Raw genomic sequence first — 54,921 nt, forward strand, 5'->3', positions numbered from 1 at the left:
CCGTGCTGCGCGAGGATGGCGGCATGGACCGCGGACCGGACGCATGGGTGACCCTCTTCGGCTACGAGAACCTGCCGGGCTGCCCCCGGCCCACCGACCTGACGGCGCGTTGACTGCGGGACCGGGGGATCGACTGGTGGCCGTTCGCCGGCCACGAGCTGCTGGTCGACCTCGCCTGCGGGATCGGGGAGGACGGGCACTGGCACGGCATCTACGGCGTACGAGTCGACGCGGGCGCCCTGCGCCGGCTCGGACTCCACCCGGACCAGCCGACGTCCGCCCCCGCTGATCCGCCGATCCCGGCGTGGTGGGGTCCGTGGGCGTACGGCCACGGGCGGCGGGGGTGACGGAGCGCCGTGGTCGCGGCCGGAGAACCGGCCGGGACCACGGCGCTCGCGTGTCCCTCCCCGCTACGGGTTGGTGTTGATGGTGAAGGTGGACGTGGTGTTCTTGATGTTCTGGTAGTTGTCGCTCATCGTGAGGTTGTTGAAGGTGACGGAGCCGACCGCCGGGCCCTGTCCCGCCTCCGGCATCTCGTTGGCCCACAGGCCGAATCCCGACTTGGCGTCGTAGGCGTCACCGCTGCGGTGGGCGCCGGTGATGGACACATCGGTGAAGACCGTGTCCTTGATCGGATTCTGCGGCTGACCGCCCACGTAGTTCGTCTGGAACATGATCCCGCTGTAGGTCGGGTCCACGATGTCCACGTCGCTGACGCGGATGCCCTGGAAGACCTTCGAGGCGGAGAAGAGCCAGATGCCCGGGAAGGTCTGGCTGCCCCAGAAGTGGCCGCCGCAGCGGACGACGGAGATGTTCTGGATGTTGGTCGGGTCGGTCCCGAAGCCGTTCATCGGGTAGCCGAAGTCCAGGGAACTGATCGTGACGCCCGAGTAGACCAGCGTGTCCGCGACGAGGATGTTGCGGAAGGTGTTGGCGTAGCCGCCATAGACGGCGATACCCGCGGCGCGCCAGGTCAGCAGGGACGTCAGGTTCTCGTAGACGTTGTTCTTCTCGTCCGCCCCGCCGGCGTCGATGGCCGAGAAGAGGGCGAAGCTGTCGTCACCCGTGGCACGGGCCTCGATGTTGTCGAGGTGGTTGTCCGTGCTGCCGTTGGTCATGTTGACGCCGTCGGCGAAGGTGTCGCGGATCCGGGAGTTCGTGATGGTGACGTTGTCGGTGTTGGCGCCCCAGTAGAGGCAGACCGTGTGCTCGTTCCAGACGTTGTCGATGGTCATGTCGGCGACGTTCGCGAAGTCGAAGACCTTGCCGGGACCGTCTATGCGGGAGGTGTAGTTGCCGAAGAAGGAGAAGCCCGAGAAGACCGAGCCGTTGGCGGTGGAGTCGGCGCGGAAGCCCGCGTCGGTGTTGGACTGGCCGGCCGGCGTGTGGAAGCGGGTGTACCAGGGGCCCGCGCCGATGATCTTGACGGCCTTGCCGTAGACCTGGAACTTGCTGCCCGTCTCGTAGTCGCCCGGCGGCAGGTAGACGCCCTTCAGCGTGCCCGTGGTGTCCATCCGCGCCTTGTCCAGGGCGTTCTGCACGTCCTGGTGGGTGAACCCGGTCGGCGCGGTGTAGGCGGCGGGGTCGGGGTTGGCGATCGGCGAGACCTGCTCGGTGTTGACGAAGTCGATCGCGTACTGGCTGCCGTTGGCCGCGTCCTTCTGCAGCTTGATCTTCGATCCGGCCGGCACGGTCGTGCCGAGCATCATGTTGGCCTCGTCGTAGATGTGGCGGGGGCTGCCCTCGCCCGGGTTGTTGCCGGGGGCGGTCTCGCTGCCGTACAGCCACGCGTACCTGGAGGTGAGGTGGATGGCCTTGAGGAAGCCGCCGTTGACGTAGACGTTCAGGGTGGAGTCGATCCCGCCACCGCCCGCGGCGTCGGGTATGGAGTAGCGCACGACCAGGGTGTTGGTGCTCGCCCTGGTGGTGAACTCCACGGAGCTGCCCGTGCTGTTCAGCGTGACGGCCTTGCGTCCGGACGCCTCGCCCGCGTGGTCGCCTACGGTGCGATTGGGGCCGACCACGGTGGCGCTCCCGCCGAGGACCCCGTCCTCGGCCTCGTACATGTCGTACGGCATGTTGGCGCCGCGACCGACGAAGAGCGACTGGGTGCCGGTGTTGTTCTGCTGTTTGACGGCCAGTTCGTTCGCGTCGGGCGCGATGACGGTCCTGACGGTGTACTTGCCGTTGGCGGCGGTCCAGGTGCCCAGCGAGACGGGGCTCGTGGTGCTGCCCGCGGCGATGGTGCCGCTGTAGGAGCCGGTCAGCGTCTTGACGACGGAGCCGGAGACGGTGTCGGTGACCGTGACGGTGATGCCGTGGGAGCCGCCCGCGGAGGCGACCGTGCCCTGGTTCTTGATCGCCACCGAGAAGGTGACGGTGTTGCCCCTGGCCGGGTTGCCGGGGGACCAGCCGGTGGGGGAGGCGATCAGATCGGAGCTGTCGACCGGCTTGACGACCAGCGGGGCCGGGCTGTCGTAGGCGTTGTTGGTATCGTTCTGCTCGATGACGTCGCCGGACTCGTCGACCTTGGCGCTCAGCGGGTAGCTGCCCGCGTCCCGTACGCCGATGTTCGCCGTCACCGTCGTGGAGGCGCCGGCTGCCAGCGCGCCGACCGCGGCGGTGCCGACCTTGGTGGTGCCCAGGTAGAAGGTGACGTTTGTGCCGCCCGAGGCCAGTTCGCCGATGTTGCGCACGGTCGCGGACAGGCTCACCGCGTCGGTCTCGACCGGTGCGCTCGGGGAGGCGGACATGCCGGTGACGGTCAGGTCCGGGTTCGGCGCCGGGGTGCCGATCACCTGGAACTCCGCCACCTGGCCCGCGCCCGAGCCGCTGTTGGCGGTGAACTGCAGCCGTACGTCGGCGACCCGGGCGCTGACCGGGATGGTCACCGTGTTCCCGGAGGACGGGTTGAAGGTGTAGTCCGCCGCCGCCTTGAGGCTGGTGAAGCCGCTCGCGCCCTGCTCCCGGCCGAGCACCTGGACGGTCTGGGTGCGGGTGCCCCAGGCGCTGTCGGGGTTGAGCTCGAGGACCAGCGAGGTGACGTCGGCGTTCGCCCCGAGGGAGACGGTCAGCGTGTTCGGGTAGCTGCCGCCGGCGCCCTCCCAGTAGGTGGTGACGCTGTTGTCGTTGGCGTTGGCCGCGACGAAGTCCTGGGTGATGGACGAGGCGGTTATCGGTTTGCCGACGGCCATGTTGGAACCGGTGCCGCCCGAGCCGTTGCGGGTGACCGTGGCGCTGGCGACGCTGCGGTTGCCCGCCGCGTCCTTGGCCCTCACGTAGTACGAGACGGTCGCGGTGTCGGGCTGGCTGTCGGTGTACGTGAGCGTGCTGCCCGACACCGTGGTGCGCAGCACCTCGTTGGCGTACACCTCGTAGCCGGTGACGCCGACGTTGTCGACGGCGGCGGTCCAGGTCAGCTTGACCTGCCCGGAGCCGGGCTGGGTGAGGGTGAGGTTGCCGGGCTGGCTGGGCGCCTGCGTGTCGCCGCCGGAGCCCGTCCGGGTGACGGTGTTGCTGTTGCCGGAGACGTTGCCGGCCGCGTCCTTGGCCCGCACGAAGTAGCTGACGGTGGTGCTGTCGGGCTGGTCGTCGGTGAAGGTGAGCGTGCCGCCGGAGACGCTGGTACGCAGCTCGCCGTTGGCGTACACGTCGTAGCCGGTGACGCCGACGTTGTCGGTGGCGGCGTCCCAGGTCAGCCGGATCTGGCCGGAGCCGGGCTCGGTGTAGGCCAGGCCGGTGGGCGCGTTCGGCGCGGTGGTGTCACCGGAGGCCGGGCCGTAGACCTCCAGCTCCGACAACTGCGCGGCCGCCCAGCCGGTGTTGCCGGTGACGTCGACGCGCAGGTAGCGGGTGGTCGTGCTGCTCAGGCTGATCGTGACGGTGTTGTTGTCGGCCGGCTTGAAGGCGTAGTCGCGGGACGCCACCAGGTCGCTGAAGGACGAGCCGTTGGTGCTGCCGCGCAGGGACAGCGTCTGCGTCCGGGCCTCCCAGGTGGGCGGCAGCTTCAGCACCACCTTGGTGACCGCGACGGAGGACCCGAGGTCGACCTGGATCCACTGCGGGAAGGTGTTGCTCGCGCTCTCCCAGTAGGTGGTCTGGTTGCCGTCGCCCGCGTTGGCGGCGACATAGGGCGCGTTGCCGCTGCTCGCGGTGAGGGTGCGGCCCTGGGCGAGGTTGTCGGTGGAGGTGGCGGAGCCGTGCACCTCGAGCTCGGAGACCTGGGCGGCGGGCCAGCCGGTGTTGGCGGTGATGTCCAGCCGTACGAACCGGGTGGGGGTGGCCGCGAAGTCGATGGTCACCGTGTTGCCCGAGCCGGGATCGAAGCTCCGCCCGGCCGATCCGGACAGCGTGGAGAAGGTGGTGCCGTCGGGGCTGCCCTGGACCGCGAAGGTCTCGGTCCTGGCCTCCCACGCGGCGGGGAGTTTGACGACGACCTGGTCGATGCCGGCGCTGCTGCCCAGGTCGACCTGGACCCACTGGGGGAAGGAGCTGCCCGCGCTCTGCCAGTAGGTGTTCTGGTTGCCGTCGGCGATGTTGGCGACCCCGTACTCGGCGTGGGAACTGCTCGCGGTGGCCGGCGCCCCCGCGGCGAGGTTGGGGCCGCCGGCGGCCGTGGCGGGCAGGGCCGACTGGCCGAGCAGCACCAGGCCCGCCGCGATCACCCCCGCCAGCAGCCGTCGGATGAACCGTTTCCTTGGCATGTCGTCCCTGTGCCTCTCGTCAGAGTTGTTGGTGCCATGACATTTCGCGCGTGGTGCGGCCGCCACGCAGAGGAAATTGCATTGGTTGTGTTAGTAATTGCGCAGCCCGAGCCGATAGTTGCAGAGGTGTTTCCAGGCGTCTATGCCCTTGACCAGGCTTTCACCGCACCTGGCACTCACCTGGCACGGGTTTGCGCTGGAGTGTCGTCCAGCCGACAGGGTGTTGCGGAAGCCCCGCAAAAACTTGCGCGTGCTACTCCGTGCTGCGCACCGCCTGGTACACCGACCACAGGACGGAGACGAGCGGGACCGCCACCACCGCGCCGAGCACCCCGGCGGCGATGGCGCCGCCGATCACGGTGAGCGCGACGACCACCGGATGCAGGCGCACGGCCCAGCTCATCACGAGCGGATGCAGTACATGGCCCTCGATCTGGCCGATGACGACGATCAGGCAGACGACGACCGCTGCCACCAGGGGACCCTTCGCGGCCAGAGCCACCACGGTGGCGACCGCCAGGGCGATGGGCGAGCCGATCAGGGGCACGAAGGCGGCGAAGAACTCCAGCAGTGCCAGCGGGAGCGCGAGCGGCACCCGTAGCAGGTACAGGGCCACCCCCACCAGGACCGCGTTGGTCGCCGCCACCAGCACGATTCCGCGCGTGTAGCCGGTGAACGTGCGCCATGCCGCGCGGCCCGCCACCGACACCCGGCCGCGGACCGTCCTCGGCAGCTGCCCGCAGAACCAGGACCACTGCCGGTCGCCCGAGTGCAGGAAGAACACCGAGCAGAACAGCGCCAGCGCGAAGACCGTCAGCACCTCGACCAGGCGTCCGGCCCCGCTCAGCGCGGTGCTGATCAGGGCTGACCGGTGGGTGGACAGCCACTGCCCGATCTTCGACTGGAGGTCGCTGAGCGCCTCGGGGTCGAGCCGGAAGGGCGGGGCCTCCAACCAGCGCTCGATCCGTGTCAGCCCCGCGCTGAACTCGCGTTCCAGCCCGCCGGTCTCGCCGGCGACCACCTCGCCGACCAGCGCCAGGATGCCGAACACGACCAGGATGCTGCCGATCAGCGACACGGCCACGGCCAGCGAGCGCGGAATCGCCCGGGCGAGCAGATCGGTCACCGGCCGGAGCATGGCGGTGACGACCAGTCCGAGGAAGACCGCCACCGCGATCTCGTGGAACCGTCCCAGGGCGGCGAACGCGGCGTAGACGACGGCCCCCACGACGAGCAGCCGCCAGGAGTAGGCGGCTGCCGCGTTCAGGGCGGGGAGCACCCGTACACCGGGCCGCCCGGCGGGCCCGCGCACCTCCCGGCGCCCCGCGCGGATCCGGATCCGCCGTCCTTGGGACACCGTCCGCACCTCCCCGTCGTGCCCGGCCGCATGCCCGCGTCCTGCGCGCCTGTCCCTGCTTGCTACCACTGGCGGTGTGCCGTCCAACGCGGCGCGCGCCGCATTCGCCCGAAGGCACCCCCGGGCCGGCGGTGGCTCTCCGGGGGGGCCCGGCTGCTAAATTGGTCTAAACCAGTAAGCGGTCTCTCTCACCAGATCGGCGGTCCCGAAGTGGAAGTCGTCATCGTTCCGGACGCCACCGCGGGCGGCGAACTCATCGCGGGTGCCATCGCGGACCTGCTGCGCCGCAAGCCCGACGCGCTGCTCGGTGTCGCCACCGGATCGTCCCCGCTCCCGGTCTACCGGGCGCTCGCCGGCCTGGTCGGGGAGGGCGGCGCCGACGTCTCGCGCGCCCGGATCTGCCAGCTGGACGAGTACGTCGGCCTGCCCGCCGGGCACCCGGAGTCCTACCGCTCCGTGGTGCTGCGCGAGGTCGTCGAGCCCCTCGGCCTCGCCGAGCGGTCGTTCATGGGACCCGACGGCACCGCCGAGGACATCGTCGAGGCGTGCGCGGCGTACGAGCGCACGCTCGCGGAGGCGGGCGGGGTCGACCTCCAGTTGCTCGGCATCGGCACCGACGGCCACATCGGCTTCAACGAGCCGTGCTCGTCGCTGGCCTCGCGCACCCGCATCAAGACGCTGACCGAGCAGACCCGCAAGGACAACGCCCGGTTCTTCGACCGCCCCGAGGATGTGCCGCACCACGTCATCACCCAGGGCATCGGCACCATCCTGGAGGCCCGGCACCTCGTGCTGCTCGCCACGGGCGAGGCGAAGGCGGAGGCGGTCGCCCTCGCCGTCGAGGGCCCGCTGGCGGCGGTCGTCCCGGCCTCCGCGCTCCAGGTGCACCCGCACGCCACCGTCGTCGTCGACGAGGCGGCCGCCTCCAAGCTGAAGCTGGCCGACTACTTCCGGGCCACCTACGCGGCCAAGCCGGCCTGGCAGGGACTGTGACCCCCCGCGTTCACGCATGGGACACCGGGGCGGGCGGCAGGAACAGCGTGCCGCCCGCCCCGGCGCGGACGGTCCGCACCGCGACGAGCGCCCACGCCGCCACCAGACCCGCGTAGAGGACCAGCGCCGCCCCCTGGAAGGCCGTCGAGTGCAGCCGCAGGGCGAGCGCGCTGGTGCCGGTCACGCAGGTGCCCAGCGGGAAGGTGAAGCTCCACCAGGTCAGGCCGAACGGCAGGCCGCGCCGGGCGGTGCGCAGGGTGAGCGCCGCGGCCAGGGCCAGCCACATCATGGCGAAACCCCAGGTGGGCACGCCGTAGAGGTAGCCGAAGACCTCGGCCCCGGTGGCGTAGGGACGGGGCAGGGCGGCGGGCGCCGCGTGCCCGAGGAGGTTGGCCGCCGTGACGGACTGCCCCAGCGGGCCGAGCACGATCCACAGGGTCGGCACCATGGCCGCCGGGCCGGTCTTGTGGCGCACCAGCCTGCCCCAGATCTGCGGGATGATCACCAGACTCGCGAGCAGGCTCATCCCGAACATCGCGTAGCACGCCAGCAGAAGCGTCAGCCGCGCCTGCCCTGCGGGGAGATGCGGGACCAGGGCGGCCCCGGTGGCGGCGGACACCATGGGCGGGACGACGGGCATCAGCCAGCCGCCGAACGCCGAGTCGTCGGCGACGCGGTGGTCGGTCATCGCCCGGTACGGGATCCACACCCAGGTCACCAGGCCCAGCAGGGTGCCCGCCGACCAGAGCACCGCGGCCACGGCCAGGGCCGCGTGCGGCCCGATCCAGTCCGAGCCCAGCGCCAGGGTGCCCGCGCCGACGGTCAGCAGAGCCATCGCCGGGGCGCCCCAGAAGTGCGCCATCACCGGATGTCCGGCGTGGGCCCGCGCGCGGTCGCGGTACCGGGTCCAGTGCACCGCCCAGGCCGCGGAGAGCACCACCAGCCAGGCCGCCGCCAGCGCCCACACGACCGTGCCGGCCGTCCGCAGCCCCGGTATGTGCGCGGGGAGCCCGGCCGCCGCCGTGGCGACGATGCCGGTGCCCATCACGGAGGCGAACCAGTTGGGGCCGAGGTCGCGGAAGAGCCGGGAGGGGAGGGCCGGCTCCCGCGGCGGCCCGGTGCGCGGGTGGGCACCGGGCCGGGAGGGAACAGCGAACGTCGAAGGCATGTCCGTAGCGTCGCCCCGGCCGGGCGCGACCGGTAGGGACCACTTCCGGATGGACTCATAGACTGGGCTTATGCCCCTGCCCGAGCGCGTGAGCGACCTGGCGGCGTTCGACCTGCTGCTGTCGGTCGCGAGCCTCGGCAGCGTCGGCGCCGCCGCGCGTGCCCACGGCGTCAGCCAGCCCGCCGCGAGCTCCCGTCTCCGGCACCTCGAACGCAGGCTCGGCCTGCAACTGCTGGAACGGTCACCGCGCGGCTCCCGGCTCACCGAGCACGGCGCGCTCGTCGCGGACTGGGCACGCACCGCCGTCGACGCGGCCGCCTCACTGGACGCCGGGCTCACCTCGCTGCGCGGCACCGCGGAGAGCCGGCTGCGGGTGGCGGCCAGCATGACCGTGGCCGAGTACCTCCTGCCGCAGTGGCTGCTGACCCTGCGGGCCGGCGCCCCGCGCACCACGGTCGCGCTCACCGCGGGCAACTCCGAGGACGTCGCCGCGGCCGTCCTGGCCGGCGAGGCCCACCTCGGCTTCGTCGAGGGCCCGGACGTGCCCCGAGGGCTGTTCGCCCAGCCGGTCGCGCATGACGAGCTGACGGTCGTGGTCGCCCCCTCCCACCCCTGGGCGCGCCGCCGGTCGGGCATCGGCGCCGCCGAACTCGCCGCCACACCACTGGTCAGCCGCGAGCGCGGCTCCGGCACGCGCCGCCACCTCGAGCGGGCCCTCGCCGAGGGGACGGGGCTCGCCCTCGCCGATCCGCTCCTCGAGCTCCCCTCCACCACCGCCATCAAGACCGCGGTGGCCGACGGCATCGCCCCGGCCGTCCTCAGCTCGCTCGCGCTCAGCGCGGAACTCGCGAGCGGCGGCGTCGTGGCCGTCCCCGTGAGCGGGCTCGAACTCAGGCGGACGTTGCGCGTGGTGCGCGCCCGCGGGCGCGACCTGACCGGGCCGGCGCGGGAGCTGGCCGGGATCGCGCGGCAGGGCCGGGTCAGCGGCGTCCGTCGGGCGGCGGGAAGCGTAGATTCAGCAGGTCAGGCGGGACGGGGCCGCTCGGCCGGTACAGCGGGGGAACCTCACCGTCGGCGGCCGCGGCCGGCGCGTCGCTGAGCCGGAAGCGGTCGCGCACCCGCCCGTAGAAGTCGGTCGGGCCCAGCCGGATCAGCCGCAGCCGGTGCCGGGCCTTGTACACCCCGACCCAGTCGCCCGGATCGAGGACGCCCCTCAACTGGCCGTCGATGCTGACCGCGACCCGGCCCGAGCGGGTCAGCACGCGAACCCCCACGGCCTCGTCCGGGGCCGCCACCAGGGTGCGGTCGAAGGCCATGTGGGGCGCGACCGGGGTGAACACGATCGCGTCCATGTGCGGGGAGACCACCGGGCCCCCGGCGGCGAAGCTGTACGCGGTGGAACCCGTCGGGGTGGCGACGACGACCGCGTCCGCGGAGTAGGAGGCGAACAGACGGCCCGCCAGGTACACCGCGAGACTGGCCTGCCGGTCCCGGGCGAGCTTCTCGAAGACCACGTCGTTGACGGCGTTGACGGCCATCGGCACGCCCCAGCCCACGTCCTCGGGGTCGCCGGGCCGCACCCGCGGCGGCGGCAGCGCGGGCCCGCGGCCGTACCGCAGCAGGGACTCGATGCCCTCGGGGATCTCCAGCGGCCGGGACGCCCGCAACGTGAGCGTCATACGGTCCTCGACGTTGGCCCGGCCCTCGTGCACGCAGTCCAGCGCCCGCTCCACGTCCTCGGTGCACACCTCGGTGAGGAAGCCGACGCGCCCCAGGTCCACGCCCAGCACGGCCGCCCCGCACGAGGCGGCCACCCGTGCGCCGCGCAGGAAGGTGCCGTCGCCGCCGAGGGTCACGATCAGGTCCGGGTAGCCCGCCGCGGCCGCCTCCTCCTGACCGCTGTGCCGGGGCTGGTTCTTGCGCCACACGTCGATCTCCACCATGGGGACACCGTGGTGCGCGCACCAGCGCTCGACCGCCGTCGCGGCCTCGCTCGCGTCCGCGCGCGCCCCGTGCACGACGATCCCGACCCGGCCCACTGGCATCACGGCCTCCCCGGCACCGTCCGCTGCGGCGTCATGCCCCCATGGTCCGCCTCCCCGGTGCGCGCGTCGCGTCGGCGCGTGGCCTGCGCCGTCCCTCGCCGCCGTGCGGCGGCGCGCGCGGCGGAGTACCGTTCCGCTGTTCCACAGGTGCAGGGAGGACGAACGTGGAAACCAAGCCCGCGCCGGGTGTCCTCGCCCAAGTGGCGGACCTGATCGGCCGTACGCCCGTCGGACAGCGCGGAGCGCTGTGGCGGCTCGGCGCCGACCGCCGCCAGCTCGACGCCAACGTCATCCGGCTTCCGGCGGGCACCGAGGTCCGGCCGCACGTCGAGGCCGCCCTGGACGTCCTGCTGTACGTCGTCGACGGCGGCGGATATCTCTCGGGCGACGACGGCGGCCGCCAGACGACCCTGGCACCCGGCGCCCTCGTATGGCTGCCCCGCGGCACCTGCCGCTCGCTGTCCGCAGGAGCCTCAGGACTGACCTACCTCACCGTGCACGCCCGCCGCCCCGGCCTCAGCATCGCCGGGCCGGCCCCCGCGCCGGAAGCGGGCGACGCGGCCTGCCTCCTGCACCGCGTCTGCGTGGAGTGCGGCCGCCTGTCCGGCGAGAGCGACGCCCTGTACTGCTCCCGCTGCGGCACCGAACTGCCGCCCCGCTGATCGGTCCGTCGTGCGGGCGGCGTTCGGCTTGGTCCGCCGCGTTGTCGTACGGGCGGAGGCCGACTGAGGCGGCCGCATCGTCTGGCCCGGACTGCCCTCGGGGCGTTTGTCGGACGGGCGGCCTGTTTCCGGCGCGGCCGTCGGCCGTATGACGATCGCGCCGCAGTCGTACGTACGCGGCACGGCACCGGGCGCCCGCCGGGCACGCGGGCCGGGGACCGGAGGCCGCCGGGGACCCCCCGGGGTGCTGCGGTGCGCACGTGGCGTGGCCGCTCAGAACGAGGACTGCAGGGGCTGTTCGGTCCAGATCGTCTTGCCCTCACGGGTGTAGCGGGTGCCCCAGCGTTCGCTGAGCTGCGCCACCAGGAACAGCCCGCGCCCGCCCTCGTCCGTCGTGCGCGCCCGGCGCAGGTGCGGGGAGGTGCTGCTGGTGTCGGAGACCTCGCAGATGAGGTGGCTGTCGCGGATCAGCCGCAGCGTGATGGGACCACCCGCGTAGCGGTACGCGTTGGTGACCAGCTCGCTGACGATCAGTTCGGTCACGACGGCGGACTCCTCCAGCCCCCACTCCGCGAGCCGGGACTCCACGAGCATGCGCGCCTGCCCGGCGGCGGTGGCGTCCGGCGGGAGGCCCCACGTGGCGACCTGTCCCGGCGCGAGGACGCGGGTCCGGGCGACGAGGAGGGCCACGTCGTCGGCGGCTTCGGTGGAACTGCGGCCCTTGATGAGGGCGTCCTCGACGGCGTCACAGGTCTCCTCCAGGGAGCCGGACGGCTCGGTGAGCGCTCCGCACAGCATCGCGAGGCTGTCGTCGAGATCGCGGCAGCGGGTGCAGAGCAGGCCGTCCGTGTACAGCGCGAGGGTGCTGTCCTCGGCCAGTTCGATCTCGGCGGTCTCGAAGGGCAGGCCGCCCAGGCCCAGTGGGGGACCCGGCGGGATGCCGACCAGGCTCGCCCGCCCGTCCGGGGTGACCACCACAGGGGGCGGATGGCCGGCCCGGGCGAGCGAGCAGCGCCGGGAGACCGGGTCGTAGACGGCGTAGAGGCAGGTCGCGCCGACGATCGGCGGGGCGTCCTCTTCGGTCGCGCCTTGTTCGGAGGCCAGCCGGTCCACGAGGTCGTCGAGGTGCGAGAGCACCTCGTCCGGGGTGGGGTCCAGATGGGCCAGGGTGTGCACGGCGGTGCGCAGCCGGCCCATGGTGGCCGCCGCGTGCAGACCGCGGCCGACGACGTCGCCGACCACCAGGGCGATGCGCAGCCCCGAGAGCGGGATGACGTCGAACCAGTCGCCGCCGACCCCGGTGGCGGTGTTGGCGGGCAGGTAGCGGTGGGCCACCTCGGCGGCGGGGTGCCGGGGCACGCTCCCGGGGAGCAGGCTGTGCTGCAAGGTGAGCGCCGCCTGGTGCTGCTGCGTGTAGCGGCGGGCGTTGTCGATGCTCAGGGCGGCGCGGGCGGCGAACTCCTCGGCGAGGGTGAGGTCGTCGGCCTCGAAGGGCTCCCGGTGGCGCGTCCGCCAGAGGCTGATCAGCCCGAGCACGAGCCCGCGCGCGAGCAGCGGCACCACCATCAGGGAGTGCGCGCCGGCCTCGCGGGCCGCCCTGGCCCGCCCGGGGTCCTCGTCGAGCCAGGCCAGGGCCTGGTCCATGTCCGACTCGAAGACCGGACGACCTTCGGCCAGGGAGCGCGCCTGCGTCGAACCCGGGGGGATGCCGATGGTGCGGCCCACCGGGTACGTGATCATCTCGGTGTCCGGGAAGACCGACCGGACCGCCGCGCGGCAGACCGTCCCGAAGGAGTCCTGGGCGGGATCCTCGCCCTGGGGCACGGCCTCCAGCAGGTCGACGGACGCGCTGTCGGCCAGTCCCGGCACGGCCACCTCGGCCAGTTCGCGGGCGGTGCGGCCGACGTCCAGCGTGGTGCCGATACGGGCCCCGGCCTCGCTGAGCAGGGCCAGCCTGCGGCGGGCCCGGTAGCTTTCGGTGACGTCCTCGACGGTCTGGGTCACGCCGAGAACATGCCCGTTGGCGTCCTGCATCCGGAACGCCGAGACGGACACGTACAGTTCGCGCTGCGGGTCGCGACGCAGCCGGCAGGGCAGCTCGGAGAAGATCGAGGACCGGCCCGTCTCGAGCACCCGCCGCAGCTGGTGGTCCACGGCGTCGGCGTCCGGCCCGAAGAGGAAGTCCCCCGTGCGCAGGCCCTGGTGCTTCTCCGCGGGGGCACCGCTGAACTTGGTGATCGCCCGGTTCACCCGCAGGAAGGTCAGGTCGGGTGTGTAGACCGCCAGGCCGATGGGGGAACGGCGGAACAGCCCGTCCAGCACCCACCGGTCCGTCTCCCACTGGACGACCTCCGCGGCCGGCGCCGCGACGATGTACCACTCGCGGCGTTCGTCCCGCGCGATGGCGCGAACCCGGCAACCGACCTCCATCCGGCGTCCGTCACGGTGCAGGACGGGCACGACCCCGAACCAGCCGGAGTCACGGACACAGGCCGCGGTGGCGGCGAGGACCAGTTCCAGGTCGCCCGGGTGGACCAGGAGTTCGGCGGCCGGCCGGCCCAGGATGTCCCGTGCCCGGTGGCCGAGCAGCGTCTCGGCGCGGGCGCTCCACCCTACGACGGACGCGTCGTCGTCCAGCACCGCCGAGGCCGCGCCGTGCACCGAGAACGGGTCCTCCGGCGACTCGCTGAACGTCTTGGCCGGGTTGTCCATCGCTACCACCGTCGCACGTGGGAGAGAACCGGGCGAGCTGCGTCGCCTGGGTCGGTTCCCCGCCCGGGCTCGGTAGGGGCACCCGTGGGGACGTGGTTCCAGTATCGGTCCGTGCGGCCCGTCCCGCGTGGCCCGCCGGGGGCGTTCCCGCCCCGGCCGGCCGCCGATGAAACAGCTTTTCGGGGCAGCCAGGGAGCGCCCGGGGAGGCGGTGAGCGGCTCCCGCGGGCGGTCCCCGCAGTCGCACCCACCCGATCTGGGTTAGCGTCGTATCCATGGGGACCGTCCGGCGGATCCTCCGCCTCGTGCCGGTACTCGCCGTGATCTGCGGCCTGCTCTGTCTCGTCGCCGCGACGGGTCCCGGCGCACGTGCCGCGGGCGGTCTCGACACGGCCGCGGCGGCGCTGCGCGAGGGTCCGGTGTACGTCGATCCGCGGGCACGGGACGTGCTGTCGGCGGCCGAGGCGGACGCCCTCGCCGGGCGCATCGAGAAGGCGGACCGGCCGGTCTTCGTCGCCGTCCTCCCGGACGCCCCGGAGTTCCCCGCGGCCACACTGCTCAAGGACCTGCGGACCAAGACCGGCATCACCGGGGTGTACGCCGTCGCCCTCGGCGACCGCTTCGACGCCGGCGCGGACTCCGCCGCGATGCCGCGCAACGCCGTCGAGAACCTGGCCGGCGCCGTACGGCGCTCCGACCCCGGCGACCCCGCGGCGATGGTCACCGGCTTCGTGGACCAGGCACTGCCGCAGGTGAGCGGCCACGCCCCGGCGTCCTGGGGCGACGGTTCCGTCGGCGTCGGCTCGAGCGGCGGGGCCGGACCGCTCGTCGCGCTCGGTGCCCTGGTCCTCGTCGTCGGCGGCGGGGCCGTCCTGCTGTCGCGACGCGCCAAGCGGCGCCGGGAGGAGCAGGACAGGGCACGGCTCGACGAGTTGCGCCCGGTGGTGGACGAGGACATCACCGCCTTCGGCGAGGAACTGAGCCGGATCGGCTTCGACCCGGGTGGCGCGGCGGCCGACGACACCATGCGCGAGGACTACACGCGCGCGCTGGACGCCTACGACACCGCGAAGGCCACGATGGACAGGGCGCACTCCCCCGACGACGTGCGGCAGGTCAGCCAGGCCCTGGAGGAGGGGCGCTTCGCCCTCGCCACCCTGGACGCACGCGTCGAGGGAAGGCCACTGCCCGAGCGCCGCCCGCCGTGCTTCTTCGACCCCCGGCACGGCCCCTCGGTCCAGGACGTGCCGTGGACCCCCGAGGGCGGCGGCGCCGAGCGGGCCGTGCCGGTGTGCGCGGCCGACGCCGCCCGGCTCGCGGACGGCCTCGAGCCCATGGCCCGCCAGGTCGGCACACCGCGCGGCCCCCGCCCGTACTGGGAGGCGGGCCCGGCCTACGCCCCCTGGGCCCAGGGCTACTACGGCGGCGGGATGCTGCCCGGCATCCTCGTGGGGACCCTGCTCGGCGGCCCGGGCCCGTACGCGTACGGCGACGACCACGCGGGCGGCTACGGCGGCGCCACGCCGGACCAGGGCGGCGACTACTCGGGTGCCGACTTCGACCCCGGTGACTTCGGCGGCGGCTTCAGCGGCGGGTTCGGTGACGGCGGCGGTTTTGGTGACGGCGGGGGCTTCGGGAGCGGCTGAGCGGGCGTGGGCCGCGGGCCACGGGCCGCGGCTCGCGGGGCCGCCGGGGCCTGTCCACACTGCCGCGCTCTGTCGCGTTCCGACGCGCCTCACGGAGGCGGCGCGGGCTGCCTGCCGGGCGGGCCGCCTGCCGGGCCGCGGCGCCGGTCCGCACTGATGGCCGCAGCGTTCCCCGGCGCCCGCCCCAGGTCGCGGTTCAGGCGGACAGGGCGCGATCGGCGGTCGCGTCGTCGGGCTCGGGGGCGCAGGCCGAGGCGAGCTCGTCCAAGGAGATGTCCAGTGCCGCGGCAAGGGCGGCGACGGTGAAGAAGGCGGGGGTCGGGGCACGGCCCGTCTCGATCTTGCGCAGGGTCTCGGCGGAGACGCCGGCCGCCGCGGCGACCTCGACCATGCTGCGGTCACCGCGGGCCCGGCGCAGCAGCGCACCGAAGTGCTCGCCGCGTTGCCGTTCCCAGGGGGTCAGGGGAGTTCGCACCATGCCCGTGATACTAATACCGGTATAAGAATTGGGTGCACCCAGGGAACGCCAAGAGGAGCGACGGACATGGTGGAGATCAAGACGGATGCCGCGCTGGCGGCCATGCGAGAGGCCGGCCGCGTCGTGGCCAACGCGCTCGCCGCCGCCCGTGAGGCGGCGCGCGTCGGCGTGTCGCTGCTGGAACTGGACGAGGCGGCCCGCGCCGTCCTGGACGAGGCGGGCGCGCGGTCGCCCTTCCTCGGCTACCGGCCGTCGTTCGCCCCCACCCCCTTCCCCGCGGTGATCTGCACCTCGGTCAACGACGCCCTCGTGCACGGCATCCCCACCGCCTACCGGCTGCGGGACGGCGACCTGGTGAGCGTCGACTGCGGCGCCGAGCTGGAGGGCTGGACCGGGGACGCCGCGATCAGCTTCACCGTCGGCACGCCCCGACCCGCCGACGTGCGGCTCATCGAGGCCACCCGGCAGGCCCTCGACGCCGGGATCGCCGCGGCCACCGTCGGCAACCGCGTCGGCGACATCTCGCACGCCATCGGCACTGTCGCCCGCGAGGCCCGGTGCGGCATGCCCGCGGACTTCGGCGGCCATGGCATCGGCCGCCGGATGCACGAGGACCCCCATGTGCCCAACCAGGGCCGGCCCGGTCGTGGTTACCCGCTGCGGCACGGGCTGGCCCTCGCCATCGAGCCGATGCTGATGGCCGGGGGCCGCGGCGGTTACCGCACGGCCGCCGACGGCTGGACGCTGCGCACCGAGGACGGCAGCCGCGCCGCCCATTTCGAGCACACCGTCGCCGTCACGGAGGAGGGCCCGCGCATCCTCACCGCGCCGTGACCTGGCTTTCGAGCGCGGAGCGCAGCCAGGTGTGGGCGGCCCCGGGGGTCGCCTCCGCCGGGCCCCGCACCTCCCCCACAAGCTGCCAGTAGCGGTCGATGCGGGGCTCCACGGCGAGCATGCCGCTCAGCCGACGGCGGAAGCCGGGGGTGTCGCGCGTGCGAAGCGACCGCGCGTGGGCGGTGACGAAGCAGTCCAGCGCCTCGCCCGCGCGGGGGGCGCGGCCGGCCAGGACGTCCGGCGCGGCCAGTTCATAGGCCTCGTAGAGGCCCTCGTACAGTACGGCCGGGCGCGGGCCCGCGTCGGGCCGGTGCGCCGCGAGCGCGTGCAGGGCACCGGGCGGACAGGATGCCGAGGTGAAGGCGTGCAGCCGGGCGAAGGCCAGCACCTGCGCCGGGCCCGGCTGGTCCGGCGGTTGTGGCACGGCGAGTTCGACGACCCGGGCCAGCACGGGGGCGGGCAGCCGCGCGGGCCGCAGCCAGCGGCGCCAGAAGCGGGCCATCGAGTCCGTGCTCGGCGGTACGGGGACGGCGCCGACGAGCTCCAGCCGTTCGACACGCTCCTCGGCCGTGCACTCCCGCAACAGCCGCAGGGCGGCCTCCCGCCAGCGCAGGGCGGCCAGTTGGGTGCCGAGGGCCCTCAAGTGGCCCGCTACGACGTCCTCCAGGGCGTCCTCCCGTTCCAGGACCCGCCCCACGTCCGGCACCGGCAGGTCCAGGGCGCGCAGCGAGCGGATCAGGCGCAGCCGGGCGAGCGCCTCGGGGGCGTAGCGGCGGTGGCCGCCCGCGCTGCGGGCGGACTCCGGCAGCAGCCCGCGATCCGAGTAGAAGCGGACGGTCTTGACGGAGACACCGGCCCGTTCGGCGAGCTCCCCGATGCTCAACGTGCTGTCGGCTTCCACCGCTTGAACCTCCCTCAGGGGGAGTTCCTACCGTACCGGCAAGCGCGGGCGGCCGGGACGGCCGCTTCGCGGACCGACGCGTGCGGGAGGCACACATGACCGTGTTCGTACTCGTTCCCGAGGCCCACACGGGCGGCTGGGTGTGGGAGGACGTCGCCGGCCGGCTGCGGGAGTCGGGCGCCGGCGCCCACCCGGTGACCCTCACCGGCATGGCCGGCTCCCGCCGCCCGGCCGGGCCCGGCACCGACCTGGAGACCCACGTCGAGGACGTCCTGCGCGTCGTCGACGGTGCCGGCTCCCGGGACGCCGCGGACGTGGTGCTCGTCGGCCACGGCTACGGCATCCACCCGGTGCTCGCCGCGGCCGACCGGCGGCCCGGACGCATCGCCCGCGTCGTCCACCTGGACGCGGGCCTTCCGCGGGACGGCGACCCGCCGCTGAAGCTGGTGCCCGACCAGGATCTGCGCGCCCGGCTCTCGGCCGAGACCGCCCGCGGCGACGACGAGTGGGGCATCGCCCCGCCGACGCCAGGGGCGTGGGACCGGTGGGGCAGTACGTCCGGAGTGCCCGCCGGGGCGCTCGCGCGGCTCGCCGCCGACGCCGCACCCCAACCGGCCGGGACGCTCACCGCGCCGCTGCGCCTGTCGGGGGCTGCCGCCGCACTGCCGACCACCGGTGTCCTGTGTACGGGCAACGGAACGAGCATCGCCGCGGTGGAGGGGCTGGTGGGCCTGGGGCACCCCGAGCTCCAGGCGCTGACCGACCCCCGCGTCACCTTCTTCGAACTCGCCACCGGCCACTGGCCGATGCTCTCCACCCCCGGCGAGCTCGCCGGGGTCCTGCTGAAGGCCGCCGCCGGGGAGGGCCACCGGATCACCGCCACGGGCGAACCGCCGGCGCACCTGCGGCCGTTCCTCCTCGACGTGCCCGAACGGCCCCGTGAGCGCTTCGGGCGCACCGACCTGTACCTGCCGGAACCCGCCGACGGCGGCGGAGCCCGGCCGGCCGTGGTGTTCGTCCACGGCGGCCCGGTGCCGGCCGGCGCGCGGCCGACCCCGCGCGACTGGCCGGCCTTCGCCGGCTACGGCCGCCTCGCGGCAGCACGCGGAGCAGTCGGTGCGACCGTCGACCACCGGCTGCACGAACTGGGCGACTTCCCGCGCGCGGCCGAGGACCTCGCCGAGGCGGTGGAGGTGGTCCGCGCCGATCCGCGGGTCGACGCCGACCGCGTCGCGCTGTGGTTCTTCTCCGCCGGCGGGCTGCTGTCCGCGGACTGGCTGGCGGCGCCCCCGAGGTGGCTGCGTTGCGTGGCGGCAACCTACCCCGTCCTCGCGCCACTGCCCAACTGGGGTCTGAACGCCTCCCGTTTCCGGCCCGCGGCCGCGGCCGCGGTGCACGGCGCGGGCGCGCTGCCGATCGTCCTGACCCGGGTGGGGCGGGAGCGGACGGAGATCGCGGCGACGGTCGAGGAGTTCCTGTCCGCCGCCAAGGACGCGGGGGCGGACGTGGAGGTCGTCGACCTCCCCGACGGCACCCACGGCTTCGAGACGACCGACCACGGCGGGGAGGCGCGCCGCGCCGTGGAGCGCGCGATGCGCACCGTCCTCGGGCACCTGCGGGGCTGAGGTTTCCACCCGGGCGGGCAGCCGCGACGGCGGTACGGCCGGCACGGGGCAGGCCGCGCGACCCCGTGCCGACGACCAGCAGGTCCTCGCTGCGGGCGGCCGCCTTCACAACCACGTACCCGGCGGGCCCGCGCCCGGTCCCGGCACGGAAGCCCGGCATCCCGGGTGGGGCCGTGATGCCATCGATCCGCTCACCAGCCGCCCCAGCACCTCGGCCCCCTCGCGGAGGTTGCCGGCGGTGGGGAAGCACCGCGCGCCCGCCTCCAGGCGGTGCCACAGCAGCGGATTCGCCTCCAGGACGCGGGGGTCGAGCTCCAGCCACCGGCCGTGCGCGTCCCACGGGACCAGATGCCGCGACACACCGGGGGATTGGCGGACGACGGTCAGCGCGTCGGTCCGCACCCGCCGCTCCCGCAGCGGGCCGCACACCGCCAGCCATCCGTCGCCCGCGGTCACCCGGGCCGGGTGGAGCAGCGCGAGCACGATCACGGCCAGGACCAGCCACAGTGCCGCGCGCCGCGGGGTGAGCGTGCCCGCGACCGCGTCCAGCGGCACCGCCAGGCACAGGAAAGCGAGCGCGCTACCCAGCGCGCGCCGCAGATCCGCACGCCAGTGGCGGTCACCGACCGTGCCCTGCTGTCCGGGCCGGGGAGCCGTTCGCCGTTCCGTGGGGCCGACCGTAGGCACGGCCGGGCCCGCAGGGCGCGGCTCTGACGACCCTTGACGAGGGCCGGTCCGGACTTTTGCGCCTCCCTGACGTGCCGGGGGGGCTCAGCCGACGTGGACGCGCGGCCTGCGGCCGCGGTCGGGCTCCGCCTCGCGCAGCACCTCCCGGGTGACCGGGGCGACCTCGCCCTGCCCGAAGAGGAAGAAGCGCAGGAAGTTGGCGAACGGGGTGCCCTCGGTCCACTCGAAGTAGATGTGCGGCCGCTGCCCGGTGCTGTCGCGGACGTGCAGGAGGAACGCCGCCAGCGCGTTCGGGATGGAGGAGCTCTCCAGGGTCAGGACGCGGTAGCGGTCGTGGAGGACCTCGCCGCGGACCACCAGGCCCGCCTCGAACTCGGACGGGTCGGAGACGGTGACCTCGACGAAGACGAAGTCCTCCTCGGCCGGCAGGTCGTTGTCGGACCGGATCTGCTTGATCTTGTCGCGGTACTCCGCGACGTCCCGCCGGTCGGGCTCGTTGGCGATGAAGCGGATCGTGCGGTGGGAGATGTCACGTACGAAGCGCTCGGCCATGGCGTCCATGCTGATGCCGGTGATGCGCAGTTCGAAGGCGCGGGCGAGCCGCGACAGCAGGGAGATCAGCATGATGCCGACGATGAAGCAGGCACCGATCTTCACGCCGTCCGGGCGCTCGAAGACGTTGACGACCGTGGTGTAGAGGAAGACCGCCGAGATCACCCCGAAGACGATCGTCCAGTTGCGCTGCCCCGCCTTGCGGGCGGCGATGGTCACGGCGATCGCCGCGGAGGAGATCAGCACCAGGACGCCGGTCGCGTACGCGCCGCCCTGGGCGTCGACGTTGGCGTCGAAGATCCACGTGACCAGGAACGCGACGAGGGTGAAGACCAGCACCATCGGCCGCACCGCGCGCGCCCAGTGCGGCGCCATGCCGTAGCGCGGCAGGTAGCGCGGCATGAGGTTGAGGAGCCCGGCCATCGCCGAGGCGCCGGCGAACCACAGGATGCAGATCGTCGACACGTCGTAGACGGTGCCGAAGGCATTGCCCAGGTACTCGTGCGCGAGGTAGGCCAGCGCGCGGCCGTTGGCCTTGCCGCCGGCCTCGAACTCGTTGGCCGGGATCAGCAGCGTGGTGATGAAGCTGGTCGTGATCAGGAAGCAGCTCATGATCACGGCGGCCGTGGTCAGCAGTTTCTTCGTGTCCCGGATCCGCCCGGCGGGACGCTCCTCGGTGTCGGAGGGGTCGCCCTTGACGTGCGGCATCACCGCCACACCGGTCTCGAATCCGGACAGGCCCAGCGCGAGCTTCGGGAAGACCAGCAGCGCCACCCCGACCATCACCAGGACGTTGCCGTGCTGCGTGGCCAGGGCGCTCGACCAGTCGGTGACCACGTGCCCGGCCGTGGCCACGTGCCACAGACCGACGACCACGACGACCGCGTTGAGCGCCAGGTAGATGCCCACGAGGGCGACCGCGACACCGATCGCCTCCAGGAAGCCCTTCATGAATACCGCGCCGAGCAGTGCGACCAGCAGCAGCGTGATGACCATCTGCTTCCCCTGCAGCGCGTTCGTCAGGTGCGGGTTCTCCACCAGGTGGGTCGAGGCGTCGGCCGCCGACAGCGTGATCGTGATGAGGAAGTCCGTCGCCGCGAAGCCCAGCAGCGTCAGGACGAAGAGCTTGCCCTTCCAGAACGACAGGAGCCGCTCCAGCATGGCGATCGAGCCCTCGCCGCGGGGGCTCTCCTCAGCCACCCGGCGGTACACGGGCAGTGCGCCGGCCAGCGTGACGATCACCAGCACGATCGTGGCCACCGGCGACAGCAGACCGGCCGCCAGCGCCGCGATGCCGGGCTGGTAGCCGAGGGTGGAGAAATAGTCGACACCCGTCAGGCACATCACGCGCCACCAGCGCTGGCCGTGGTCGTGCCGCTCCGGGACCGCCTGTCCGCCCTGCTGGTGCCGGGCCATGTCGGAGAGGCCCTCGAGCATCCACGCGCGCAGGCGACTCGTAGGGACGGGGGAGGTCATCGGTGCTCCTGACGTAACTGCCACTGGTTCCCGCCACCACGAGATGGCCTGGTCAGCGTACGCATCGGTCAGCGCCCGACTCTCCGTACCGCCGCTTCACGCCGTTAAGATTCCGTCAAGAGTCGCCGTTTTGTCCCGTAGGCGTCCTTTATGCCGACCGGTTCGGTCAGAACGTGGGCACCAGGGCGTCATGGTGCGGTCCGCCCAGGACGACTTTGAGCGCGCCGGTGTCGGCCGCCGCCGCGAAGACGTCGTAGGCCTCCGCCATTTCGTGCAGCTCGAAGGTGTGCGTGACGAACGCGCCGATGGGCAGTTTCCGGGCTTCCAGCAGGCGCAGCAGGGTGGGCGTGGAGTAGGTGTCGACCAGGCCCGTGGTGATGGTGACGTTGCGGTTCCACAGCTGCTCCAGGTGGAGCGTGACGGGCCCGCCGTGCACCCCCGCGTTCGCCACCCGGCCGCCGGGCCGGACCATCCGCGTGGACATCTCGAAGGTCTCCGGAAGCCCCACGGCCTCGATCACCACGTCCGCGCCGAGCCCGCCCGTGAGGTCGTCGACCAGCTGCTCGGGCTGCTCGGCCGCCGCGACCACGGCGTCCGCGCCCAGGTTCTTCGCCGCCTGCAGGCGGGCCGCCGCCACGTCGACGGCGATCACGGTGTGCGGGGAGCACAGCTGGGCCGTCGCGATGGCGGCCAGGCCGATCGGGCCGCAGCCGACCACGGCGACCGTGTCCCCGGGCCGGACGCCGCCGTTGAGGACGCCGACCTCGTAGGCGGTGGGGAAGATGTCGGAGAGCAGGACGGCGTCGTGCCCGGTCACGTTGTGCGGCAGCGCGTGCAGCGAGGTGTCGGCGTACGGCACGCGCACGTACTCCGCCTGCGTACCGTCGATCAGGTGCCCGAGCACCCAGCCGCCGCCGTCCAGGCACTGGCCGTAGACCTGCTCACGGCAGAACCGGCAGCGTCCGCAGCCGGAGACGCAACTGACCAGCACCCGGTCGCCGGGCTGGACGGTGTCCACGTCCGCTCCGGTCTCGACGACCTCGCCCACCGCCTCGTGACCGAGCACCGTACCGGGGGCGACGTCCGGCACGTCGCCCTTGAGGATGTGCAGATCGGTGCCGCAGATCGCGACAGTGTCGACGCGGACGATGGCGTCCCTCGTGTCCTGGAGGACCGGATCGGCCACCTCCTGCCAGGCGGCCCGTCCCGGACCCTGGAAGACCCATGCCTTCATGGCGTTCCGCTCCTTCGGACTGAGGCGTGTTCCCCCTCTCCAGAGTGGGCGCGGCCGGCGGCCCTCGCATCCGGCGCCCGGGCCGCCCTCCACGCGCGGTTCGGCGTCGAATCGAAGCGCGCGTCGACGACGCGCTCGACGGACCGCACCAGGGAGCGGTCCCCGAGCAGCCCGCTCAGGGTGACGCCCCCTCGTCGACCTCGACCGCCACGGACGGCCACGAACGCCACGCGCCGGGGAAGAGCCGGGCGGCCACATGCTCCCGGACGTCGCGGGCGATGTCCTCGTCGGACCGCAGGAAGCCCTTCGGCGACTCGTCCTGGCTGACCATGCCCTTGAGCATGCCCCGGGCGCCGACCACCGGCAGCCGCTTGACCTGGGACGCGCCATGGCACGGGCCGGCCGGCCGGGCGAGCGACGCGGCACCGCGCACCGTGACCGAGGGCGCGGTCATCAACCGCTCGTCGGTGAGCGCGGCGCCCACCGGGGGCGGCTCGCCCTCGCGGCGCTCCTCCTTGCGCAGCAGGCCGGCCTCCGAGACGACGCCCACGACGCGCGGCGGGTGACCGTGACGACTCCGCACGCCATCACGTCGCCCACCGTCATCGGCTGCCGGACGGCGCTCATCGCGGCCCGGACCCGGGACGAGCCCCCTGCTTCCGGTCCCTGCCGGTGCGGCGGCGGGCGCACGGCCCCGCCGGGCCCGCTCACCCCGCGAGCGTGAGCGGCACCGTGTCGAGGACGACCCGGCGGCCGTCCTCGGCGGACAGGACGTACGCGGTGAGGGTGCCCGGCCCGTCGGCCGCGCGGTAGGGCACGGTCACGTCGAACGTGCCCCGGGTGCCGCTGCCCGAGGTGGCCGCCACCCGTACGTCGGCGATCGTGCGGCCGGTGCTGTCGGAGATCCGCAGCCGGAACTCCGCCTCGAAGGTGTTCGCCGTGCCGCGCACGCGCAGCGGGGCGGTGACGGTGTCGCCGAGAAGCGGCGATTCCACGAGGACAGCGGGGGACAGATCCTCGAAGTCGGCGCGGCCGAGGGGACGGCCCGTGGCCGCCGTGCCGAGTGCGGCCGGCGGCCGGCCGTCCACGAGCAAGCGCACCTTGTCCACGCCGGGGAACCCCGTCGCGGTGAACACCACCTGGGCGAGCCGTGTTTCCACGAACGTGGCGGAGGCGTCGTCGTAGCGCCCCGAGACGTCGACGGTGGCGACGCGGTCACGTACGGCCAGCGACCGCAGCACCGTCCCCGACGGGACCGCGGTGGCCCGGCCCTGACCGCGCTCGAAGCCGTTCGGGCCCGCGAGCAGGGCCCGCAGCGCCGCGGCGACGGTCGCCGGGCCGGTGACCGTGCGCGGCGCCGCCGACAGCTTCCCCTCGTGCAGGAAGTAGACGGCCGCGCGGACCCGGCGGGGCGTCGCCGCGGCAGACGCCGACACAGGCGCGGACGCCGACACGGACGCCGACGCGGAGGCGGCCGGGTCCGGCGACCTGCCGTCCGGCGTGGCGACCGGTGCGCCGGTCCGGGACGGCGCACCGGAGGCCTCCCGGCCGGACCCGCCGCAGGCGGACAGCAGCACCAGGGACAACAGCGCGGCGGCGAGCGCCCGCGCCGGGCGTGCGGCGCAGAGCCGGGCACCATCCATGTGAATCCTCCCCTCCGGTATGCGCACAGAGTGCCCGCTTCCGCCCCCGCACGCCATCACCCGGGAGGGTCACCCGCGCGGCGCCCGGAACAACGCCGCCCAGAGGAAGTCCTCGCCGAAGCACGCCGATTCCACGGGCTCGTCGCGCATGCGGCGCAACTCGACCTCCGTCAGACCGGAGAAGATCCAGCGCAGCGCCTCCGGGGTGTAGGCCAGGCCGCCGTGCAGCCGGGACTCGCGGTAGAACTCCGCGTCGGAGAGCTCGGACCCCATCGCACCGGCCGCGAAGCACGTCAGCACCAGATGCCCGCCGGGCGCCAGGACCTCGTCCAGCAGCGCGAGGTAGCTGATCCGCCGGTGCGGCGGCAGATGGTGGAAGCAGCCCGAGTCGTGGACCAGGTCGTACGGGCCGCGCAGCGTGGTCGCGGCCAGGGTGAAGGCGTCACCGCGATGGAAGCGGATGCCCGCCCCCGTCCCGCGGGCCCGCTCCTGCGCCCAGGCGATCGCGGTGGGGGACAGGTCGACCGCGTCCACGGTGAACCCCCCCCGTGCGGCCAGGTACCGCGCGTTGCGCCCCGGACCGCACCCGAGGTCGAGGACCCGGCCACCCGGCGCGATCAGGCCCCGGTCGAGCCACTCCACAAGGTTCTCGTCGGGCTTGTCCACGAAGAACGGCACCGGCCGGGACCGGTCCGCGTAGAACGCGTCCCACCAGTCGGCCGCTCCTTCCGTCCAGCGGTCGGCTCCGGCAGCGAACAGGTCGTCCAGGAGCTTCAGCACGTCGTCGACGTCGCGGATACCACGGTCCATCAGGACCTAGCCAGGGGACGCCCCGTTTTAGCGGGGTGGGGAATGGCTTCTGGGCCCTGCTCTGGCCTCAACTGGGTGTACGGATCGGCACTGTTCACCTGAGTCCACCTTTCTGCTGCACTAGACCTGCGGCGCGTGTATAGTGATCGTGTGACCGTGGCCAGGAAGGTTCGCCGATTCTCCGGCGGCGTGTACGACCTCGGGCTCCACGTCGTGTGGTGCCCGAAGTACCGCCGTCCGGTCCTCGGCGGCCGGGTCGCGGAACGACTGGAGGAACTGATCCGGCAGAAGGCGGACGAACGCGGGTGGGAGATCATCGCCCTTGAGGTGATGCCCGACCAGGTGCACCTGTTCGTCAAGCACGACCCGAAGTCGTCGGCCTCGTACGTGGCGAACCAGTTCAAGGGCTTCACCTCTGGCGTGCTGCGCGAGGAGTTCGCGCACCTGAAGTCGCGGATGCCCACACTGTGGTCGTCGTCGTACTTCGCGGCCTCGGTCGGCGCCGTGTCGGCGGCCACGGTCGAGAAGTACATCAACACCCAGTGGGAGCGCCCTGGGAAGAAGGGGGACGGCTCGTGATCCGCGCGTACACGTTCCTCCTGCGCCCCACGGCCCGTCAGAGGGCAGCGCTCGGTGAGATGCTGCGGGACCACTGCTCCCTTTACAACGGTGCGCTGCAAGAGCGCCGGGACGCCTACCGGCACACCTCGAGGACCAGTGTCCGGTACGGTGACCAGTCCGCCCAGCTCAAGGAGATCCGCGCGTTCGACCCTGAGCGGCAGGGCCGCTGGTCGTTCTCCTCCCAGCAAGCCACCCTGCGCCGCCTGGACAAGGCGTTCCAGGCGTTCTTCCGCCGCGTCAAGGCCGGGCAGACGCCGGGCTACCCGCGTTTCAAGGGCGTCGGGCACTTCGACACCGTCACCTTCCCCAAGGACGGCGACGGCTGCCGCTGGGACTCCACCCCCCACGGCTCGCAGACCCGCGTCCGCCTGCAAGGCGTCGGGCATGTCCGTGTGCACCAGCACCGGCCCGTGCGCGGCCGGGTCAAGACCATCTCGGTGAAGCGGGAGGGCAACCGTTGGTACGTCGTCTTGTCCTGCGACGACGTGCCCGTCGAGGAACTGCCGCCGACCGGGGCGGTCGTCGGTATCGACATGGGTGTCGCCCACTTCCTGACCACCTCGGACGGCGAACACGTCACCAACCCGCGTTTCCTCCAGGCGATGGCCGGCGAACTGGCCGAAGCGCAGCGGCACCTGGCGACGTTCCCCAAGCGGTCCCGGCAGCGCGTCAAGCGCCACCGCGCCGCCGCCCGGAAGGTCGCCAAGCTGCACGGCAAGATCCGGCGGCAGCGCGCCGACTTCCACCACAAGACCGCCCGTACGCTGATCGCCGGCCACGACGTGATTGCGCACGAGCGGCTCAACACGGCGGGTATGACCAAGAGCCCCGCACCCAAGGCCGACCCTGAGCAGCCCGGCAGCTTCCTGCCGAACGGTGCTGCCGCGAAGGCCGGGCTCAACCGCAGTATCCTCGATGCGGGTTGGGCGCAGTTCCTCGGAATCCTGGCGAACAAGGCTGAGAGTGCCGGTCGCCTGGTGGTTGCGGTGGACGCGCGCAACACCTCCCGCACGTGCCCCGAGTGCGGGCATGTCGCGAAGGAGAACCGCGCCACCCAAGCGACGTTCGCATGCACGGCGTGCGGGTTCGCGGCGAACGCGGACCACGTCGGCGCGGCGAACGTCCTCAACCGGGCCGGGCTGGCCCTCTGCGCGGCGGCTTAGCCACCGACGCAGGAAGCCCGCGCGTTTACGCGTGGGTGGAGTCACCAGATCCCCTTTCCCGATGAGACGCTAGGGCCCGCAGCCCCGAAAGCCCAGCTCAGCAGCGTTGCCCCAACTCACATGTACGCCCGTCTCCCCCGCTCCCGCGCCACCCCCCGCCCGCCCCGTCCGCACCCCGCCCCCGAGCCCACCCCCACCCCCACCGGGCCCCACCGCGACCCCTTTCCCGGGCACGCCGGGCACGGTTTTCCGACGGATCTCCCGAACGCGCTCACACGGAGTTCTCGCGGATCAACTCGAGCCAGATCGAGGGACAGCACTCCGCCCCGCCCGGCCTCCGGGCCCCGGACCGCCTCGACCACACGATCGACGCACGCGTACATCCGGTCGCAGGGCCGGCCTGAGGGCCCGGGGTGAGGAGGGGGTGCCGCGGCAGGCCCCACTCGCGCGGGGCGGTCCTGTCGCGTTCCGGGATGGCGCAGCGCCCGGCGGCGTCGATGCGTTCGCGGGAACGCGGGGAGATGGAACGCGGGGAGATTCAAGATCGCTTGCCGGCGTTCGGGCGGCGGCCCGGAGCAGCCGGGGGCAGTCCCTGGTGCAGGGTCGCCGCGTGGTCGGGGACGTAGGTCTGGAGGTCGCGGGGTGGGCGCTGGTAGCCGGTCGACGCGGGGCGGGGCGGGAGTTCGATCGCCGGGAGCGGGACCTCCTCGTAGGGGATGCTCGACAAGAGGTGGGCGATCATGTTGATGCGGGCAGCGCGCTTGTCGTCACTGCCGACGACGTACCAGGGGGCCTCGGGGATGTCGGTGTGCACGAACATGTCGTCCTTGGCGCGCGAGTACGCCTCCCAGCGGGTGATGGACTCCAGGTCCATCCCCGACAGTTTCCAGCGGCGGGTCGGGTCCTCCAGGCGGGCCCGGAAACGCTGCTCCTGGACGGCGTCGCTGACGGAGAACCAGTACTTGCGCAGGATGATGCCGTCCTCGATCAGCAGCCGCTCGAAGATCGGGCACTGGTGCAGGAAGCGCACGTGCTCCTCGGGGGTGCAAAAGCCCATCACGTGCTCCACGCCGGCGCGGTTGTACCAGCTCCGGTCGAACAGCACGATCTCCCCGCCGGCCGGCAGATGATCGATGTAGCGCTGGAAGTACCACTGGGTGCGCTCGCGTTCGGTCGGCGCGGGGAGCGCCGCGATGCGCGCGATGCGCGGGTTGAGGTGCTCCGTCACCCGCTTGATCGTGCTGCCCTTGCCGGCCGCGTCGCGTCCCTCGAAGATGACGACGAGTCTGCGCCCGCCGGCCCGGACCCACTCCTGAAGCTTCACCAACTCGATCTGCAGCCGCAGCAGTTCCCGCTCGTACACGCCCCGCGGCAGGCGCTCCTGCCGCTTCCTGTGACCCATGCCCCGATGCCCTCGCCTCCGTAGGACGCCCACGGTACGGCGCCCGAGGCGGGCTCCGGGGGAGGCTCAGCCGAGCGGGCCGGTGCCGCCCGGGGCGCCGACGGCGTGACCGGGGGCGGCCGCCGGGAACGGGAGCCAGGGGCCGGGGCCGTGAGGGGGGTGCGGGACGGCCGCGAAGGGGGGCAGCACCTCGGCGTCCGCGCGCTCCGGGGCGGTCCGCGGGGGCTTGGCCGCCTCGGCGGCCGGGGACGCCGGCGTGTACGGGGCGCCGGTCGTGGGGGCCGCGGTCGGAGTAGGGGCGGTCGCCGGCGGTGTGGGTTCTGGTGTGTGCGTCGGGGTCGGGGTCGGCGTGGGTGTGGGCGTGGGTGTGGGCGTGGGCGTCGACGGCGGGGTGGAGGGCGCCGGGGCGCCGGTGTGGGTCGGCTTCGGCGTCGGCTTCGGGGTCGGCATGCTCGCGGGGGGCTTCGGGTGGACCGGCTTGGTGGGGGCCGGCTTCGCCGGGTTCGGCTTCTCCTTGGCCTTGGCCTTTGTCTCGGCCTTGGCTGGAGTCGACCGGTTCGAGGCCGTCGGGCTGGTGCTCTTCTTCTCCTTCGCCTCCGGGGCCGCGTCGCGGTGTCCGCGGTCGGCCTCGACCAGGCCACGCTCCGGCTGCTCGGACGCGCTCGGCACGATCGAGGTGACGTGGACCTTGGAGGAGCCGGACGAGCGGTCCGCCCCGGAGGCGTCCGAGCCGGACTGCTGGAGTGCCCATGCGGTTCCGCCGAAGGCCGCGGCGGAGGCGACAGCCGCGGCGGACAGCTTGAGCCGCAGGGAACGTCCGCGGCGGTGCTTGGCCTGGTTGCGCATGTGAGACGAGGACCCTTTCAGCTAGCCCCCGCCCGGAATGCCGGCTGCCGCGCTGCGCGGCCGGGGCCGGTTACGTCAGGGACTCTGCGCGAGCATTCCCGCCTGCGCAAGGGCCTGACCTGCGCAGTCGTCGGAAGCGGAGTACATGATTCCGAAAAGCCGCAGGTCAAAGCCATGATGAACCGCGCAAATCGGGGCATGTGACATCGCCCACGTCGCTCACGGGACGGAAGTCCCGCAGTGGTATACGGAGGTCGTTCGGCCTGATTACGTACAATGCGGATGGATCCCGCCGTGTGTCCGACCGGCGCCGTCGACGCGAAGATCCACTGGCTTGCATACTCGGGAGTGCCGTTCGGCAATCGAGGCCACCACATCAGCACGCGGAGGCATGGACGTGGAGTACACGAAACTCGGCAGCACCGGTCTTGACGTCTCCCGGATCTGCCTGGGCTGCATGAGCTACGGCGCACCAGACCGTGGCAACCATCCGTGGACCCTGGACGAGGACGCCGCCCGCCCCCTCATCCGCGGCGCCGTCGAGGCCGGCGTCACGTTCTTCGACACCGCCAACGTCTACTCCGACGGCACCAGCGAGGAGATCGTCGGCCGGGCCCTGGCCGAGTACGCGCCCCGCGAGGAGATCGTGCTGGCCACGAAGGTGCACGGCCGCATGCGGCCCGGACCGAACGGGGCGGGCCTGTCCCGCAAGGCCGTGCTCACCGAGATCGACGCGAGCCTGCGCCGCCTCGGGACGGACTACGTGGACCTGTACATCGTGCACCGCTGGGACCCGCACACCCCGGTCGAGGAGACGATGGAGGCCCTGCACGACGTGGTGAAGTCGGGCAAGGCGCGGTACATCGGGGCGTCCTCCATGTACGCCTGGCAGTTCTCCAAGGCCCAGTACACGGCGGAGCGCCACGGCTGGACGAAGTTCGTCAGCATGCAGAACCACTACAACCTCCTCCACCGCGAGGAGGAGCGCGAGATGCTGCCGCTCTGCGCGGACCAGGGCGTCGGCGTCACCCCGTGGAGCCCGCTCGCCCGGGGGCGGCTGACCCGTGACTGGGACGCCGGCAGTGCCCGTCAGGCCACCGACGAGTTCGGCGGCACCCTCTACCTCGAGGAGGACCGCGTGATCGTCGAGGCCGTCGCGGCCATCGCGGCCCGGCGCGGTCTGTCGCGGGCGCAGATCGCCCTGGCGTGGCTGCTGGGCAGGCCCGGGGTCACGGCGCCGATCGTCGGCGTCGGCAAGGAGGCACATCTGGAGGACGCCGTCGCCGCGCTGGACGTGCGCCTCACCGAGGAGGAGCTGAAGGAGCTGGAGAGCCCGTACCGGCCGCACTCCGTCGTCGGCTTCTCCTGAGCCGCCGGGTCCGGGTCCGGGTCCGTGGCTGCGCGGCGGCCACGGACCCGGCCGCCGTCACGGCGCGACGTTCTGGTTGAGGTGGAACAGGTTCCCGGGGTCGTACGTCCGCCTGACCTCGACCAGCCGGTCGTATGGCCAGCCACACGGACTGCTTCGCTCGATCCATGGCGAGCGTGCAGGCGCGAAAGAATCGCGTGGGACCAATCCGCCACCGATGATCCCGCACCCCCCACGCCCACCCGCGCCCCTCCCGATGCCGTGACCCTGACGCTGTCCGGCCAGGGACCCCGCAGCGGCCCCACAGGGCAAATCCCTCCCATCAGGCGGTAGGACACACGGCGGGGACAAGTGAGTGCTTGGGTTGAGAAGTGCAGGACAAGGCAGCCATGGAGCCGGTTGGAGAGTGTGCCGGGGAGGCTGCGGGAGCCTGGGCAGAGGCAGTTGACAAGATCGTGGCTATGAATGGCACTCCTGTCACCCCGCCACGGCCACTCGATGTTGCCGCGGTTTTTCCTCAACTGGCCCCGCTGGCACGCACGGCGACCCGATTGCATCCCCGACCCGGGGGCACCGACGTGGTGGGACAGCTCGGTCGGCGGGCCACTCCTGTGGCTCGCCGACGAGCCGTGGCCCCACTGCGAGGGCCCGCATGTCGTGGACGGGGTGAACCCGGCCCTGTCCCCAGCGGATGTACGGCTGGAACGCGGCTACAGGCAGCAGCTGTACGTCTGCCCGGCGGCACCCGAGCATCCCCACATCGAACTGATGACGTAGCCCGTCGCCCTCTTCTGGGTTGAGAAGCGCGGCTTGTTGTCGGCCACCGGGAGCGTGCGGACATGCTGATGCGCGGTGGACTCCGCCTCTGGCGGCTCCACCGCCGGCGCGTCACACGTTGTAGGCGGCGATGTGGACCAGGGCCGTGTCGTCCCGCTGGTAGGTCACCGTGACCTCCATGTGGGACGACAGTTCGCCGTTCCACCGCTCCTCCGGCCGGTTGCCGAGGCAGAGGTCCGCCTTGCATGACTGGGAGACGGTCAGCCGGGGGAACGCCGCGGTCAGCCGGTCCGCGAGGCGCTCGCGCGGCATGCGGAAATCGGCGACGTATGCCTTGTCCATGAACCCGCGTGTGTTGGTGCAGACGACCTCGGTTGCCCCGGGGGGAATCGAACCGCCGAAGAACGACTCGGTTTCCGTGCAGTCCACGGAACGCGGATCCAGGGCGCGTGAGGAGATCCTGCCGTAGGCGAGAAGAGCGAAGAAGGCAAGGGCCGCGACGGTGGGGATTGCCGCGATGACATAGGGCCAGTTCGTCGTGCTGCCAACGGGTTTGCGGGGTCTCCATGGGCTGGTCAACCGTGCCTCACGGTCCGGTGAGCGCCAAGATCGGTCGATGGAGAGCGTGGCAGCATCCTTGAACATGTTCAACAGTGTTGGCGTGAAGGGCGGCGGCTCACGTGCCGGCCGCCCAGCACGCGACTCTCACTCGGGCTTCCGTCACCGGCTGCGCGTCGGTCAGTGACAGCTCATTGGATCAGGTCGGTGTGCGGATGCTCGGGGGAGGTCGGGCAGGCGTAGAGCTGCATGTTGTCGGCGCTGCCGACTTCCACCTTGGTCGGCTGCGCAGGGTCCTGGCCGGCGTGATGGCTTTCGGCACAGGCGGCAGCTTGGTCCTCGTACGGCGCCCAGCCGCGCTTGCCGTAGTCCCATTCGAGGGAGGCAATGGTCAGCAGCGGGACCATCTGTACCGCGCAGACGCTGCAGTATCGGGGATCGGGGTCGGTGCGGCCCCATGGGGGCCAGCCGCCGACCTTCCAGCCGGGAGCGTTTGCCAGATTGCCGTCGTAGAACTCCGCCGGACAGCTCGCGTACGAACTGTCCACGCCGGCGCCGGCGGCCTGCCATCTGCTCCAGTCCTCCACCATCAGCCGCATCTCGGGGCTGAGATCGAGGCTGTGGGGATACTCGGTGATCGCTTCCGGTGCCAGTCGACAGGGCTCCGGCACGTAGCCGTCCCAGTCCGCCTCGTAAGGGTCCGGCGGTAGAGCCAGGACGTCATCGACATCGGCCGCGGATCGCCAGAACAGCGCAGTCGCGGGCTTGGCATACGGTGCGTGGTCGTAGGGACACCAGAGCACTTGGAGCACGTCGGCCTTGCCGGGCGCCCGCAGGAGAGGGACATCGCGCACGTATAGCTGGGCGACGGGCAGCATGGGGACCGGACTCTCCGCGGGCCAGGGCGGGCCGGCTTCGAGTCGCTCCATGAACCTGGCGTCGTTGCGGTGCTGGATCGCCGTCTCCTCCGGCGTGGAGTGAGGACCTTGGGGATCACGGTGGAGTCGGGCTCGCCGGCGCCTGTCGAGGCGTATGTCCGCCGGCGACTTGCTTCGTCCGGTGCCGGGATGCACGGCTTCGCAGTGCGGCCAGGGCTCCTCGGCCGGCCACAACAGCGGGCCGCCGACGGAGCTGTCCCGGACCGAGGGCGACCCGGCACGTGGATGCAGCCGAATCGCCGCACGCGCCAACGGAGTCAACTCGGGAAAGACGGCGGTGACGTCGATTGGCCGCGGCGGAGTAGTACGTACGAACACCATGCCGGCGATCTTGCCACCGGCCACTGACAGGCCGCTGCCGCCTTGAACGGCGTCGGTCCTCAGTTGGTTGTGACGTTTACCAACTCGGCCACGGTGACGGCAAGCCTGCCTTTGTGGCAACTGTCGCGCTTCGGTTCGGGAGGCCGGGGGCTGAGCAGGTTCGGTGAGCCTGCGCCGGTGACGTGGGCGTGGCGAGGCAGGTGACCTCGGCGTGGGTGATGACGGCGAGTCCACGACGCCCGCCCAGGTGCAGCCGAGAGCGCACCGCGCCTGGCGCGGTCGACCGCCGTGGCCACCGGTCGTGAGTCGGCGCCCGGAGGTGACCTCCTCCGCGCCTGCCGAACAACTGGACCAACAACACCTGGACGTCGCCCAGGAGTACGTGAGGCAGCGCCAGTACGCCGACGCCGTGGGGGTCCGGCGCTCGCGTCAGGCCTGAACATCCGCCACGTCGCGCCTGCCGGGGTCTTCATTCGCGACGGATCGGACACCGCCTGGCCCCGATCCGCGGAGGGGATGGTAACTCCCCACCGAAGGGGAAGGACCACCACCTTGTCCATCGTCAAGGAGTTCATGGACCATTCTCAGCGGCGCCCGCAGTCAGGGATGAAATTGCCGCACGGCGAGAAGAGGGCCGCTGGTGACGCACTTGTGCCGGCCGCTTACGAGGTGGCGGGTGGGATGTTCTGGTTGGCGTGGAAGAAGTTGTGAGGGTCGTAGGTGTGTTTGATCGCGGCCAATCGGCCATAGTGATCGCGGTAGGTGCCATGGACCCGGTCGGGGCCTTCCTGTTCGCCGAGGAAGTTGATGTAGGCGCCACCCATGGAGTGGGGATGCAGGTCGGTCCAGTAGTCGACGCACCACTGGCGGATCAGTTCGGCATTGGCGGGTTCGGGGTCGATGCCGGCGATGACGCCGGACCACACGGCGTGCCGGTAGGCCCAGGCTGTGTCGTCGGTGCCGACTTGGCGGGTCGCCGCGTCGATGGGGTACAGGTGCATTGTGGACAGCCCGGTGGGGAGATTGTGGCCGTGCTGCTCGTGCACGCCTATGGCCTCGTCGGGGATGCTGTCGAAGAAGTCGCCGCGCCAGTACCACTGGAGCCCTTTTGGCATCAGTCCGTCGAACAGGCTTTGCAGGGCGGGGTAGGGCATGGGGCTGGTGAAGTGGAATGCCGGTGGTCCGGGCTCGTTGACGACGGTCAGCGCCTTCTCCAGGCCATCCCCTTCGAGGTCGCCTGTGTAGCACCACACCACGCCGCACACCTTCTGCCCGTGGATGGGTTCGGGGAAGGGCGGCCCGGGCGGCACTGTCAGCAAGGCGAAGAAGCCACTGAGTTCATCCGGTGCGGCGGGGAGGAAATCCCTGTACCACTGGAGTACTTCGCGGGCATGGTCGATGGGCCAAACGGTCAACCCGACACCGACGGTGTCCACGGGGTGCAGTCGGAAGGTGAACGAGGTGACGACACCGAAGTTGCCGCCGCCGCCCCGCAGAGCCCAGAACAGGTCCGGGTGGTCGCTCTCTGACGCGGTGACGAATGTGCCGTCGGCAAGGACGACGTCGGCGGACACCAGGTTGTCGATGGTCAGCCCGTACCTGCGGGTCAGGTGCCCGTGGCCGCCGCCGAGGGTGAGACCGCCGATCCCGGTGGTCGATATGGTTCCGGTCGGAGTCGCCAGTCCGAAGGCGTGCGCTGCGTGGTCGAGGTCGCCCTGCAGGCTTCCGCCGCCCACGCGCGCGGTTCTCGTTTGTGGGTCGACGTGCACCCAGCGCATAGGTGTCAGGTCGAGTGTCAGTCCGTCATCGATCAGGCAAAGCCCCGGACCACTGTGTCCGCCGCCGCGGACCGCCAGGTCCAGCCCGATGTCCTGGGCGAAGGAGAGCACGGCCCTGACGTCCGCTACGTCGACGCAGCCGGCAATCGCCGCCGGGCGCCGGTCGATCATGGCGTTGTAGATGCTGCGGTCCTCGTCGTAGCCTGCGTCTCCCGCAGCGACGACAGGTCCCCGCAGTGACTCGCGCAGGCCGTCCAGGGCCTGTTGGTTGATGCCGTCCATAGTCGAAAACCCCTGCTTATGCGCGACGCGGGGAGGGCGTCCGAGCGGGCTGCGCGAGCGTGAGACGCGCATCCGAATGCGTCTGTGTCGAGGACTGGCAAGGTGCCGCACCACTGTCAATTGTCCGCCTGCGCATTACCCCTCGCACGTCGGCTCTCCGCTCGGGCCCGGACAGGGTGAGCAGCCCACCCCGGGAGGACTTGGCCGTTGGGGACGGACCTCTTCGCGCCGGACGGTGGTGTTCGCGGGGGAGGGGGGGCGACTCGAACGCGCCTTGCTTGGCGAGGCATCGGGCCGCAGTGCCGATGGCGCGGTAGATGTCGTCGTGGGTCTGCGCCCCTCGGCGAAGGCGTCGCCCACAATCGATCACGTATTCGAGGTGGGTGTGGGGGCCGTGCCGGCCGTCACGTCGATCCTGCGGCACGACGGGCGGCCTTAGAACGCGACCGCCGAGTTCTCCCCGCGCAACGACGGTGGTTCCGAGGTGGCCTGGGCCGCGTGGGTCCGGGCGGGTGGGCCCGCAGTTCAATTCCCGCGTTCGGGGAAAGTTGGGGCGGACGCTTCCGGGAGGCGACCCCGGTACGGCGCGGCGGCGAACATCCGACGGGGAAGGGTGCGCGGGGTGGCGTCACCTGTAGCATGGGCATGCAGTTACCGACTGGTAGGTACGTCGGTGAGGGAGCGGGACCACCCAAGGAGCAGCCATGCCCACGCTCGACCGCCAGGACGACGTCTTCATCCTCGACCTCGGGGACACCGAGAACCGCTTCCATCCCGACTGGCTCGCGTCCGTCGACGCCCTCCTCGACGAGGTGGAGAAGGCGGAGGGGCCGCGGGCCCTGGTCACCGCGGCCACGGGGAAGTTCTGGTCCAACGGGCTCGACCTGGAGTGGCTCTTCGCGCACGCGGACCAGGCGGGCGCGTACGTCAGCGGCGTGCAGGCGCTGCTCGCCCGTGTCCTGACCCTGCCGGTGGCCACCGTCGCGGCGCTGCAGGGCCACACCTTCGCCGCGGGCGCGATGCTCTCGCTGGCCCACGACGTCCGGGTGATGCGCGCCGACCGCGGCTACTGGTGTCTGCCGGAGGCGGACATCAACATCCCCTTCACCCCGGGCATGTCGGCTCTCATCCAGGCCCGCCTGCACCCGCAGACGGCCCACGAGGCCATGACCACCGCGCGCCGTTACGGCGGTCTCGACGCGCTGGCCGAGCGCATCGTCGACGGTACGGCGGGGGAGGGTGAGGTCCGTGAGGCGGCGGTCGCCCTCGCCCGCCCTCTGGCCGGGAAGGCGGGAGCCACCCTCGGAACGATCAAGACCCGGATGTACGGCCCCGTGCTGGAGGCCCTCCGCCAGGAGGTCCCCCTCGGCTGAACCCGTGGCCCTTACACCGAGGGGGCGGGGCCGGAGGGGTCAGCGGGGGTCGTTGAGCCAGTAGCCGGGGAGGTCGTCGCGCACCCGGTCGAGCGCCTCCTCGGTGCGCGCCCGCGCCCACAGGAACGTCCGGTCGTCCTCGCGGAGTATGACGTCGGGGCCGGCGTACCAGCGCGCGCCCAGGTCCTCGCCGGGCGGGTACGCGGGGAACGGCAGCGGGGTGAACCGCCCGCTCAGGGCCTCGAACTGGGCGTCGTCGAGGTCGTCACGGAAGTCGCCGAGCTCGGACGGCTCGTGCAGCGACTCCGACAGGACGATCTCGACGCAGGCCCACGAGAAGCGGTCCAGCCACGCCGACCACCTCTCGGCCTCCTTGTCCGCGAGGTCCGGCTTCATGACGACCGGCGGATCGGGCTTGTGCAGGTCGCGCAGGAGGATGCCCCACGACGCGGCGCCCTGGTTCTCGTACCGGAAGACCAGCGCCTCCGCGCGGGAGTCCACGTGGAGTTCCGCCGGCGCGAGCAGCCTGTCGTGATTGCTGGTCAGGTCCGGGCGCCGCCCGAAGAGCCGGTAGGCGTCGCGCAGTACGGAGGGGAGGGCGAAGCCCAGGCGTTCCTCCGCGGCGGCCAGTTCGGGCTCACCGTACCCGTCGCCGTCCTGCAGGGGCGCGAGCCAGTGTCCGGCGAAGCCGCGTACGAACCGCAGGGCCCCGGCCGGGTCGGTCATGCCCGCGGCCAGCTCCCGGCGCACGTCGAAGTCGTCTGTCATGCCGGGCACGTTATCGCGCTGCCGGACCGTGCTCGCCGCCGCAGACCGCGCGCAGCGCGGCGACCGCCTCGTCGACCGCCTCCGGGCCGTGGACGCGCGCGGGTGCGGCCCGGTGAGGTGCGAGGACCACGTAGCCGGCCGCGAGATGGGACAGTCCGCCCCAGGGCTCCCGGCGGTGCGCGCGGGCGAGCACCGCCTCGCAGCGCGCGCAGCCGATCCAGGGGACGAGGTGGAGCTCCGCCAGGAGCGGGCCGTCGGCGACGGCCGACCCGGGGAGGGCGTCCGCGTCCGAGTCACCGATCACCGTGAGCGAGGTACCGCCGCCGCACAGGTCGAGGCACCGGGTCAGGCCCGGGCCGAGGGCCGGCCATGTGTCCCAGGCCTCGGCGGTCGCCGCGATCGTGGCCCACTCGGCCTCGCTGATCGCGGGCCGGTGTTCGAGGAGCCCCGCGACGAGGCGGCCGAGAGCGGCCTCCTGTTCGCCGATGCTCACGCAGTCCTCGACGTACTCGGCGTCAGCCGGCGGCAGGAGGGCGGCGAAGCCCCGCCACCGGTCCGTGTCCGGGATCATGCCGCCGAGGCTACCGCGACGAGGGGCCGGTCAGCCGGTGTGCGGGATGGAGTGGTGCTCGTGCGCGACCACCCACCGGCCGCCCTGCTTGCGCAGCCCGGGCGTGAGGCGGAGCCGGAGTTCGGGGTGCCCGGCGGGGTCCTGCGGGCTTCCGCAGCGGAGCGGGGCGTGCGCGAACGCCACCTCGTCGCCGGCGGTGACCGGCAGGGACACGATCGCGAACGAGGCTCCCCGGGCCTGCCGGTCGAAGAACGGCGGCCACACCTTCCGCCAGGCGGCGAGGCCGCGGACGCCGTCGTGGCGTGGTGGCACGTCGGACATCACGATGTCCTCGGCGTGGTCCGCGACCACGGCGTCGAGGTCGCCCTGGTGCACCGCGTCAGCCCAGCGCTTGATCAGCGCACGGATCCGCGCCGCGTCGTCCCGCAGGGTGCCCGCCCTCCCCTGCCGCCGACACCGCGCCCACCGTCCGTCGTCATCCTGTCACACGAGGGTGATGGGGCCGATGGGGCCGGTGGGCGGGAATCGGCGAGTTGGTGCGGGCGCGTGCCCGCCCGATTAGCGTGCGGATATGGCAGTACGCTTCCCCGCTTCGGTCACCGTCGACGGCCGGTACGCGCGGCTGGTCCCGTTGTCGCCGCTGCACGTGCCGGCGCTGTTCGCGGCGGCACGCGCCGACGAGGCGATGTGGCGCTGGCTCTCCACGACGCCGCCCGGTTCACCGGGGGAGATGGCGGCGCTGGTGGAGCAGCGGCTGGCGCAGGCCGCGGCGGGGGAGTCCGTGGTGTTCGCCGTCGTCCCGCACGCCACGCAGCGCCCGTCGGGCTGGGCCGCGTACGTCGACATCTCCGTCGTCGACGAGCGCGTGGACATCGGGTGGAGCTGGCTGGACCCGGCCCTGTGGGGCAGCCCGGTCCACCTGGAGACCCACTTCATGCTGGTGTACTACGCCTTCGAGGATTTGGGGTTCGGGCGCGTCCAGTGGCGCCTGGACGACCTCGACCTGCCGACCCAGGACGCGGTGTCCCGTATCGGCGGCATCCGCGAGGGAGTGCTGCGCCGGCACTGCCGCCGGGTCGACGGATCGTGGCGCGACACCGTGTACTACTCCCTGGTCGCCGCGGAGTGGCCCGCCGTGCGGGAGCGCTGGATGGCGGGCTGGATCCTCGAATGACGACGGGCGTCAGTGCCCCTTACGAGTGCGGCGCCAGGAGAACGGCCCCGGGAGATCGACGGATTCGGTGCGCTCACCGCGGGTGTTGACCGTGTGGTGGACGCCCTTGCCGCCCGTGGTGAGGGACAGCGAGCGCTTGTTGATGTTCAGGCGGACGCCGGGAAGGATCCGGAACGACTTGCGGAAGCGAAGAGGCACGTCGTGCTCCTTTCCGAGGGTTCGGTCCTGAATACGTCTGCCCTGCTGACGGCCTTTCATCGGGGACGCCCCCACCGGTGTGGAGGACCTCCCGCGTCAGCCCGGGGCGCCGCCTTCCGGCAGGCGCGTGGCGATGCCGTCGACGAGGAACGCCAGGCTGAGCGCGAACCGCTCGTCGAGGTCCGGCCCGGAGGGCGCCGCGTCCACCGCGCCGGCAGCGGGTGCCGCCTCACCGCCGCGGCCGGCTCGCGGGCGGCGGTGACGGTCGCGCCGCTGCTCCGGGGTACCGGGCCCACCGCGCCCGGCACAGATGCGTCGTCCACGAACGCCTGCAGGACCTCGTGCAGCTGCGGCTTCACCGATCCAGCCTTCCCTCGTGTGCCGTCACGGAGAGGACCTCCGCCACGGCGCGGACTCATTCGGTCCGCCCGTGCCGTGCGCCCGTTCGGCGGTGTGTTGCGGGGGGTCGCCCCGGGCACCCGCGTAGCGTACGGAAAGCCGGCCCGTATCGGGGTGTACACGGAGGAAAGGGCACCGGAACCATGCAGCAGGAGCGCGGTGGCCGCTGTGACGTGGTCGTGGTCGGGGCGGGCGCCGCCGGGCTGGCGTGCGCGGCCGACCTCGCCGTGGCGGGCCTGGCGGTGCGGGTACTGGAGGCCTCGGACGGCGTCGGCGGGCGGATGCGCACCGACCGGCATCGCGGTTTCCTCCTCGACCGCGGCTTCCAGGTCTTCAACACCTCCTACCCCCAGGTGAAGCGGCGTCTGGAGCTGGAGCCCCTGCGGCTGCGGCCGTTCACCCCCGGCGTGCTGGTGCACACCCCCCGCGGGCGGCTGCGTTTCGCCGACCCGACCCGTCCGCCGTACGCGACCTCCGACCTGCTGCCCGGACGGCTCGCCTCGGGGCGCGACCTGGTGGCGCTGGGCGTCCTCAGCGCCCGTGACATGCTGCTGCCCCCGGGACGGCTGCGCACGGGCGCGGACACCACGACGCTCACCGCGCTGGCCGCCGCGGGCATCTCGCCCGAGCTGGTGGAGACCCTGTTCCGGCCCTTCCTCTCCGGGGTCTTCCTGGAGGACGAACTGGAGACCTCCAGCCGCTTCTTCCACTTCGTGTGGCGCAGCATGCTGCGCGGCACCCTCGCCCTGCCCGCCGGGGGGATCGGCGCCGTGCCCGGGCAGCTGGCCGGGCGACTGCCCGAGGGCACCGTCCGCACCGAGGCCCCGGTGCGCGAACTGACCGGCGACGGGGTGCTGCTGGAGGACGGCACGGAGGTCACCGCGCCCGTCGTGGTGGTCGCCACAGGGCCGGGGGCGGCAGCGCGGCTGCTGCCCGGCCTGACGACCCCGCCGACGCGGACCGTGACGACCTACTACCACGCCGCGGACCGGTCGCCGCTCGCCGAACCGACGCTGCTGGTGGACGAACGCCGCCGCTTCCTCAACACCGTGGTCCTCACCGAAGTGCAGCCCAGACTGTCCCCGGACGGCCGCGCCCTGGTCGCCAGCTCCGTGCTCGGCGCGCCGGGCCCCGCCGACGAACCCGCCCTGACCGCGGCACTGTCGGACGCGTACGGCACGGACGCCTCCGTCTGGGAGCCGCTGCACCGCTGTACCGTGCGCGAGGCGCTGCCCGCGATGCCGGCGCCGCACCCGATGACCCGCACCACCCGCTTCGGGCCGGGGCGTCACGTGTGCGGCGACCACCGGGCGACCGGATCGCTCCAGGGCGCCCTCGCCTCCGGCGCACGGGCCGCCCGCGAGGTGCTGTCGGACCGCCGCCGGACGGCGACGCGGCTGCGCTGAGGAGCCGCGGAGACCCGTCGATCGCGGCGTCGACGAGGGCGGTGGCCATGGCACGGGCGCGGACGCCCGACCTGTGGCGTTCAGCGCGGTGCTGCGGGCGACGGCGCCGTCGTACAGGAGGGCGAGCCGTTCCCCGAGCTCCTCCGTGTCGCGGGTACCGGCCGGCCGTGCGAGGGCCGTCAGCCTGCGGGCGAACGCGGTCTTGCAGACGGCCACCAGCGCGTGGACCGGGTGGTCGGGGTCGGGGACCTCGAAGGCGGCGTTCAGTAAGGGGCAGCCGCGCAGCGGTCCGTCCGTCGTCCGCGGTCGCCGGTCGAAGACGGCCAGGAGTTGCTCCCGCGCATCCGGGCAGGGCTCCCCGGGGATCACCTCGGCGGGGAGCAGGCCCTCCTCGAGTTCGCTCAGACAGGCGTGACGAGCTCGTCCTTGCCGGTGAAGTGCGTGTACAGGGTGCGCTTCGAGGCGTTGGCGACCGTGGCCGGCTGGTCCATCCCGGTCGCGTTGACCCCCTGGGCGACGTACAGTTCGGTCGCCGCCACGAGGGTCCGCTCCCGGGCGACTCGGCCACCGAGCCGGCGCACGGGGGAGGAGGGCGCGTCGCTCATGCCTTGAGGATCCCGATCGTTCTCCTTCACTGTGAGCGACGGCCGCGGTGGGCCACGTAAGGGAACCGATCGGTTCACTCAAGGCTCGGCGGTCCACGCCGCGGCGGGCTCCGGTGGACCGGATCCCCCCGGTCCGCGATGCTGGTGTTCCGCACCACGGGCGAGCCGGGGCGGCGAGCAGAGGAAGGAAGGCGCGGCATGCCCATCATCTCGCGCGGATTCCACGGGCGGCGCCCCACGTCGGGCAACAAGCTTCCGCCGGGACAGTACGAGACCTTCGATTTCCCCGTCCTGTCCGCCGGTCCCACCCCGCGCATCACCCACGACGACTGGGAGTTCACCGTCACCACCGAGGACGGGACCGGCCACCGGTGGAACTGGGCGGAACTCATGGCGTTGCCCTCGGAGACGCCCACTGTCGACCTGCACTGCGTGACGAAATGGTCGAAGTTCGGCACCCACTGGCGGGGCGTCTCCCTGGACGTGCTGCTCGCCGACGTCGAGACCGCCGCCGAGTACGCGCTCGTTCACTCCTACGGCGGCTACACCACCAACCTTCCCCTGGAGGACCTCCTCGACGGGAAGGCGTGGATCGCCCACGAGTACGACGGGGACGAGCTCGCCCCCGAGCACGGCGGCCCCGCCCGGCTGCTGGTCCCGCACCTGTACCTGTGGAAGTCGGCGAAGTGGGTCCGCGGCATCCAACTGCTCCCGGAGGACGAACCGGGCTTCTGGGAGAGCGTCGGCTACCACGACTACGGAGACCCATGGCGCGAGCAGCGGTACCAAGGCGACTAGGCGACCGCCTGCGCTGGCAGGCCGCCGAACTGGTGGAACGGCGCGGCGAGTCCGTGGCGGCGACGACCCTCGTGTTCGACGTACCCGGCTGGCCCGGTCATCTGCCCGGCCAGCACCTCGACGTCCGGCTCACCGCGGAGGACGGCTACAGCACCCAGCGCAGCTACTCCCTGGCGTCCGCGGCCGACGGCGACCGGATCGAACTGACCGTCCAGCGCGTCGAGGACGGCGAGGTCTCGCCGTATCTGGCCGACGGCCTCGCCGTCGGGGACGCCGTCGAGATCCGCGGCCCCGTCGGCGGCTGGTTCGTCTGGCGCCCCGAGCAGACCGAACCGGTCCTGCTGGTCGCCGGCGGCTCCGGCGTCGTCCCGCTCATGGCGATGGTCCGCGGCCGTGCCGCGGCGGGTAGCCGCGCCCCGTTCCGGCTGCTGTACTCCGTGCGCACGCCGGAGGACCGGTTCTACGCGGCCGAGCTGGACCAGGGCGCCCCCGGCCTCGACACGACGCATGTCTACACCCGCTCGGCGCCGGACGGCGCGCCGCGCCCGGTGGGCCGGCTGCAGGCGCGCGACCTGGCCGAATGGGGCTGGCCGGCGGACTTCGAGCCCACCTGTTATGTGTGCGGCCCCACCGGATTCGTCGAGACGGCCGCGGGCCTGCTGGTGGCCCTGGGCCACTCCCCGGAGCGGATCCGCACCGAGCGCTTCGGTCCCAGTGGGGGATGACCCCGCGTCACCGCACCGGAAGGAAACCACCCCGCCCATGAGCGAGCGCTACGCCGCCCGCGTGATCGAGGTGCCCGACGAGGGCATTCGCCTCCACCCTGTGAAGGGCTCGGCACCGCCCGGGCAGCCGACCGAGGTCAACCTGCTCGGCATGGCGGTCGCCCTGGCCCTCGGCGCGGCCGGCTACGAGCACCACCCCGCCCTGCGCGACCCCCGGCTACAGACCCTTGAGGCACTGCTCGCGGGCGAGGCCGTCATGCCCTGGCGCCCGCCCGCCGCGGGGGCGGGGACCGCCGCGTACGTCGAGTGCGAGCGGTCCGGCTCCGGCGTCTTCACCTGCTCGGTACGGCACCGGCCCGCCGACGAGGGCTGAGCGCCGCTCCAGAACCGGGGTGGTACCACCGTTCCCAGGTACACCGGTGCCTCCCCGACCTGCGATGGAGGGCGGCCGGCCTGCCGTTGCAACGGATCGAGAGTGGTGGTCCGTGAGGCGGCCGCCACGGAGACCGCGAACGAGGAGAGCCGTGCCGATGCTTGCCACCGTCGCCCCCGAGGACCGCTGGTTCGTGGGATTGCGGTTCAGTACGCCCCAGGGGGCCGTGCGCAGCCACTACTACGTGGTCGAGGAGGCCGCCGACGCGCAGGACGCCGTGCGGACCGCGATGCGCCGCGCCGCGGACACGTACGAGTGCGCGGCGCGGGGGAACGCCGTGATCGACGGCGTCGAGGTGCGCCGCCTGCGGTGGAACCCCCTGGGCTGGGCCTACCTGGCCGCGTCGCACAAGGACGCCGGTGCGTCCCTGTGCCTCGCACACGGCGGCACGGCGGACCGCTGACACGTTGACGCCGGTCCACCCCCCGACCGGGCCCACCGCTTCCCGCCGCCCCGTCCCCGGTGGCGCTGCCGGCCCGTCGGTGGGCCGACTGGGCTGGGTCCTGTCGACGAAGCAGTTCCCTCGCCCGGGCACATCGACACCGATCGCGTCAAGGAACTCGCCGCCCTGACCGGTGGCGGGCGCCCGGAGGACGCCCTGCGCCGCCGGGACGGCCCCGCAGTCGACGGCCGCGGCCCTCCTCTCGACGGCCGCGTTGCCTCACCGGCGTCATGCCGCCCGTCGACGGCGGGGAGCGGGCGCTGTGACGGACCGGCGAACCGCGGCGCGGACCCCGCCCTCGCCATGGTCGCCCCTGCCCTTGGCGCGCTGGTCCCGCGCCTCACCGGCGGGGAGCACGCGGCACACCTGCCCGGCGGCCTGGCCGGACCCGGCCGCTGAACGGTTCTTCGGGGCGGCTGGTAGGGTGGCACGCATCTCCGAATCGGGAACCAAGGAGTCCGAACGTGGTGGGTGACGACGACATCTCCGGGTGATACCGGGTGTCCTCGGCCATGGGCGGGTGCGCACGACGCACCGACGCCGTGGCAGCTCCGTCCTGCCTTCCACACGTTCCTTTCCCGCGCGGCGGCCCCCTTGCCACGCGCGGCGACCTCCCGAGGGCCTACTCATGTCCGACGCGTACGTCATCTGTTCCCACCTGTCCTTCTCCTGGCCTGACGACACCCCCGTCTTCGAGGACCTGTCCTTCACCGTCGGCGGCGGCCGCACCGGGCTCGTCGCGCCGAACGGCGCCGGAAAGAGCACCCTCCTCAAGCTGATCGCGGGGGAGTACCGGCCACGCGGCGGCACCGTCACCGTCAACGGAACGCTCGGCTACCTGCCGCAGAGCCTGCCGCTGGCCGGCGACCTCACCGTGGCCGAGGTCATGGGCGTCGCCGACGTGATCCGCGCGATCGACGCCATCGAGTCCGGGGACACCGCCGAGGAGCACTTCACCACCATCGGTGACGACTGGGACATCGAGGAACGCACCCGCGTCGAACTCGACCGGCTCGGCCTCGGGGACGTCTCCCTCGCCCGGCCGTTGCGGACCCTGAACGGCGGCCGGATCGTCTCGCTCGGCCTGGCGGCCCAGCTCCTCAGGCGCCCCGACGTCCTGCTGCTCGACGAGCCCACCAACAACCTGGACAGCGACGCACGCCGCGCGCTGTACACGGTCCTGGACGAGTGGCGCGGATGCCTGCTGCTCGTCAGTCACGACCGCGAACTGCTCGACCGGGTGGACCGGGTGGCAGAACTCGACCGTGGCGCGCTCCAGTTCCACGGCGGCAACTACACCCGGTACGAGGAGGCCGTGCGGGCAGCCCAGGAGGCCGCCGAGCGGAACGTCCGCAGCGCCGAGCAGGAACTCAGACGTGAGAAGCGCGAGTTGCAGCAGGCCCGCGAACGGGCGGCTCGCCGGGCCGGCAACGCGGCGCGCACCCTCGACAGTGCGGGACTGCCCAAGATCTTCGCCGGGACGCTGAAGCGCCGCGCCCAGGAGTCGGCCGGGCGGTCGAACGAGACCCACTCCGCCCGGGTCGGCGAGGCCAAGGCGCGTCTGGACGAGGCGGGCCGGGCCCTGCGCGACGACCAGCGGATCGTGGTGGAGCTGCCCGACACGCGTGTCCCCGCCGGACGCACGCTGTTCGCGGGCGACGGGATGCGGATCCACTACGACGGGCGCGAGGTCTTCGCGGGCGAGGGCGTCGCCCTGACGATCCGAGGGCCGGAGCGGATCGCCCTGACCGGCTCCAACGGCGCGGGAAAGTCCACCCTGCTGCGTCTGCTCCACGGCGACCTCGAACCCGTGGACGGTGGCCGGGTCAGGCGGGCCGACGGCCGCGTCGCGTACCTCTCGCAGCGCCTCGACCTGCTGGAAGCGGACCGCACGGTGGCGGAGAACCTCGCGCGGTTCGCCCCGGCGACGCCGGAGGCCGAGCGGATGAACCTGCTCGCCCGCTTCCTGTTCCGGGGCCCGCGCGCCCACCTCCCGGTCCGGGTGCTGTCCGGGGGCGAACGGCTGCGCGCCACCTTGGCCTGCGTCCTGTGTGCCGAGCCCGCCCCGCACCTGTTGCTGCTGGACGAGCCGACGAACAACCTCGACCTGGTCAGCGTCGGGCAGCTGGAGAGCGCCCTGGCCGCCTACGAGGGCGCCTTCGTCGTGGTCAGCCACGACGTGCGGTTCCTGGAGCGGATCGGCGTCGACCGTCGGCTGCACCTGTCCGAGGGGCGGCTGCTGGAGACCGGCTCCGCCACCGCGGGGCCCGAGGTCCGCGCCTGACCACGCGCGGGGACGGGACACCCGGCGACCTCCAGAAGCTGCTCAGCGAGGTCGCCCGGGTGCCGCGGGTGACCGCGTACGGCATCGACCGGGTGCTGGAGGCCCCCGCCGGCCGCATTCCGGCCGGTCCGGGCCGTCACGGACTGGCGCGCGCTCCAGGAGGGCAGGTCCGGACGCCTGCGGCCCCGCACCAGCGACGAGTGCCGGCTGTTCCCGCTCGACCGCAGCAAGGCCGGCACCGCCCGCTGGTGCTCCATGGCGGCCCGTGGCAACCGGATGAAGGCCACGCGACACCACCGGCGGGCCCGCGCCACGGCCGCCGGCTGACGTACGACGGCGGCCCGGGGCCGCGAGGGCCCCGGGCCGCCGGGGGCCGCCACGCCGCCCGAGCCCGTCACCAGGGCGGCGCGACGGGGTCTTTCAGCCCTTCGCGCGGGCGGGCAGCCGCCAGTTCGGCCGCGGGAAGTGGCAGGTGTACCCCTCGGGGTAGCGCTCCAGGTAGTCCTGGTGCTCCGGCTCGGCCTCCCAGAACGGCCCGACGGGCTCGACCTCGGTGACGACCTTGCCGGGCCACAGGCCCGAGGCGTCGACGTCGGCGATGGTGTCCTCCGCGACGCGCTTCTGCTCGTCGTCCACGTAGTAGATCGCCGAGCGGTAGCTCATGCCGATGTCGTTGCCCTGGCGGTTCCGCGTCGACGGGTCGTGGATCTGGAAGAAGAACTCCAGCAGCGCACGGTAGTCCGTCTTCTCGGGGTCGAAGAGGATCTCGATCGCCTCGGCGTGGGTGCCGTGGTTGCGGTAGGTGGCATTGGGCACGTCGCCGCCCGTGTAGCCAACGCGGGTCCCGACGACGCCGGGCTGCTTGCGGATCAGGTCCTGCATGCCCCAGAAGCACCCGCCCGCGAGTACGGCCCTCTGTGTCTGTCCTGCCATGTCAATCCTCCGAATCGGTCCTGTCACCATTGTCGAACAACCCGAGGTAGGCCCCGTAACCTTCCCGCTCCAGGTCATCGGCGTGGACGAAGCGCAGCGAGGCGGAATTGATGCAGTACCGCAGGCCGCCCGTCTGCCGGGGGCCGTCGGGGAAGACGTGCCCCAGGTGACTGTCGCCCGCCGCCGAGCGGACCTCGGTGGCCAGCAGCCCGTAGCCCGGGTCCGGCCGCTCCACCACGTGTGTCCGGTCCAGCGGCCTGGTGAAGCTCGGCCACCCGCTGTGGCTGTCGTACTTGTCCACCGAGGCGAACAGCGGCTCGCCGGAGACCACGTCGACGTAGATCCCGGGTTCCTTGTTGTCCAGGTAGTCGCCCGTGAAGGGGCGCTCGGTGCCGTTCTCCTGTGTCACGCGGTACTGCTCCGGTGACAGTCGCGAGACGGCCTCCGGGTTCCTGCTGTAGCCGGTCACGGTCCCTCCTTGCTCGCGGCTCTCTCTTTTCCGTACGCCCATTGGTGACGGGAGACGACCGGGTCTTACCTGCCGGGAGCGACCGGTTTCCGGGCCGCGCGGCGGCCATCGCCGTGGAGGTGCGGGTGGGCGGCCGCGTCTAGGATCACTGCATGGATTCCGCACAGAACGACGGCCTGGCCGGTGACGGGGGCCGGGGCGGCCGGTCCATGGACGCGGAGTCCGCGCAGTGGGTGCGGGCGCTGTCGGCGGACGGCGGGGCGTACGAGGAGGCGAGCGCCAGGCTGCACGGGCTGCTGCTGCGGATCGCGTACGCGGAGGTGAACCGGCGCGGCTCCCGGCACGGCATCACCGGGCCGGAACTGGACGACATCGCCCACCAGGCCGCGGCCGACGCGCTGCTGTCGATCACCCGGAAGATCGGCGGGTTCCGCGGTGACAGCCGCTTCACGACCTGGGCGTACAAGTTCGTCATGAACGAGGTGTCCACCAAACTCGGCCGCCACTTCTGGCGGACCGCCGGCGTGCAGCTCGACCCCGAGGCGTGGGAACGGCTCCCCGACCGGCTCGGGGCCGACCCCGCCCGGCAGAGTGAGGCCCGTGAGCTCGTCGACGCCCTGCGCGAGGCCGTGGAGGAGGAGCTCACCGAACGCCAGCGCCAGGTGTTCACCGCGCTCGCGGTGAACGGCGTGGACGCCGACACGCTCGCCGCGGAGCTCGGGACGAACCGCAACGCGCTCTACAAGACGATGTTCGACGCGCGACGTAAGCTCCGTGCCCGGCTCGCAGCCAATGGACATCTGCCCCTGACGACAGCGAGGCGCTCATGAACGAATGGCAGGGCCTTGACGACCTCCTGCGCACCGACGCCCTGGACCCCGGCTGCGACGCGGCGCTCGACCTGATGGACGTCTACCTGGAGCTCTTCCTGGCGGACGCGGCACCCGAGCGGCGCTACCCCGGTGTCGCGGTCCACCTGCGCGGCTGCCCGGCCTGCGAGGAGGACTTCCGCGGGCTGCTGGCCGCGGTGACCGGCGGCTGACCCCGCTCAGGCGGTGAGCGGCGGGTTGAGCCGGTGGGGGAGGACGGCGTCCGCCCGGACCGGGACCCGCCCGGTGGCCACATGTCGCGGGGTGAAGCGGGCCCGGCGGCCGGTCCCTCCGCCGTCGCCGGGGGCCCCGGGCGCGGTCCAGTCGACGGCCGCGCCGCCGGACAGCTGCAGGGGTCAGTCTCGTCGGGGCGGGAAGTGACGGCGGTCCCGTGGTGTTGTGGAAGGCGCAGGCTTCGGGCGCCCGCCGGACGTACGGCCGGCGGAGCCCGCGACAGGGACGGAAGACGCAGATGACTGGAACGGCCGCGGCGCAGCGCGCGAAGGGCAACGAGGAAACCCGGATCGTCACCCCCCGGCTCGTCCTGAGGCCGTGGCGCACCGACGACGCGGAGGCGGCGCTGGCCGTCTACGGGACGGACGACGTGACGCGATGGCTGGCTCCGGCCATGACCCGGCAGCCCGACGTCGCCGCCATGCGGGAACTGCTGCGCTCCTGGGAGGAGGACGGGGCCGCCCTGGAACGGCCCGCCGGACGCTGGGCGATCGAACTGCGCGAGACCGGCGAACTCATCGGCGGAGCCGCCGTCCTGCCGCTCCCGCCGTACGGCGTGGACCTCGAGATCGGCTGGCAGCTCGCCCAGCCGTTCTGGGGCAGGGGCCTGGCCAGTGAGGCCGGACGCGCCCTGGCGGGGTACGCCTTCGCGTCGGGCGTCGACGAACTCTTCGCCGTGGTCCGGCCGCGCAACGACCGTGGCGCCGCCACCGCCCGCAGCGTGGGCATGGAATGGGTCGGGGAGACCGAGAAGTACTACGACCTGCGGCTGCAGGTGTACCGGCTGCGCAAGGGGGAGTTCGAGGCCTCCGCCGCGCCGGGGCCCGTGGGCTGACGCGGAGCGCGCGCCCGGCGGAGCGCAACATGCCGGGTGCCGGACCGTACGGAGCATGGTCCGGCACCCTTGTGTCATGCACGGCGCGTCACCACGCCGCCGTCGGCGACCTGGGTCAGTGACGGGCTGCGGCGCGACGCTTGCGGTTCGCGAGGAGCAGACCGCCGCCGGCGAGCAGCGCGACGGCCGCACCGCCCGCGAGCAGCGGGGTGGAGCTGGAGGCACCGGTCTCGGCGAGGTCGCCGGCCGGGGACTCGTCAGTGGAGGGGGTCGAGGGCGCAGCGGAGGGGGCCGTGCTGGCCGACTCGCTGGGCGTCTCGCTCGGCTTCGGGGACTCGGTGGTCTTCGTCTCCGTCGGGGTGGGGGTCGGGGTGGGCGTGGGCGTGGACTGACCCTCGCACACCGGGGCGATCTTCTTCTCGTCAACCGAGTACCTGTCGCCGTCAGCCGCCTTGACGACGAGGCGCACCTGCACCTCGGTCGTGTGGGCCGGCAGCGGCAGTTCCTTGTGGAACTGGTCGTGGAAGGTCTCGGTGGGCAGCAGGTCCTTGCCGTCCACCGTGATCGTCACGGTGTTGTCACCACGACCGTACTTGGTCAGGTCGACCTTCACGTTGGAGCACGTCACGTCCCACACGGGCGTGTGGGCGGACGCCGGGGTGGCGCACAGGCCGAGACCGATGACGCCGGTCGCGGCGGCTGCTATCAGGGTGCCGGGGCGGGCCCAGGCACGGCGGGGGGATGCGGTCACAAGTTCTCCAGGCTGTCGTCAAATCCGATGCCAATGGCAGCCGCAATTTACTCCCCCTCCTCACACCGCTCACTTCCGCCCCACAGCTAACGCGGAAACACGGGTGGAAGCGCCGGATTCGCGTGATGCGCACGGCCGTTGTCAGACCCCTGCTGAAGACTGCACCCATGTCCGCGAACGACGCCACCGCCGCCCTGCCCGACCCCGCCGCCCTGTTGCCGGCGACCGACTGGGCCGCCCTCTCGCATGCCTACGGGCCCGCCGACGGCACCCCGTACGACCTGCTCGGCCTCCTGCACGACGACCCGGAGGTGCAGGCGGAGTCGTTCGGCCGACTGGAGATGTCCGTACTGCACCAGGGGTCGTTGTACTCCGCGACCGCGCCGGCCGCGCTGTTCGTCGCGGCCATCCTGAACGACCCGCGCACGCTCGCCGTTCACGAGAGCTTCTTCCCCTGGGACGACCGGGTCCGGCCGTTGCGTGCCGCGCTCCTGGAATGGCTGGGCGAACTCGCCGACTCCGCGGCGTACGAGGACGACGAGGACGACGAGGACGACGGGGACGACGGGGACGACGGGGACGACGAGGAGTCGGCCGAGGAGATCGCGGCGATCGAGGCGTGCCGTGCCGTCCGGCCGCAACTGTTCGACGCGGTCGCGCCCTGGCTGGACGACGCGGACGCCACCGTCAGGGAAGCGGCCCTCGGCGCGGTGACGCATCTGCTCCGGGCGCCCGAACTCGCCGATCGCGTACCGGCCGCGGCCGGGCGATTGGAGCGGATCGCCAAGGGCGGCGGCGACCGCCGCGAACGGGCGGGCGCCCTCCTGTCGCTGGGCGCCTGGGGCCATGACACCGGCGGGTTCCTGACCGACCCCGACCCCGCGGTACGCGCGTGCGCCGCCCTGGGCACCACCGGCCCTGGCGCCGTGCCGGCCCTGCTCGACGCGCTCGCGGACCCCGGGGCCGCCGACGCGTGGTTCGACGAGCCGCTGCCCCAGTTCGACGGCTGGTTCCGCTTCACCCTGCTGCGCGGACTGCTCGGCCGCGCCCGGCACTTCGACGAGGTCCTCCCGGCCGCGCTCGCGCTGGCGCCGATGTACAACCAGCACACCGTCGACAGCGAGTGGGGCCCGCTCCTCGCGCTCGCCTTCCCGACGCCGTACGTCCCCGGCCATCCGCTGACGGACGCGCAGCGCGCCTTCCTGCGGGTCCTGGTCGACCAGGACGCCTGCTGGGGCAACATAGCCAACCGCGTCTCGTGGCTGCGGGCCGCGGGGCTCCCCTCGGACCGCGAGCCGTTGCGGGATCTCCTCGCGGCCGCGCCGCCCGGCACGAGCTGAGCGCGCGGCCCGGTCCGCAGGGCGGCTGCCGCGAGGCCTCGCCGCCCCCTCATCAACCGCCATCCCGGAGGTAGCTCGCGCGTCCGTCGTCGTCGAGCTCGAACGGCCCCTCGGGGACGACGCAGAACTCGTTCCCCTCGGGGTCGGCCATGACCAGGAACCCGCCCTCCGCGTACTCCTCGAGCACCCGCCCGCCCAGCGCCTGGATCCGCGCCCGCTCCGCCGCCGGATCGGCCGAGGCCACGTCGAAGTGGACCCGGTTCTTCCCGGACTTGGGCTCGCCGGTCCGTTGGAAGCCCAGACCCGTCCCCTCGCCCCGCGCGAGCCAGACGTACGGCCCGATCCGCGCCACGACTGCCCGTCCCAGCAACTCGCCCCAGAACGCGGCCAGCCGCTCCGGATCCGTACAGTCGACGACGAGGTCCCTGATGCCCACATGCGTGCCGCTCATGACGCGATGCTCCCAGACAGCGCCGCGCAGGCGCCCGGCGGATCGTTGCCGGACCGGTTGCTGCCTCAGCTCTCGTCGAGGGGCAGTGACGCCACGAACTCCGCCAGGCCAGCGGCCTGCGGCGGCACCTCCTGGGTGAGGAAACGCCGGTAGTGGTCGGCGACAAGGCGGCGTGGTTCCGCCTCGGCCGGTGCCGCGCCGGTGAGTTTGAGGGCGACCCGATGGGGTTCGCCCGTCATGCGCAGGGGGCGGGCGTGCGCGTCGAACCCACAAGTGAACTCCTCCGGCAGTTCCCAGTAGGCCTCGGCGTGCGCGACGTCCTTCAGGACGTACATATGGAGGTCGTCGTCGAAGAGGATCACAGGGCCTGCCGGTGCGTTCACCCGGGCAGTATGGCGGAGTCCGGCGGCCTCCGCCGTGCCGTTCGGCGGGAAGAGGTCAGTCGGTGGCCACGGGCTGCCAGGGGACTCCGGGGACGACCAAGGGGCTGCCAGTCACCGGGTCCGGGACGATGACCGAGGTGAGGCCGAAGACCTCGTGGACGAGTTCCGCGGTGACGATGTCGCGGGGCGGGCCCTGGGCGACGATCCGGCCGGCCTTCATGGCGATGAGGTGGTCGGCGTAGCGGGCCGCCTGGTTGAGGTCGTGGAGCACGGCGACGACCGTGCGCCCGCGCCAGTGGTTGAGACGGCGTACCAGGTCCAGCACCTCCACCTGGTGGGCGATGTCGAGGTAGGTGGTCGGCTCGTCCAGCAACAGCAGGTCCGTCTCCTGCGCGAGGGCCATGGCGATCCACACCCGCTGGCGCTGCCCGCCGGACAGTTCGTCCACCGGCCGGTCCGCGAGGTCGGCGGTACCGGTGTGCTCCAGGGCCTCCGCGACGGCGCGTTCGTCGGCCTCCGACCACTGCTGCCACCACTTCTGGTGCGGCTGGCGGCCCCGCGCCACGAGGTCGGCGACGGTGATGCCGTCCGGCGGCGTGGGGCTCTGCGGCAGCACGCCGACGGCGCGGGCGATCTGCCGGCCGGGGATGCGGGCGAGTTCGGTGCCGTCCAGCAGGACCGTGCCCGAGCGCGGCTTGAGGAGCCGGCCGAGCGCGCGCAGCAGCGTGGACTTGCCGCAGGCGTTGGGGCCCACGATGACGGTGACCCGGCCGTCGGGGATCTCCAGGTCCAGGCCGTCGACGACGGTGCGGTCCTCGTACGCCAGGGTCAGTTCCCGGGCGCTGAGTCTGCTGGTACGGCTCATGAGGTGGTGCCTCCGGAACGGCTGCGGGTGCGGGCGATCAGCCACATCAGGTACGGGGCGCCCACCGCGGCGGTGAGGACGCCGACGGGGAGTTCGACGGGGGAGAAGAGACGCCGGGCCAGCAGGTCGGCGACGACGACCACGAGCGCGCCGGTCAGCGCCGAGGACAGCAGCGGGATCTGCGCCGTACGGGTCAGCCGCCGGGCGATCTGCGGGGCGAGGAGGGCCACGAAGTCGACCGGCCCGGTGGCGCCGGTCGCCACGGAGGCCAGGACGATGCCGAGAGCGGTGAGTCCGAGCCGTACCCGGGCCATCCGGATGCCGAGGGCCACGGCGGTGTCGTCGTCGAAGGACGCCCCACGCTGGGCCCTGGCGGCCCAGAGCACCGCGGGGACCGCCAGAAGCAGCACGGTCGCCAGGGGCGCGGCCTGGTCGTAGCCGCGGCTGTTGAGCGACCCCGTCAGCCAGACCTTGGCCTGCTGAGCGACGAGGAAGTCGCCCTTGGTGAGGAAGAGCTGCGTCAGCGAGCCCAGGGCGACCGATACGCCGATACCGACGAGGACGAAGCGCGAGGCGTGCAGTCCGCGGCGCCAGGCGAAGACGTAGACCAGTAGTGCCGCCGCGAGCCCGCCCGCGATCGACACGTACGGGAGCGCGGTGTACGAGACGAGCCCGAAGCTCATCGCGGCGACCGTCGCGGCGCCCGCGCCGTGCGTCACGCCGATGACGTCTGGGCTGGCCAGTGGATTGCGCGCGACGGTCTGGACCAGGGCCCCCGCGATGCCGAAGGCGACCCCGGCGAGCAGGCCCACGACCAGCCGCGGCAGCCGCAGCGTGCCGACGACGAGCTGGTCGGGACTCGGCCGGCCGAACAGGACGTCGACGACCTCCGCCGGGGAGACGAAGGACTCGCCGACGCAGAGGTAGACCACGACGGCCGCCGCCAGCAGCACGGCCAGGACGAGGGCGACGAGGACGGCCCTGCGGTGGACCAGGAAACTGCCGCGCCCGCGGCGCAGGACGGCGTGGCCGGCG

At 72.7% G+C, this 54,921-nt stretch carries 54 protein-coding genes and 1 pseudogene (1 of these 55 only partly in view); 24 read left to right on the plus strand and 31 right to left on the minus strand.

The window, feature by feature from the left end; translation table 11 throughout:
• Positions 1 to 410 precede the first annotated feature (410 nt).
• Together ACRWNP_RS29495 and ACRWNP_RS29500 are read right to left on the minus strand one after the other, a co-directional pair.
• Positions 411 to 4,703, minus strand: coding sequence for a discoidin domain-containing protein (locus tag ACRWNP_RS29495; protein WP_431966675.1), 4,293 nt, complete (start codon positions 4,701 to 4,703; stop codon positions 411 to 413).
• Between the two features lie 253 nt (positions 4,704 to 4,956).
• Positions 4,957 to 6,015 carry an AI-2E family transporter gene (locus ACRWNP_RS29500; RefSeq protein WP_431966774.1) on the minus strand — a complete coding sequence of 353 codons (1,059 nt, stop codon included), beginning with the start codon at positions 6,013 to 6,015 and terminating at the stop codon, positions 4,957 to 4,959.
• 255 nt (positions 6,016 to 6,270) lie between these two features.
• Between ACRWNP_RS29500 and ACRWNP_RS29505 the strand changes: the two genes are divergently transcribed.
• Positions 6,271 to 7,053 carry a glucosamine-6-phosphate deaminase gene (locus ACRWNP_RS29505; RefSeq protein ID WP_431966677.1) on the plus strand — a complete coding sequence of 261 codons (783 nt, stop codon included), beginning with the start codon at positions 6,271 to 6,273 and terminating at the stop codon, positions 7,051 to 7,053.
• Positions 7,054 to 7,063: 10 nt separating this feature from the next.
• Here ACRWNP_RS29505 and ACRWNP_RS29510 read toward each other — a convergent pair whose 3' ends face one another.
• Positions 7,064 to 8,221: a TDT family transporter gene (locus ACRWNP_RS29510; protein WP_431966679.1), complete on the minus strand. Its 1,158-nt coding sequence runs from the start codon at positions 8,219 to 8,221 to the stop codon at positions 7,064 to 7,066.
• A gap of 70 nt (positions 8,222 to 8,291) precedes the next feature.
• On the opposite strand from ACRWNP_RS29510, the gene ACRWNP_RS29515 reads away from it, so the two are divergent.
• Positions 8,292 to 9,320 (plus strand): LysR family transcriptional regulator, encoded by a 1,029-nt coding sequence (locus tag ACRWNP_RS29515; RefSeq protein WP_431966681.1) that lies wholly within the window; start codon positions 8,292 to 8,294, stop codon positions 9,318 to 9,320.
• On the opposite strand, the gene ACRWNP_RS29520 is transcribed toward ACRWNP_RS29515, so the two are convergent.
• Positions 9,202 to 10,266 (minus strand): NAD(+)/NADH kinase, encoded by a 1,065-nt coding sequence (locus tag ACRWNP_RS29520; protein WP_431966683.1) that lies wholly within the window; start codon positions 10,264 to 10,266, stop codon positions 9,202 to 9,204. The genes ACRWNP_RS29515 and ACRWNP_RS29520 overlap by 119 nt on opposite strands.
• A 164-nt stretch (positions 10,267 to 10,430) precedes the next feature.
• On the opposite strand from ACRWNP_RS29520, the gene ACRWNP_RS29525 reads away from it, so the two are divergent.
• A complete protein-coding gene (locus tag ACRWNP_RS29525; protein ID WP_431966685.1) occupies positions 10,431 to 10,928 on the plus strand; it encodes a cupin domain-containing protein in 498 nt (165 codons plus the stop codon).
• A gap of 273 nt (positions 10,929 to 11,201) precedes the next feature.
• Here ACRWNP_RS29525 and ACRWNP_RS29530 read toward each other — a convergent pair whose 3' ends face one another.
• Complete coding sequence (locus ACRWNP_RS29530) at positions 11,202 to 13,640, minus strand: SpoIIE family protein phosphatase (RefSeq protein ID WP_431966687.1); 2,439 nt, start codon at positions 13,638 to 13,640, stop codon at positions 11,202 to 11,204.
• Positions 13,641 to 13,914: 274 nt separating this feature from the next.
• On the opposite strand from ACRWNP_RS29530, the gene ACRWNP_RS29535 reads away from it, so the two are divergent.
• The gene (locus ACRWNP_RS29535; protein WP_431966689.1) at positions 13,915 to 15,285 is read left to right on the plus strand and encodes a hypothetical protein; all 1,371 of its coding nucleotides are present in this window, start codon (positions 13,915 to 13,917) and stop codon (positions 15,283 to 15,285) included.
• A gap of 196 nt (positions 15,286 to 15,481) precedes the next feature.
• On the opposite strand, the gene ACRWNP_RS29540 is transcribed toward ACRWNP_RS29535, so the two are convergent.
• A complete protein-coding gene (locus tag ACRWNP_RS29540) occupies positions 15,482 to 15,763 on the minus strand; it encodes a helix-turn-helix domain-containing protein (protein WP_431966691.1) in 282 nt (93 codons plus the stop codon).
• A 66-nt stretch (positions 15,764 to 15,829) separates the two neighbouring features.
• Here ACRWNP_RS29540 and map point away from each other — a divergent pair, with 66 nt between their 5' ends.
• Positions 15,830 to 16,597, plus strand: a complete 768-nt coding sequence (gene map, locus ACRWNP_RS29545; RefSeq protein WP_431966693.1) for a type I methionyl aminopeptidase — start codon at positions 15,830 to 15,832, stop codon at positions 16,595 to 16,597.
• Here map and ACRWNP_RS29550 read toward each other — a convergent pair.
• The gene (locus tag ACRWNP_RS29550; protein WP_431966695.1) at positions 16,584 to 17,498 is read right to left on the minus strand and encodes a MerR family transcriptional regulator; all 915 of its coding nucleotides are present in this window, start codon (positions 17,496 to 17,498) and stop codon (positions 16,584 to 16,586) included. The two genes, map and ACRWNP_RS29550, sit on opposite strands and share 14 nt — an antisense overlap.
• 95 nt (positions 17,499 to 17,593) lie before the next feature.
• On the opposite strand from ACRWNP_RS29550, the gene ACRWNP_RS29555 reads away from it, so the two are divergent.
• Entirely contained in the window at positions 17,594 to 19,123 is a 1,530-nt protein-coding gene (locus ACRWNP_RS29555; RefSeq protein WP_431966697.1) for a dienelactone hydrolase family protein, read from the plus strand.
• 105 nt (positions 19,124 to 19,228) lie between these two features.
• On the opposite strand, the gene ACRWNP_RS29560 is transcribed toward ACRWNP_RS29555, so the two are convergent.
• The 6 genes from ACRWNP_RS29560 to ACRWNP_RS29585 form a co-directional block, all read right to left on the minus strand.
• Positions 19,229 to 19,810: a hypothetical protein gene (locus ACRWNP_RS29560; protein WP_431966699.1), complete on the minus strand. Its 582-nt coding sequence runs from the start codon at positions 19,808 to 19,810 to the stop codon at positions 19,229 to 19,231.
• 84 nt (positions 19,811 to 19,894) lie between these two features.
• A complete protein-coding gene (locus ACRWNP_RS29565) occupies positions 19,895 to 21,838 on the minus strand; it encodes an amino acid transporter (RefSeq protein ID WP_431966701.1) in 1,944 nt (647 codons plus the stop codon).
• Between the two features lie 166 nt (positions 21,839 to 22,004).
• Positions 22,005 to 23,072, minus strand: a complete 1,068-nt coding sequence (locus ACRWNP_RS29570) for a zinc-binding dehydrogenase (RefSeq protein ID WP_431966703.1) — start codon at positions 23,070 to 23,072, stop codon at positions 22,005 to 22,007.
• A gap of 175 nt (positions 23,073 to 23,247) precedes the next feature.
• Positions 23,248 to 23,655, minus strand: a complete 408-nt coding sequence (locus ACRWNP_RS29575) for a hypothetical protein (protein WP_431966705.1) — start codon at positions 23,653 to 23,655, stop codon at positions 23,248 to 23,250.
• 124 nt (positions 23,656 to 23,779) lie between these two features.
• Positions 23,780 to 24,715: a Gmad2 immunoglobulin-like domain-containing protein gene (locus ACRWNP_RS29580; protein ID WP_431966707.1), complete on the minus strand. Its 936-nt coding sequence runs from the start codon at positions 24,713 to 24,715 to the stop codon at positions 23,780 to 23,782.
• Between the two features lie 69 nt (positions 24,716 to 24,784).
• Positions 24,785 to 25,525 carry a class I SAM-dependent methyltransferase gene (locus ACRWNP_RS29585; RefSeq protein ID WP_431966709.1) on the minus strand — a complete coding sequence of 247 codons (741 nt, stop codon included), beginning with the start codon at positions 25,523 to 25,525 and terminating at the stop codon, positions 24,785 to 24,787.
• A gap of 156 nt (positions 25,526 to 25,681) precedes the next feature.
• On the opposite strand from ACRWNP_RS29585, the gene tnpA reads away from it, so the two are divergent.
• Together tnpA and ACRWNP_RS29595 are read left to right on the plus strand one after the other, a co-directional pair.
• On the plus strand, positions 25,682 to 26,104 hold the full coding sequence (gene tnpA / locus ACRWNP_RS29590) for an IS200/IS605 family transposase (RefSeq protein WP_431966776.1): 423 nt from the start codon (positions 25,682 to 25,684) through the stop codon (positions 26,102 to 26,104).
• A complete protein-coding gene (locus ACRWNP_RS29595; RefSeq protein ID WP_431966711.1) occupies positions 26,101 to 27,309 on the plus strand; it encodes an RNA-guided endonuclease InsQ/TnpB family protein in 1,209 nt (402 codons plus the stop codon). Before tnpA ends, ACRWNP_RS29595 begins: the two co-directional genes overlap by 4 nt.
• 538 nt (positions 27,310 to 27,847) lie before the next feature.
• On the opposite strand, the gene ppk2 is transcribed toward ACRWNP_RS29595, so the two are convergent.
• Both ppk2 and ACRWNP_RS29605 read right to left on the minus strand, forming a co-directional pair.
• Entirely contained in the window at positions 27,848 to 28,711 is an 864-nt protein-coding gene (gene ppk2, locus ACRWNP_RS29600) for a polyphosphate kinase 2 (RefSeq protein ID WP_431966713.1), read from the minus strand.
• A gap of 66 nt (positions 28,712 to 28,777) precedes the next feature.
• Complete coding sequence (locus tag ACRWNP_RS29605; RefSeq protein ID WP_431966715.1) at positions 28,778 to 29,557, minus strand: hypothetical protein; 780 nt, start codon at positions 29,555 to 29,557, stop codon at positions 28,778 to 28,780.
• A gap of 397 nt (positions 29,558 to 29,954) precedes the next feature.
• Here ACRWNP_RS29605 and ACRWNP_RS29610 point away from each other — a divergent pair, with 397 nt between their 5' ends.
• A complete protein-coding gene (locus tag ACRWNP_RS29610) occupies positions 29,955 to 30,926 on the plus strand; it encodes an aldo/keto reductase (protein ID WP_431966717.1) in 972 nt (323 codons plus the stop codon).
• A gap of 57 nt (positions 30,927 to 30,983) precedes the next feature.
• Here the strand turns inward: ACRWNP_RS29610 and ACRWNP_RS29615 are convergent, their stop codons facing one another.
• Positions 30,984 to 31,277, minus strand: coding sequence for a BBE domain-containing protein (locus ACRWNP_RS29615; RefSeq protein WP_431966719.1), 294 nt, complete (start codon positions 31,275 to 31,277; stop codon positions 30,984 to 30,986).
• 110 nt (positions 31,278 to 31,387) lie between these two features.
• Between ACRWNP_RS29615 and ACRWNP_RS29620 the strand changes: the two are divergent.
• Positions 31,388 to 31,580 (plus strand): annotated as a pseudogene (locus tag ACRWNP_RS29620) (hypothetical protein); the annotation flags it as partial.
• A gap of 234 nt (positions 31,581 to 31,814) precedes the next feature.
• Here the strand turns inward: ACRWNP_RS29620 and ACRWNP_RS29625 are convergent.
• Positions 31,815 to 32,348, minus strand: coding sequence for a hypothetical protein (locus tag ACRWNP_RS29625; RefSeq protein WP_431966721.1), 534 nt, complete (start codon positions 32,346 to 32,348; stop codon positions 31,815 to 31,817).
• Positions 32,349 to 32,452: 104 nt separating this feature from the next.
• Positions 32,453 to 33,520, minus strand: coding sequence for a hypothetical protein (locus ACRWNP_RS29630; RefSeq protein ID WP_431966778.1), 1,068 nt, complete (start codon positions 33,518 to 33,520; stop codon positions 32,453 to 32,455).
• 301 nt (positions 33,521 to 33,821) lie between these two features.
• Between ACRWNP_RS29630 and ACRWNP_RS29635 the strand changes: the two genes are divergently transcribed.
• A complete protein-coding gene (locus ACRWNP_RS29635) occupies positions 33,822 to 33,959 on the plus strand; it encodes a hypothetical protein (protein WP_431966723.1) in 138 nt (45 codons plus the stop codon).
• A 223-nt stretch (positions 33,960 to 34,182) separates the two neighbouring features.
• Here ACRWNP_RS29635 and ACRWNP_RS29640 read toward each other — a convergent pair whose 3' ends face one another.
• Positions 34,183 to 35,580, minus strand: coding sequence for an FAD-binding oxidoreductase (locus ACRWNP_RS29640; RefSeq protein WP_431966725.1), 1,398 nt, complete (start codon positions 35,578 to 35,580; stop codon positions 34,183 to 34,185).
• 704 nt (positions 35,581 to 36,284) lie between these two features.
• On the opposite strand from ACRWNP_RS29640, the gene ACRWNP_RS29645 reads away from it, so the two are divergent.
• On the plus strand, positions 36,285 to 36,953 hold the full coding sequence (locus tag ACRWNP_RS29645; RefSeq protein WP_431966727.1) for an enoyl-CoA hydratase-related protein: 669 nt from the start codon (positions 36,285 to 36,287) through the stop codon (positions 36,951 to 36,953).
• Between the two features lie 39 nt (positions 36,954 to 36,992).
• Here ACRWNP_RS29645 and ACRWNP_RS29650 read toward each other — a convergent pair whose 3' ends face one another.
• The 3 genes from ACRWNP_RS29650 to ACRWNP_RS29660 are packed head-to-tail and all read right to left on the minus strand — an operon-like array spanning position 36,993 to position 38,721.
• Positions 36,993 to 37,721, minus strand: a complete 729-nt coding sequence (locus tag ACRWNP_RS29650; protein WP_431966729.1) for an SMI1/KNR4 family protein — start codon at positions 37,719 to 37,721, stop codon at positions 36,993 to 36,995.
• 10 nt (positions 37,722 to 37,731) lie between these two features.
• Positions 37,732 to 38,292 (minus strand): hypothetical protein, encoded by a 561-nt coding sequence (locus ACRWNP_RS29655; RefSeq protein WP_431966731.1) that lies wholly within the window; start codon positions 38,290 to 38,292, stop codon positions 37,732 to 37,734.
• Between the two features lie 30 nt (positions 38,293 to 38,322).
• Positions 38,323 to 38,721 (minus strand): YybH family protein, encoded by a 399-nt coding sequence (locus ACRWNP_RS29660; RefSeq protein WP_431966780.1) that lies wholly within the window; start codon positions 38,719 to 38,721, stop codon positions 38,323 to 38,325.
• A gap of 142 nt (positions 38,722 to 38,863) precedes the next feature.
• On the opposite strand from ACRWNP_RS29660, the gene ACRWNP_RS29665 reads away from it, so the two are divergent.
• A complete protein-coding gene (locus ACRWNP_RS29665; protein WP_431966733.1) occupies positions 38,864 to 39,466 on the plus strand; it encodes a GNAT family N-acetyltransferase in 603 nt (200 codons plus the stop codon).
• A 9-nt stretch (positions 39,467 to 39,475) separates the two neighbouring features.
• On the opposite strand, the gene ACRWNP_RS29670 is transcribed toward ACRWNP_RS29665, so the two are convergent.
• Positions 39,476 to 39,664 (minus strand): DUF4236 domain-containing protein, encoded by a 189-nt coding sequence (locus ACRWNP_RS29670; RefSeq protein WP_431966735.1) that lies wholly within the window; start codon positions 39,662 to 39,664, stop codon positions 39,476 to 39,478.
• A gap of 542 nt (positions 39,665 to 40,206) precedes the next feature.
• On the opposite strand from ACRWNP_RS29670, the gene ACRWNP_RS29675 reads away from it, so the two are divergent.
• On the plus strand, positions 40,207 to 41,469 hold the full coding sequence (locus ACRWNP_RS29675; protein ID WP_431966737.1) for an FAD-dependent oxidoreductase: 1,263 nt from the start codon (positions 40,207 to 40,209) through the stop codon (positions 41,467 to 41,469).
• 401 nt (positions 41,470 to 41,870) lie between these two features.
• Here ACRWNP_RS29675 and ACRWNP_RS29680 read toward each other — a convergent pair whose 3' ends face one another.
• Positions 41,871 to 42,074 carry a helix-turn-helix domain-containing protein gene (locus ACRWNP_RS29680; RefSeq protein WP_431966739.1) on the minus strand — a complete coding sequence of 68 codons (204 nt, stop codon included), beginning with the start codon at positions 42,072 to 42,074 and terminating at the stop codon, positions 41,871 to 41,873.
• A 198-nt stretch (positions 42,075 to 42,272) separates the two neighbouring features.
• Here ACRWNP_RS29680 and ACRWNP_RS29685 point away from each other — a divergent pair, with 198 nt between their 5' ends.
• The 6 genes from ACRWNP_RS29685 (at position 42,273) to ACRWNP_RS29710 (ending at position 47,083) form a co-directional block, all read left to right on the plus strand.
• Entirely contained in the window at positions 42,273 to 42,872 is a 600-nt protein-coding gene (locus ACRWNP_RS29685) for a sulfite oxidase-like oxidoreductase (RefSeq protein ID WP_431966741.1), read from the plus strand.
• Entirely contained in the window at positions 42,842 to 43,597 is a 756-nt protein-coding gene (locus ACRWNP_RS29690) for a ferredoxin reductase (protein ID WP_431966743.1), read from the plus strand. Before ACRWNP_RS29685 ends, ACRWNP_RS29690 begins: the two co-directional genes overlap by 31 nt.
• A 37-nt stretch (positions 43,598 to 43,634) precedes the next feature.
• On the plus strand, positions 43,635 to 43,970 hold the full coding sequence (locus ACRWNP_RS29695; protein ID WP_431966745.1) for a hypothetical protein: 336 nt from the start codon (positions 43,635 to 43,637) through the stop codon (positions 43,968 to 43,970).
• A gap of 151 nt (positions 43,971 to 44,121) precedes the next feature.
• Positions 44,122 to 44,433: a hypothetical protein gene (locus ACRWNP_RS29700; protein WP_431966746.1), complete on the plus strand. Its 312-nt coding sequence runs from the start codon at positions 44,122 to 44,124 to the stop codon at positions 44,431 to 44,433.
• A gap of 667 nt (positions 44,434 to 45,100) precedes the next feature.
• A complete protein-coding gene (locus ACRWNP_RS29705) occupies positions 45,101 to 46,756 on the plus strand; it encodes an ABC-F family ATP-binding cassette domain-containing protein (RefSeq protein WP_431966748.1) in 1,656 nt (551 codons plus the stop codon).
• A gap of 207 nt (positions 46,757 to 46,963) precedes the next feature.
• Positions 46,964 to 47,083, plus strand: a complete 120-nt coding sequence (locus tag ACRWNP_RS29710) for a CGNR zinc finger domain-containing protein (protein ID WP_431966782.1) — start codon at positions 46,964 to 46,966, stop codon at positions 47,081 to 47,083.
• A gap of 93 nt (positions 47,084 to 47,176) precedes the next feature.
• On the opposite strand, the gene msrA is transcribed toward ACRWNP_RS29710, so the two are convergent.
• Complete coding sequence (msrA, locus tag ACRWNP_RS29715; RefSeq protein WP_431966750.1) at positions 47,177 to 47,689, minus strand: peptide-methionine (S)-S-oxide reductase MsrA; 513 nt, start codon at positions 47,687 to 47,689, stop codon at positions 47,177 to 47,179.
• A 1-nt stretch (position 47,690) separates the two neighbouring features.
• Positions 47,691 to 48,158 carry a peptide-methionine (R)-S-oxide reductase MsrB gene (msrB, locus tag ACRWNP_RS29720; RefSeq protein WP_431966752.1) on the minus strand — a complete coding sequence of 156 codons (468 nt, stop codon included), beginning with the start codon at positions 48,156 to 48,158 and terminating at the stop codon, positions 47,691 to 47,693.
• A 152-nt stretch (positions 48,159 to 48,310) separates the two neighbouring features.
• Between msrB and ACRWNP_RS29725 the strand changes: the two genes are divergently transcribed.
• From ACRWNP_RS29725 to ACRWNP_RS29735, 3 genes are all read left to right on the plus strand, one after another.
• On the plus strand, positions 48,311 to 48,988 hold the full coding sequence (locus ACRWNP_RS29725; RefSeq protein WP_431966754.1) for an RNA polymerase sigma factor: 678 nt from the start codon (positions 48,311 to 48,313) through the stop codon (positions 48,986 to 48,988).
• Positions 48,985 to 49,200: a hypothetical protein gene (locus tag ACRWNP_RS29730; RefSeq protein ID WP_431966756.1), complete on the plus strand. Its 216-nt coding sequence runs from the start codon at positions 48,985 to 48,987 to the stop codon at positions 49,198 to 49,200. The genes ACRWNP_RS29725 and ACRWNP_RS29730 overlap by 4 nt, the downstream gene beginning before the upstream one ends.
• Positions 49,201 to 49,499: 299 nt before the next feature.
• Positions 49,500 to 50,096: a GNAT family N-acetyltransferase gene (locus tag ACRWNP_RS29735; protein ID WP_431966758.1), complete on the plus strand. Its 597-nt coding sequence runs from the start codon at positions 49,500 to 49,502 to the stop codon at positions 50,094 to 50,096.
• Between the two features lie 115 nt (positions 50,097 to 50,211).
• Here ACRWNP_RS29735 and ACRWNP_RS29740 read toward each other — a convergent pair whose 3' ends face one another.
• Entirely contained in the window at positions 50,212 to 50,847 is a 636-nt protein-coding gene (locus ACRWNP_RS29740; RefSeq protein ID WP_431966760.1) for an LAETG motif-containing sortase-dependent surface protein, read from the minus strand.
• Positions 50,848 to 51,014: 167 nt separating this feature from the next.
• On the opposite strand from ACRWNP_RS29740, the gene ACRWNP_RS29745 reads away from it, so the two are divergent.
• Positions 51,015 to 52,187: a HEAT repeat domain-containing protein gene (locus ACRWNP_RS29745; protein ID WP_431966762.1), complete on the plus strand. Its 1,173-nt coding sequence runs from the start codon at positions 51,015 to 51,017 to the stop codon at positions 52,185 to 52,187.
• Between the two features lie 52 nt (positions 52,188 to 52,239).
• Here the strand turns inward: ACRWNP_RS29745 and ACRWNP_RS29750 are convergent, their stop codons facing one another.
• The 4 genes from ACRWNP_RS29750 to ACRWNP_RS29765 all read right to left on the minus strand — a co-directional run.
• Entirely contained in the window at positions 52,240 to 52,638 is a 399-nt protein-coding gene (locus ACRWNP_RS29750) for a VOC family protein (protein ID WP_431966764.1), read from the minus strand.
• A 65-nt stretch (positions 52,639 to 52,703) separates the two neighbouring features.
• Complete coding sequence (locus tag ACRWNP_RS29755) at positions 52,704 to 53,021, minus strand: hypothetical protein (RefSeq protein ID WP_431966766.1); 318 nt, start codon at positions 53,019 to 53,021, stop codon at positions 52,704 to 52,706.
• Positions 53,022 to 53,076: 55 nt separating this feature from the next.
• Positions 53,077 to 53,886, minus strand: coding sequence for an ABC transporter ATP-binding protein (locus tag ACRWNP_RS29760; RefSeq protein ID WP_431966768.1), 810 nt, complete (start codon positions 53,884 to 53,886; stop codon positions 53,077 to 53,079).
• Positions 53,883 to 54,921, minus strand: partial view of a FecCD family ABC transporter permease gene (locus ACRWNP_RS29765; protein ID WP_431966770.1) — the 3' portion only. Its footprint extends 44 nt past the window's final position; 1,039 of the gene's 1,083 nt are visible here — the last part of the coding sequence; the start codon falls outside the window, past its right edge — the gene reads right to left on this strand; the stop codon is at positions 53,883 to 53,885. The genes ACRWNP_RS29760 and ACRWNP_RS29765 overlap by 4 nt, the downstream gene beginning before the upstream one ends.

The sequence above is a fragment of the Actinacidiphila sp. bgisy160 genome (assembly GCF_965342435.1).
GTDB lineage: Bacteria > Actinomycetota > Actinomycetes > Streptomycetales > Streptomycetaceae > Actinacidiphila.

What these genes read in the sequence shown, in the direction of transcription:
- ACRWNP_RS29540 (WP_431966691.1), bottom strand. Translation starts at nt 15,763, where the DNA reads ATGGTGCGAACTCCCCTGACCCCCTGGGAACGGCAACGCGGCGAGCAC.
- ACRWNP_RS29690 (WP_431966743.1), top strand. Translation starts at nt 42,842, where the DNA reads ATGGCGCGAGCAGCGGTACCAAGGCGACTAGGCGACCGCCTGCGCTGG.
- ACRWNP_RS29565 (WP_431966701.1), bottom strand. Translation starts at nt 21,838, where the DNA reads ATGACCTCCCCCGTCCCTACGAGTCGCCTGCGCGCGTGGATGCTCGAG.
- ACRWNP_RS29630 (WP_431966778.1), bottom strand. Translation starts at nt 33,520, where the DNA reads ATGGTGTTCGTACGTACTACTCCGCCGCGGCCAATCGACGTCACCGCC.
- ACRWNP_RS29495 (WP_431966675.1), bottom strand. Translation starts at nt 4,703, where the DNA reads ATGCCAAGGAAACGGTTCATCCGACGGCTGCTGGCGGGGGTGATCGCG.
- ACRWNP_RS29555 (WP_431966697.1), top strand. Translation starts at nt 17,594, where the DNA reads ATGACCGTGTTCGTACTCGTTCCCGAGGCCCACACGGGCGGCTGGGTG.
- ACRWNP_RS29515 (WP_431966681.1), top strand. Translation starts at nt 8,292, where the DNA reads ATGCCCCTGCCCGAGCGCGTGAGCGACCTGGCGGCGTTCGACCTGCTG.
- ACRWNP_RS29760 (WP_431966768.1), bottom strand. Translation starts at nt 53,886, where the DNA reads ATGAGCCGTACCAGCAGACTCAGCGCCCGGGAACTGACCCTGGCGTAC.
- ppk2 (WP_431966713.1), bottom strand. Translation starts at nt 28,711, where the DNA reads ATGGGTCACAGGAAGCGGCAGGAGCGCCTGCCGCGGGGCGTGTACGAG.
- ACRWNP_RS29750 (WP_431966764.1), bottom strand. Translation starts at nt 52,638, where the DNA reads ATGAGCGGCACGCATGTGGGCATCAGGGACCTCGTCGTCGACTGTACG.
- ACRWNP_RS29570 (WP_431966703.1), bottom strand. Translation starts at nt 23,072, where the DNA reads ATGAAGGCATGGGTCTTCCAGGGTCCGGGACGGGCCGCCTGGCAGGAG.
- ACRWNP_RS29580 (WP_431966707.1), bottom strand. Translation starts at nt 24,715, where the DNA reads ATGGATGGTGCCCGGCTCTGCGCCGCACGCCCGGCGCGGGCGCTCGCC.
- ACRWNP_RS29680 (WP_431966739.1), bottom strand. Translation starts at nt 42,074, where the DNA reads ATGAGCGACGCGCCCTCCTCCCCCGTGCGCCGGCTCGGTGGCCGAGTC.
- ACRWNP_RS29745 (WP_431966762.1), top strand. Translation starts at nt 51,015, where the DNA reads ATGTCCGCGAACGACGCCACCGCCGCCCTGCCCGACCCCGCCGCCCTG.
- ACRWNP_RS29605 (WP_431966715.1), bottom strand. Translation starts at nt 29,557, where the DNA reads ATGCGCAACCAGGCCAAGCACCGCCGCGGACGTTCCCTGCGGCTCAAG.
- ACRWNP_RS29725 (WP_431966754.1), top strand. Translation starts at nt 48,311, where the DNA reads ATGGATTCCGCACAGAACGACGGCCTGGCCGGTGACGGGGGCCGGGGC.
- ACRWNP_RS29675 (WP_431966737.1), top strand. Translation starts at nt 40,207, where the DNA reads ATGCAGCAGGAGCGCGGTGGCCGCTGTGACGTGGTCGTGGTCGGGGCG.
- msrA (WP_431966750.1), bottom strand. Translation starts at nt 47,689, where the DNA reads ATGGCAGGACAGACACAGAGGGCCGTACTCGCGGGCGGGTGCTTCTGG.
- ACRWNP_RS29585 (WP_431966709.1), bottom strand. Translation starts at nt 25,525, where the DNA reads ATGGACCGTGGTATCCGCGACGTCGACGACGTGCTGAAGCTCCTGGAC.
- ACRWNP_RS29645 (WP_431966727.1), top strand. Translation starts at nt 36,285, where the DNA reads ATGCCCACGCTCGACCGCCAGGACGACGTCTTCATCCTCGACCTCGGG.
- ACRWNP_RS29535 (WP_431966689.1), top strand. Translation starts at nt 13,915, where the DNA reads ATGGGGACCGTCCGGCGGATCCTCCGCCTCGTGCCGGTACTCGCCGTG.
- ACRWNP_RS29695 (WP_431966745.1), top strand. Translation starts at nt 43,635, where the DNA reads ATGAGCGAGCGCTACGCCGCCCGCGTGATCGAGGTGCCCGACGAGGGC.
- ACRWNP_RS29685 (WP_431966741.1), top strand. Translation starts at nt 42,273, where the DNA reads ATGCCCATCATCTCGCGCGGATTCCACGGGCGGCGCCCCACGTCGGGC.
- ACRWNP_RS29730 (WP_431966756.1), top strand. Translation starts at nt 48,985, where the DNA reads ATGAACGAATGGCAGGGCCTTGACGACCTCCTGCGCACCGACGCCCTG.
- ACRWNP_RS29665 (WP_431966733.1), top strand. Translation starts at nt 38,864, where the DNA reads ATGGCAGTACGCTTCCCCGCTTCGGTCACCGTCGACGGCCGGTACGCG.
- ACRWNP_RS29735 (WP_431966758.1), top strand. Translation starts at nt 49,500, where the DNA reads ATGACTGGAACGGCCGCGGCGCAGCGCGCGAAGGGCAACGAGGAAACC.
- ACRWNP_RS29625 (WP_431966721.1), bottom strand. Translation starts at nt 32,348, where the DNA reads ATGTTCAAGGATGCTGCCACGCTCTCCATCGACCGATCTTGGCGCTCA.
- ACRWNP_RS29530 (WP_431966687.1), bottom strand. Translation starts at nt 13,640, where the DNA reads ATGGACAACCCGGCCAAGACGTTCAGCGAGTCGCCGGAGGACCCGTTC.
- ACRWNP_RS29655 (WP_431966731.1), bottom strand. Translation starts at nt 38,292, where the DNA reads ATGATCCCGGACACGGACCGGTGGCGGGGCTTCGCCGCCCTCCTGCCG.
- ACRWNP_RS29640 (WP_431966725.1), bottom strand. Translation starts at nt 35,580, where the DNA reads ATGGACGGCATCAACCAACAGGCCCTGGACGGCCTGCGCGAGTCACTG.
- ACRWNP_RS29520 (WP_431966683.1), bottom strand. Translation starts at nt 10,266, where the DNA reads ATGCCAGTGGGCCGGGTCGGGATCGTCGTGCACGGGGCGCGCGCGGAC.
- ACRWNP_RS29650 (WP_431966729.1), bottom strand. Translation starts at nt 37,721, where the DNA reads ATGACAGACGACTTCGACGTGCGCCGGGAGCTGGCCGCGGGCATGACC.
- ACRWNP_RS29510 (WP_431966679.1), bottom strand. Translation starts at nt 8,221, where the DNA reads ATGCCTTCGACGTTCGCTGTTCCCTCCCGGCCCGGTGCCCACCCGCGC.
- map (WP_431966693.1), top strand. Translation starts at nt 15,830, where the DNA reads ATGGTGGAGATCAAGACGGATGCCGCGCTGGCGGCCATGCGAGAGGCC.
- ACRWNP_RS29705 (WP_431966748.1), top strand. Translation starts at nt 45,101, where the DNA reads ATGTCCGACGCGTACGTCATCTGTTCCCACCTGTCCTTCTCCTGGCCT.